The 57671-nt window shown below is 27.0% G+C and carries 53 protein-coding genes and 1 pseudogene (1 of these 54 running past the window's edge); 19 read left to right on the top strand and 35 right to left on the bottom strand.

All coding sequences use genetic code 11. The features are described 5' to 3' along the window. Positions 1 to 77: 77 nt before the first annotated feature. Positions 78 to 461: a PepSY-like domain-containing protein gene (locus Q0J90_RS06520; RefSeq protein ID WP_297277129.1), complete on the bottom strand. Its 384-nt coding sequence runs from the start codon at positions 459 to 461 to the stop codon at positions 78 to 80. 367 nt (positions 462 to 828) lie between these two features. On the opposite strand from Q0J90_RS06520, the gene Q0J90_RS06525 reads away from it, so the two are divergent. Then, entirely contained in the window at positions 829 to 2142 is a 1314-nt protein-coding gene (locus tag Q0J90_RS06525) for a Mur ligase family protein (RefSeq protein ID WP_297277195.1), read from the top strand. Between the two features lie 52 nt (positions 2143 to 2194). Here the strand turns inward: Q0J90_RS06525 and Q0J90_RS06530 are convergent, their stop codons facing one another. The 7 genes from Q0J90_RS06530 to Q0J90_RS06560 all read right to left on the bottom strand — a co-directional run bounded on the left by Q0J90_RS06530 (position 2195) and on the right by Q0J90_RS06560 (position 9268). Further along, the gene (locus Q0J90_RS06530) at positions 2195 to 2890 is read right to left on the bottom strand and encodes a hypothetical protein (RefSeq protein WP_297277130.1); all 696 of its coding nucleotides are present in this window, start codon (positions 2888 to 2890) and stop codon (positions 2195 to 2197) included. A 269-nt stretch (positions 2891 to 3159) separates the two neighbouring features. After that, positions 3160 to 3840: a hypothetical protein gene (locus Q0J90_RS06535; protein WP_297277131.1), complete on the bottom strand. Its 681-nt coding sequence runs from the start codon at positions 3838 to 3840 to the stop codon at positions 3160 to 3162. A 209-nt stretch (positions 3841 to 4049) separates the two neighbouring features. Then, a complete protein-coding gene (locus tag Q0J90_RS06540; protein WP_297277132.1) occupies positions 4050 to 5312 on the bottom strand; it encodes a glycosyltransferase N-terminal domain-containing protein in 1263 nt (420 codons plus the stop codon). An 18-nt stretch (positions 5313 to 5330) separates the two neighbouring features. Beyond that, positions 5331 to 5618: a hypothetical protein gene (locus tag Q0J90_RS06545; protein WP_297277133.1), complete on the bottom strand. Its 288-nt coding sequence runs from the start codon at positions 5616 to 5618 to the stop codon at positions 5331 to 5333. A gap of 137 nt (positions 5619 to 5755) precedes the next feature. Further along, entirely contained in the window at positions 5756 to 6601 is an 846-nt protein-coding gene (locus tag Q0J90_RS06550) for a PhnD/SsuA/transferrin family substrate-binding protein (protein WP_297277134.1), read from the bottom strand. A 32-nt stretch (positions 6602 to 6633) separates the two neighbouring features. Further along, a complete protein-coding gene (locus Q0J90_RS06555) occupies positions 6634 to 7749 on the bottom strand; it encodes an acyl-CoA dehydrogenase family protein (RefSeq protein ID WP_297277135.1) in 1116 nt (371 codons plus the stop codon). Between the two features lie 328 nt (positions 7750 to 8077). Then, positions 8078 to 9268, bottom strand: a complete 1191-nt coding sequence (locus Q0J90_RS06560) for a ferritin-like domain-containing protein (protein WP_297277136.1) — start codon at positions 9266 to 9268, stop codon at positions 8078 to 8080. Positions 9269 to 9674: 406 nt separating this feature from the next. On the opposite strand from Q0J90_RS06560, the gene Q0J90_RS06565 reads away from it, so the two are divergent. Continuing rightward, complete coding sequence (locus Q0J90_RS06565; RefSeq protein WP_297277137.1) at positions 9675 to 11492, top strand: methyl-accepting chemotaxis protein; 1818 nt, start codon at positions 9675 to 9677, stop codon at positions 11490 to 11492. A 10-nt stretch (positions 11493 to 11502) separates the two neighbouring features. Here the strand turns inward: Q0J90_RS06565 and Q0J90_RS06570 are convergent, their stop codons facing one another. Next, positions 11503 to 12540: a glycosyltransferase family 9 protein gene (locus Q0J90_RS06570; RefSeq protein WP_297277138.1), complete on the bottom strand. Its 1038-nt coding sequence runs from the start codon at positions 12538 to 12540 to the stop codon at positions 11503 to 11505. A 176-nt stretch (positions 12541 to 12716) separates the two neighbouring features. Here Q0J90_RS06570 and Q0J90_RS06575 point away from each other — a divergent pair, with 176 nt between their 5' ends. Further along, on the top strand, positions 12717 to 13679 hold the full coding sequence (locus Q0J90_RS06575; RefSeq protein WP_297277139.1) for an ABC transporter substrate-binding protein: 963 nt from the start codon (positions 12717 to 12719) through the stop codon (positions 13677 to 13679). A gap of 99 nt (positions 13680 to 13778) precedes the next feature. On the opposite strand, the gene Q0J90_RS06580 is transcribed toward Q0J90_RS06575, so the two are convergent. From Q0J90_RS06580 to Q0J90_RS06600, 5 genes are all read right to left on the bottom strand, one after another. Next, positions 13779 to 14405, bottom strand: a complete 627-nt coding sequence (locus tag Q0J90_RS06580; protein ID WP_297277140.1) for an SIS domain-containing protein — start codon at positions 14403 to 14405, stop codon at positions 13779 to 13781. A 42-nt stretch (positions 14406 to 14447) separates the two neighbouring features. After that, positions 14448 to 14888, bottom strand: coding sequence for a hypothetical protein (locus Q0J90_RS06585; protein ID WP_297277141.1), 441 nt, complete (start codon positions 14886 to 14888; stop codon positions 14448 to 14450). Further along, a complete protein-coding gene (locus Q0J90_RS06590; protein ID WP_297277142.1) occupies positions 14888 to 15550 on the bottom strand; it encodes an ankyrin repeat domain-containing protein in 663 nt (220 codons plus the stop codon). Before Q0J90_RS06590 ends, Q0J90_RS06585 begins: the two co-directional genes overlap by 1 nt. A 202-nt stretch (positions 15551 to 15752) precedes the next feature. Continuing rightward, complete coding sequence (locus Q0J90_RS06595) at positions 15753 to 16409, bottom strand: DUF6198 family protein (RefSeq protein ID WP_297277143.1); 657 nt, start codon at positions 16407 to 16409, stop codon at positions 15753 to 15755. Next, on the bottom strand, positions 16402 to 16815 hold the full coding sequence (locus Q0J90_RS06600; protein WP_297277144.1) for a MarR family transcriptional regulator: 414 nt from the start codon (positions 16813 to 16815) through the stop codon (positions 16402 to 16404). The genes Q0J90_RS06595 and Q0J90_RS06600 overlap by 8 nt, the downstream gene beginning before the upstream one ends. A gap of 202 nt (positions 16816 to 17017) precedes the next feature. Here Q0J90_RS06600 and trxA point away from each other — a divergent pair, with 202 nt between their 5' ends. The 4 genes from trxA to Q0J90_RS06620 all read left to right on the top strand — a co-directional run bounded on the left by trxA (position 17018) and on the right by Q0J90_RS06620 (position 21352). Next, positions 17018 to 17335, top strand: coding sequence for a thioredoxin (gene trxA / locus Q0J90_RS06605; protein ID WP_297277145.1), 318 nt, complete (start codon positions 17018 to 17020; stop codon positions 17333 to 17335). A gap of 113 nt (positions 17336 to 17448) precedes the next feature. Further along, positions 17449 to 19245, top strand: coding sequence for a hypothetical protein (locus tag Q0J90_RS06610; protein WP_297277146.1), 1797 nt, complete (start codon positions 17449 to 17451; stop codon positions 19243 to 19245). A 2-nt stretch (positions 19246 to 19247) separates the two neighbouring features. After that, positions 19248 to 20789, top strand: coding sequence for an NAD(P)H-hydrate dehydratase (locus Q0J90_RS06615; protein ID WP_297277147.1), 1542 nt, complete (start codon positions 19248 to 19250; stop codon positions 20787 to 20789). A gap of 5 nt (positions 20790 to 20794) precedes the next feature. Next, complete coding sequence (locus Q0J90_RS06620; protein WP_297277148.1) at positions 20795 to 21352, top strand: hypothetical protein; 558 nt, start codon at positions 20795 to 20797, stop codon at positions 21350 to 21352. Positions 21353 to 21387: 35 nt separating this feature from the next. On the opposite strand, the gene secG is transcribed toward Q0J90_RS06620, so the two are convergent. The 7 genes and pseudogenes from secG to Q0J90_RS06655 form a co-directional block, all read right to left on the bottom strand. Next, positions 21388 to 21756 (bottom strand): preprotein translocase subunit SecG, encoded by a 369-nt coding sequence (gene secG, locus Q0J90_RS06625; protein WP_297277149.1) that lies wholly within the window; start codon positions 21754 to 21756, stop codon positions 21388 to 21390. A 78-nt stretch (positions 21757 to 21834) separates the two neighbouring features. Next, complete coding sequence (hydE, locus tag Q0J90_RS06630; protein ID WP_297277150.1) at positions 21835 to 22965, bottom strand: [FeFe] hydrogenase H-cluster radical SAM maturase HydE; 1131 nt, start codon at positions 22963 to 22965, stop codon at positions 21835 to 21837. A gap of 27 nt (positions 22966 to 22992) precedes the next feature. Further along, entirely contained in the window at positions 22993 to 24177 is a 1185-nt protein-coding gene (hydF, locus tag Q0J90_RS06635) for a [FeFe] hydrogenase H-cluster maturation GTPase HydF (protein WP_297277151.1), read from the bottom strand. A gap of 101 nt (positions 24178 to 24278) precedes the next feature. Beyond that, positions 24279 to 25703: a [FeFe] hydrogenase H-cluster radical SAM maturase HydG gene (gene hydG / locus Q0J90_RS06640; protein ID WP_297277152.1), complete on the bottom strand. Its 1425-nt coding sequence runs from the start codon at positions 25701 to 25703 to the stop codon at positions 24279 to 24281. Between the two features lie 36 nt (positions 25704 to 25739). Continuing rightward, a complete protein-coding gene (locus Q0J90_RS06645; RefSeq protein ID WP_028330068.1) occupies positions 25740 to 25991 on the bottom strand; it encodes a TM1266 family iron-only hydrogenase system putative regulator in 252 nt (83 codons plus the stop codon). Positions 25992 to 26113: 122 nt separating this feature from the next. Next, positions 26114 to 27954, bottom strand: a pseudogene (locus Q0J90_RS06650) (methyl-accepting chemotaxis protein). A gap of 169 nt (positions 27955 to 28123) precedes the next feature. Then, positions 28124 to 29962, bottom strand: a complete 1839-nt coding sequence (locus Q0J90_RS06655) for a methyl-accepting chemotaxis protein (protein WP_297277154.1) — start codon at positions 29960 to 29962, stop codon at positions 28124 to 28126. A 258-nt stretch (positions 29963 to 30220) separates the two neighbouring features. On the opposite strand from Q0J90_RS06655, the gene pbpC reads away from it, so the two are divergent. From pbpC to Q0J90_RS06675, 4 genes are all read left to right on the top strand, one after another. After that, complete coding sequence (gene pbpC / locus Q0J90_RS06660; protein WP_297277155.1) at positions 30221 to 32812, top strand: penicillin-binding protein 1C; 2592 nt, start codon at positions 30221 to 30223, stop codon at positions 32810 to 32812. A 75-nt stretch (positions 32813 to 32887) separates the two neighbouring features. Then, entirely contained in the window at positions 32888 to 33643 is a 756-nt protein-coding gene (locus tag Q0J90_RS06665) for a FecR domain-containing protein (protein ID WP_297277156.1), read from the top strand. 99 nt (positions 33644 to 33742) lie between these two features. Then, positions 33743 to 34312, top strand: a complete 570-nt coding sequence (locus Q0J90_RS06670) for a TetR/AcrR family transcriptional regulator (RefSeq protein ID WP_297277157.1) — start codon at positions 33743 to 33745, stop codon at positions 34310 to 34312. Between the two features lie 10 nt (positions 34313 to 34322). Next, positions 34323 to 35909 (top strand): ComEC/Rec2 family competence protein, encoded by a 1587-nt coding sequence (locus tag Q0J90_RS06675; RefSeq protein ID WP_297277158.1) that lies wholly within the window; start codon positions 34323 to 34325, stop codon positions 35907 to 35909. 49 nt (positions 35910 to 35958) lie between these two features. Here the strand turns inward: Q0J90_RS06675 and Q0J90_RS06680 are convergent, their stop codons facing one another. Further along, positions 35959 to 36315: an FMN-binding protein gene (locus Q0J90_RS06680; protein WP_297277159.1), complete on the bottom strand. Its 357-nt coding sequence runs from the start codon at positions 36313 to 36315 to the stop codon at positions 35959 to 35961. Between the two features lie 72 nt (positions 36316 to 36387). After that, on the bottom strand, positions 36388 to 36807 hold the full coding sequence (locus tag Q0J90_RS06685) for a hypothetical protein (RefSeq protein WP_297277160.1): 420 nt from the start codon (positions 36805 to 36807) through the stop codon (positions 36388 to 36390). Between the two features lie 142 nt (positions 36808 to 36949). Here Q0J90_RS06685 and Q0J90_RS06690 point away from each other — a divergent pair, with 142 nt between their 5' ends. Next, positions 36950 to 38575, top strand: coding sequence for a hypothetical protein (locus Q0J90_RS06690; protein WP_297277161.1), 1626 nt, complete (start codon positions 36950 to 36952; stop codon positions 38573 to 38575). Between the two features lie 105 nt (positions 38576 to 38680). On the opposite strand, the gene Q0J90_RS06695 is transcribed toward Q0J90_RS06690, so the two are convergent. The 6 genes from Q0J90_RS06695 to Q0J90_RS06720 all read right to left on the bottom strand — a co-directional run bounded on the left by Q0J90_RS06695 (position 38681) and on the right by Q0J90_RS06720 (position 44248). Beyond that, positions 38681 to 39112, bottom strand: a complete 432-nt coding sequence (locus Q0J90_RS06695) for a PepSY-like domain-containing protein (RefSeq protein ID WP_297277162.1) — start codon at positions 39110 to 39112, stop codon at positions 38681 to 38683. A gap of 93 nt (positions 39113 to 39205) precedes the next feature. Then, positions 39206 to 40237, bottom strand: coding sequence for an RluA family pseudouridine synthase (locus Q0J90_RS06700; protein WP_297277163.1), 1032 nt, complete (start codon positions 40235 to 40237; stop codon positions 39206 to 39208). Positions 40238 to 40335: 98 nt separating this feature from the next. Next, on the bottom strand, positions 40336 to 41622 hold the full coding sequence (locus Q0J90_RS06705) for a glucose-1-phosphate adenylyltransferase (RefSeq protein ID WP_297277164.1): 1287 nt from the start codon (positions 41620 to 41622) through the stop codon (positions 40336 to 40338). A 108-nt stretch (positions 41623 to 41730) separates the two neighbouring features. After that, positions 41731 to 42516 (bottom strand): Cof-type HAD-IIB family hydrolase, encoded by a 786-nt coding sequence (locus Q0J90_RS06710; protein ID WP_297277165.1) that lies wholly within the window; start codon positions 42514 to 42516, stop codon positions 41731 to 41733. A 22-nt stretch (positions 42517 to 42538) separates the two neighbouring features. Next, positions 42539 to 43342: a Cof-type HAD-IIB family hydrolase gene (locus Q0J90_RS06715; protein WP_297277166.1), complete on the bottom strand. Its 804-nt coding sequence runs from the start codon at positions 43340 to 43342 to the stop codon at positions 42539 to 42541. Positions 43343 to 43492: 150 nt separating this feature from the next. Next, complete coding sequence (locus Q0J90_RS06720) at positions 43493 to 44248, bottom strand: hypothetical protein (protein ID WP_297277167.1); 756 nt, start codon at positions 44246 to 44248, stop codon at positions 43493 to 43495. A gap of 677 nt (positions 44249 to 44925) precedes the next feature. On the opposite strand from Q0J90_RS06720, the gene Q0J90_RS06725 reads away from it, so the two are divergent. Beyond that, positions 44926 to 45759 carry a class I SAM-dependent methyltransferase gene (locus Q0J90_RS06725; RefSeq protein WP_297277168.1) on the top strand — a complete coding sequence of 278 codons (834 nt, stop codon included), beginning with the start codon at positions 44926 to 44928 and terminating at the stop codon, positions 45757 to 45759. Between the two features lie 28 nt (positions 45760 to 45787). Here Q0J90_RS06725 and Q0J90_RS06730 read toward each other — a convergent pair whose 3' ends face one another. The 3 genes from Q0J90_RS06730 to Q0J90_RS06740 are packed head-to-tail and all read right to left on the bottom strand — an operon-like array spanning position 45788 to position 48240. Continuing rightward, positions 45788 to 46597, bottom strand: a complete 810-nt coding sequence (locus tag Q0J90_RS06730) for a metal ABC transporter permease (protein WP_297277169.1) — start codon at positions 46595 to 46597, stop codon at positions 45788 to 45790. A gap of 9 nt (positions 46598 to 46606) precedes the next feature. After that, positions 46607 to 47368, bottom strand: coding sequence for a metal ABC transporter ATP-binding protein (locus tag Q0J90_RS06735; RefSeq protein WP_297277170.1), 762 nt, complete (start codon positions 47366 to 47368; stop codon positions 46607 to 46609). Between the two features lie 5 nt (positions 47369 to 47373). Then, positions 47374 to 48240, bottom strand: coding sequence for a zinc ABC transporter substrate-binding protein (locus Q0J90_RS06740; protein ID WP_297277171.1), 867 nt, complete (start codon positions 48238 to 48240; stop codon positions 47374 to 47376). 171 nt (positions 48241 to 48411) lie between these two features. On the opposite strand from Q0J90_RS06740, the gene Q0J90_RS06745 reads away from it, so the two are divergent. Genes Q0J90_RS06745 through Q0J90_RS06760 form a run of 4 tightly spaced genes read left to right on the top strand, consistent with a single transcriptional unit; the run spans position 48412 to position 50641 of the window. Continuing rightward, positions 48412 to 48807, top strand: a complete 396-nt coding sequence (locus Q0J90_RS06745) for an META domain-containing protein (protein WP_297277172.1) — start codon at positions 48412 to 48414, stop codon at positions 48805 to 48807. Positions 48808 to 48817: 10 nt separating this feature from the next. Continuing rightward, positions 48818 to 49228 carry an META domain-containing protein gene (locus tag Q0J90_RS06750; protein ID WP_297277173.1) on the top strand — a complete coding sequence of 137 codons (411 nt, stop codon included), beginning with the start codon at positions 48818 to 48820 and terminating at the stop codon, positions 49226 to 49228. 8 nt (positions 49229 to 49236) lie between these two features. After that, positions 49237 to 49965 carry an ABC transporter permease gene (locus tag Q0J90_RS06755; protein WP_297277174.1) on the top strand — a complete coding sequence of 243 codons (729 nt, stop codon included), beginning with the start codon at positions 49237 to 49239 and terminating at the stop codon, positions 49963 to 49965. Next, complete coding sequence (locus Q0J90_RS06760) at positions 49955 to 50641, top strand: ATP-binding cassette domain-containing protein (protein WP_297277175.1); 687 nt, start codon at positions 49955 to 49957, stop codon at positions 50639 to 50641. The genes Q0J90_RS06755 and Q0J90_RS06760 overlap by 11 nt, the downstream gene beginning before the upstream one ends. A gap of 22 nt (positions 50642 to 50663) precedes the next feature. Here Q0J90_RS06760 and Q0J90_RS06765 read toward each other — a convergent pair whose 3' ends face one another. Both Q0J90_RS06765 and Q0J90_RS06770 read right to left on the bottom strand, forming a co-directional pair. Next, complete coding sequence (locus Q0J90_RS06765; RefSeq protein ID WP_297277176.1) at positions 50664 to 52058, bottom strand: sodium-dependent transporter; 1395 nt, start codon at positions 52056 to 52058, stop codon at positions 50664 to 50666. A 73-nt stretch (positions 52059 to 52131) separates the two neighbouring features. Further along, positions 52132 to 52746 carry a hypothetical protein gene (locus tag Q0J90_RS06770; protein ID WP_297277177.1) on the bottom strand — a complete coding sequence of 205 codons (615 nt, stop codon included), beginning with the start codon at positions 52744 to 52746 and terminating at the stop codon, positions 52132 to 52134. 211 nt (positions 52747 to 52957) lie between these two features. On the opposite strand from Q0J90_RS06770, the gene ppdK reads away from it, so the two are divergent. Next, the gene (ppdK, locus tag Q0J90_RS06775) at positions 52958 to 55942 is read left to right on the top strand and encodes a pyruvate, phosphate dikinase (protein ID WP_297277178.1); all 2985 of its coding nucleotides are present in this window, start codon (positions 52958 to 52960) and stop codon (positions 55940 to 55942) included. Positions 55943 to 56051: 109 nt separating this feature from the next. Next, on the top strand, positions 56052 to 56882 hold the full coding sequence (locus Q0J90_RS06780; protein WP_297277179.1) for a histidinol-phosphatase: 831 nt from the start codon (positions 56052 to 56054) through the stop codon (positions 56880 to 56882). 61 nt (positions 56883 to 56943) lie between these two features. Here Q0J90_RS06780 and Q0J90_RS06785 read toward each other — a convergent pair whose 3' ends face one another. Further along, positions 56944 to 57671 carry the 3' portion of a hypothetical protein gene (locus Q0J90_RS06785; protein ID WP_297277180.1) on the bottom strand. It continues 28 nt past the right edge of the window, so the window shows 728 of its 756 coding nt (coding positions 29–756); its start codon lies beyond the right edge, outside the window; it ends in the stop codon at positions 56944 to 56946.

Raw genomic sequence — 57671 nt, forward strand, 5'->3', positions numbered from 1 at the left:
AATAAAATCGGTTTAAACCTATTTGCAGATCTAAACCGAAATACTATATTAATTAAAGAGATACAAATGAAAAAAACTTATGCCAATAATTCTCCGTTATAGCCTATACATAAATCTAATGAATTGCTTAATTTTACTCTGTAGAAATTGATTCTTTTATTAACTTCAAATACAAATACTTTTTTATCTTTATATTTTTTCATTACAGATTTAACTCTGTTGGCTATGTTTTTTGGCAAAGCATTTTCTGATATACAGTCATCGCTGCTTATATAATTCCAATCTCCTCTTTTATCAAAGTTAATATAAGTTCCATTGTTTAGTTTAACTTCGTATTCATCTTTAATTTTATCAATATAAACTATTTTTGTTTTGCTGTAATTAGCAGCTATAAATCTTCTAGCATTCTCTGGTAATTGGCTAGGTGTTACTTTTATAAAAAGGTTTAAAGTGTTTGTCATAGTGTATCTCCTTATAGGGTATATTGTAAAATCTCTTTACAATTATTATTATAACAGATTACCCATTTTATGCAATATTTTTTTACAATTATTTTACATTATTTTTATATTTATTATAAAAATAGGATATATAAAATACATTTACTACATATATAGGTATTATTGTAAAATTTATGTAAAGAAAATAGTAAAATTCATTGATTATAATATGTAAGTTTCAAAAATAAAGCATAATTTCATATAAAAAATAGAAAATAATACTCTATTGCAGACTTTTATAAAATATGTTATCTTATTCTAAATTTTTTTTATACAAATAGAAAACTTTTGATAATAAATAATTAAATATGGATTTTACTCTATGAAAATAGTGAATATAAATGAGGCTCTCGATTATATATATTCTTTTATGGGAAAGAAAAACTTACATAAGGAAGGTTTTGACCATATAAATAATGTACGAAATATATTAAATACTTTAGGATATAAACAAACATTTGATGTAATACATATAACAGGAACTAAAGGAAAAGGCTCTACTACATTAGTATTATCACACATGTTAAAACATTCCGGATTTAAAACAGGTGCTTTTATATCTCCTCATATAATAGATGAAAGAGAAAGAATATCGATAAATGATGAATGGATCAGCGAAAAAGATTTTGTTTATATAACAAATAAAATAAAAAATATAGTAGATAATGATAATTATATATATGAGAATATAACTGTATTTGAAATATTCACAATAATAGGATTATATTATTTTTATATGCAGGAAGTAGATTATGCATGTGTAGAAGTTGGTATAGGAGGAAAATTAGACTGTACAAATGTAGTGGATTCTGCTATAAGCATATTAACATCAATATCTTATGATCATACTCAAATACTTGGAGACACAATAGAAAAAATAACAGAACAAAAAGCAGGAATAATTAAACCAAACTCAACGGTAATATCAGCGTATCAGGAAGAAGATTCAAGAAATATGATAAAAAATATATCAGAAAAACAAAACTCAAAATTATATATTTTTAAAAAAGATTTTGATGCAGAAATTATAAAAAACAGCAATGAAAATTTAGAGTTTATTTTTAAAGAGAATAACAAAGAATATACTTTTAATACAACATTATTAGGAGAGCATCAGGCAGAAAATATTTCATTATCATTTAAAGCATTTAGAATACTATTAGAAAAAAGAAAAAATATAAAAAATACAGAAAAAATATATGCAAGTGCAATTAATTCATTAAAGACATTTGATATAAAAGCACGTCTTACATTCATGCAAAGAAATCCTGACATAATAGTAGATGGTGCTCATAATGCAAAGTCACTAGATAGAGTATTAAAAACAATTTATAAATGGTATAAAGATATTATAATATTATTTGCTCCTTTAAACGAAAAAGATGTTAATGGCATGTGCAAAGTATTAAAACAATATAATTCTATAATAATATTGAGTTCTTCAAATAATATAACCTACAAAGAAACAGACAGTTATAAAGTATATGAGTATTTAAAAGACTATGATAATATTAAGCATATACCAAATTTTAATGAAGCTATTGAGTATATGAAAAAACTTTCTAAAGAAAAAAGTATGCCGGCATTAGTTATAGGCTCATTATATGCTGCAAGCGATTTTATTAATGCTTATAAGAAATAGAGGGATATATTAATATATCCCCCTATAATAAAACTTTTTTCGATATAAGATATTAAATTTCTATAAATTCTTTTCTTTTAGAACCGCCAAAATTAAATAAATCTAAATGTATTCCTATTTGAGCTCCTATATCCACAGAACCTAGTTTTCCAGGATAATTATATCCGTATCCTAAAGAACCCAAATTATCTTTTACTCCAATATAAGGTATATCAAAATTAACGTATAATGATAAACTGATAAATACTATATTGATTCCAGTATAAAGTCTAACATAAGGTATCAAAACATCATTGAATCTTCCAGAAAGAGCTGATATTTTTCTGTTACTATCTCCTTCAGTATATTTACCTGAGAAAGGAATTTTCACACCTCCTCCAATACCTAATTGGAATAATAAAGGACGCCATTCTAAATTAAGCCCTGTCATAACACTGTCAAATTCATGAGTATAATTTCTAGAATCAGCTGTTATAAATTTAAATGTATCTCTATACCAACCTACATCTAAACCTAAAGATATTGTATGTGTTCCGTCTCCTATATTAAAATTAACTCTAGGATGAAATATAACTCCAACTTCAAATGAAGTTTTAGGGCTAAAATTCACATTAGGATCAACACCACTTTCTGGATAAAAACTAGGAATACTTCCGCCTAATGGTATATACATCCCAATACCAAGTGAATGAGAATATGCTAATGATGATATCATTAGAAATAAACTAATTAATACAAACTTTTTCATATATTTCCCCTTTTTCAATTTGTATAAAAAGATTTATAAGGAAAAATAATATTAATAGAAAATATTGTCTAATTAATACTATTGCTACATAAACCTACTTTGAGAATAAAGTTTTTCTATATAAAAGTCAACATGAAAATATGTTTTAAAAATACAATAACTTAGTATAGAATAATAACATTAAAAACTGTTCTATTCATAACTAAATTTTATATAATATTATAAAACTCTTTCTTATAATTATTTATTTAATTATAAGATAATATTTCTTATTTACTTTTTCCAAATTCTAATAAAGGTAAATAAATACCTATCTGAACACCTACATCAAAAGCTGCAAGCTGACCAGGATATTTATATCCGTAACCTAATGAACTAATATTATCTTTTATTTGAACATAAGGTATATCAACATTCATGTATAATGATAAATTAACAAAATAGAAATTTACACCTGCATAAAGTTTCAAATAAGGTATAATGACAGGAGTATTAAATCTTTCTGCTAACTTATCTCCGCTTAATTTAGTACCGATATCCCCTTCCAAATATTTGCCGGAGCAAGGAAATTTAACACCGCCTCCAATACCTAATTGAAATAATGAAGGTCTCCATTCAATATTAAGTCCTGTCATAATACTGTCAAATTCATGTATGAATTTTTGTGAATTATTATGAAATTTAAATGTATCTCTATACCAGCCGAAATCCAAAGATACAGCTATATAATGAAATTTACCTAATTCAAAATAAAGTCCGGGCTGAAATATAACACCCATTTCAAATGACCATTTTTCTTCTCCTATTGTAGCTGGTTCGTAAAGTTTATTGGGCAAGAAACCAGGTATACTTCCTCCTAACGGAACATACAAACCCATTGCAAAATAATGAGAATAAGCTAAAGCTGATGTCATTAGAAATAGACTAATTAGTATGATAATTTTTTTCATATTTTTTCCTTAATAGTAAATAAAAAATATTTAGGTATACAATAGAAATAATCTATAGATAAATAATAAATGAAATTTGAAAAATGTATAAAAGACTTTTAAAAAAGAAATTTAAATATCTCATAAATTAATTCTACAAAACTTTCATAACCTTAATTTAAGTATAGATAATTTTTATACAAAAGTCAATATAAGAATATATATTTTGATTATACAATACCTTGGTATTTATTAATAATACTTATAGTTCTTTGAGAAGCTCCGTTATTTTGTCTTAACAGATTATATGCTTTTTCAGATAGTTCGTCTCTAAGTTCTTTATTTTTATATGCAAGTTCTATAGTTTCATGCAATTTATTTTTATCTTCGCAAGTAAATACAGCATCTTTCATATACTCATAAATATCTATAAAATTATACATATATTTGCCAACTATAACAGGCTTCTTGAAATATATAGCCTCTAGTATATTATGTCCGCCTACATTTCCTATAAAAGTACCGCCCATAATAACCAAATCAGATAATTTATACCAATTTAATAATTCGCCTATAGTATCAATTATTATTCCGTCTTCGGAACTATTTTCATAATCTGTATAAAGAGGCAAATTATATCCTAGTTTGGAAGCAGTATTTTGTATATCTTCTCCCCTATTAATATCTCTTGGAACTATTACAATATAAACATTATCTTTTATTCCAAGCATATCAATTGCTTTGAGTATTATCTCCTCTTCATTAGAATGAGTACTTCCTGCTGTTATAACAAATTTATTAACTGGTATTCTATTCTCTAAATCATCTATTTTTTTCTCATTGGCATAATAATTTATATCATATTTTAAATTTCCGGTAACGGTTATAAGTCCCTCAGGCATTCCTATACTGATCATATTTTCTTTATCTATATGGCTTTGGGCAAGAATCTTTGTATACATATTAAAATAGGGTTTAAAGAAAAATTTAAAATTTTTATAGCCTTTTATTTCTTTCTTTCCAATTCTTCCATTTATCATATAAAGAGGTATTAATTTTTTATGAAGCATATAAATAAATGTAGGCCATATCTCAATTTCAGCTATCATTACATATTCAGGAGATATTAAATTAATAAGTTTATTTATCATATGAGGATAATCCAATGTTAAATAAAATAATTCAACCTTTTCCCCATAGTTTTTTTTAGCTATATCATATCCGCCGACAGTAGTAGTTGATAAATAAACACTGTATCCTCTCTCTATTAAAGTAAAAACTATTTCTTTTACAGCAACTATCTCGCCTACACTTACAGCATGTATCCAAACAGCATTTTTATTATTTTCTTTGGGATATATAAAACCTAATCTTGATAAAGCGCCTTTTCTAATAGGTTTATTAAAAATCATCATTATAGAAAAACATATAAATATTATAGGATAAATAATATAACCAAATACAGTATATATAAACATTAAAATTTTTTGCATTTATAAAAACCAAACCATTTATATTATTATAGATACAGCAGTTAATATAATTATAACAGCATATATCAGAAATGAAATAATAGCTTTCACAATAGCATGCTGTTTTCTAGTACCCCATTCGCATTTTGAAGCAATAATTATAAAAGAAATAAATAATGATATCTCTATTATGTTTAAAATGATAAAAATAATACCATATACGCCGTTTCTAAGATTATTATGTTCTATGATATAATACGCCACTATTGGAAAAAGCATGATTATTGAAGTATTAATCAATTTATGTATTAAAAGGTATTTATTCATAGTTTTTATTATACTAAATAAATATATTATGTCAATTAATTAATATAAAATAATAGACTTTCTATTAATTATAAAACTAATAGAAAGCCCAAATTTGTGTAATGTACAATTAATTTATATAAAAAATAAAAAGCTAATTATAGAAGTTTCTGATCTTTCATAGCTGTATATAAAGAATCGTATCCTCTAAGTTCTTTTTCACCAACTATAATCCATTGATTTAATCCTTCCATAGCCATCATTTTTTTAATTATAGGATCATCTTTACTTTGAGAAGTAAGCATTTTTACAAATGAATCTCCCAATTCTTTATCAAAATCAGGCATAACTGTAAAATTACAGTGACAAAATTCAGGACCAGTATAAAATGATACAAGCTCTCCGTCAGGATATAATCCTTCCTCAAGTATGCGTATCCAAGTAGTAGAACCTATACTTCCAGCATCCAATGCCCCGCTTTTTATATCATCTAATACATGCCATTCGCTTTTTCCTGTATCTCCATGTTTGCCTAAATCTGTATTGTAACGAATTATGTTAACACAGTTAGCGTCAGCATCTGAATTAATATCTATTTCTTTTATTGGCAATCCTGATTCTTTAATGTAATGTATAGGCAATATAGCAGCTTGTGAAGAATCGAAACTTCCAACTCCAAATTTTTTACCTTTTAAATCATCTAAATTTTTTATTTTGCTGTCTTTCCTAACAATAAATTTACTAGTAAAGTTAGTATCAGTATCCCTCATAGCTAAAGCTCTAGCCTTATCATTAGTAGCATGCAAAACTTTAATCCAAGCTACATTCGTATTCCAAGCTATATCTATATGACCTTTCAATAAAGAATCAACCTGTCTTTCATAATTAGAAAATAAAACATAATCAAGTTTTAATCCATGTTCATTACTGTAATCTCTTATTATATCCCATATACCTACAACCTTGGGATCATAAGCAACAGCTCCAAGTAATAATGTTTTCATTTTTATCTCCTTAAAATAACATTTCTTATATATTATGAAACTATAGCATCCCCAAGCCAAATTTTTAATACATCAATACCAGGAGCCATTACAGGAGCAGCCAAAGCATCCCTCATATATCTTTCTAAAGGCAATCTTTTTGCATAAGCGTTGCCGCCTCCTAATTTCATAGCTTTTTCACAGCAGTATATTCCTGTTTCTATAGAATTAATTCTGCATCCGAAAACTTTTAAAGTTGCATCAGCTTCTTTATTATCAACAGCATTAGCAGCAGCAAAAGTAAAATCAACAGCAGCCTGCATCCTTGTATATATTTCAGCTAAATTAACTCTAACCATTTCTATATCAGCCAATGCTCTTCCGTCTGTGTATTTCCTGTTTTTTGTATAATCTAAAATACAATTATATGCTTCTCTGGCAAGTCCGCTGTAAACCGCACCTAATCCTAAAACAAAATATGCCACAATAGCAGCAGACTGGTTTCCGCCGTCTCCTTCTTTACCAACTCTATAGAATGTATCCATTTCAATATCATTATAGCAAACAGGCATAGAAGCATTACCTCTCATTCCTAAACCGTTCCATTTATTTTCTTCATGAACTATACCTTTAGAAGAATTATGAACTAACCAATTATTTAAAGTACCTTTATTTTCACATGAGTTTGTAAGAGTTAAATAATAATCAGCAAATAAAGCACTTGTTACAAAACTTTTTCTTCCTTTAAGAATTATTTTATCACCTGATTTTGTTTCTATCATATCAGGGCTTCCAAAGTGAGTACCGCTGCCGCTTTCACTATAAGCTAAAGCAATAGCTATTTCTCCTTTTGCAATTTTTGGAAGAAATTCTTTTTTCTGTTCATCTGTACCAAATAATACAATACATAAAGTTCCGACATTATGCATCATATAGCATAAAGCTGTAGTAGCACAGTAATTAGCTAAAGCATGAACAACCTCAGCATGTTCTTTAGCTCCTCCTCCCATACCGCCGTATTCTTTAGGAATCATTAATCCCATATAGCCTTGCTTCCTCAATTCATTATAGGCTTCTTTAGGAAATCTTCCGTCTCTGTCTACCTCTTCCGTATAAGGTGCAACATGTTTTTTAGCAAATTCAATCGCATCATCAAATACTTTACTCATTTGAATTCTCCTTTTTAATATTTGTAATTTATTTAAGAAAGCCAAACATCATCAAATCATATTATGATATGATAAGAAACGTTTAAACATATCTTCACATAATAAATAATTCTTTCGATTTTATATAAAATTGTAAGCGTAATATACTAAGCCCCGCAATATATTAAAATCATAGCTTTGAAATAAAGCATCAGCAATATTTGTAACGTTTTATTCTTTTGTTCTATTGAGTAAGATATAAACTAAGAAAATTTAATGGCATTATAAAAGACATTATTCATTTTTCATTCTCCAAAATATTTGTAATTTAATAAGTACAATTAATATATCACATAAAATTAGGCGTATGCCTTTTGGATATATCTACAGCCAAATCCTCATCTATACCAATATCAACAAGTCTTTGAACTCTATTAGTATGCATTTTCTCTTTAAGCTCTCCAATAAGCTCCATACCTCTTCTATATTGATTATATGAAGTACCGCCTCCTGCAAGAAAAGCCATAGATTCTATTAAAAGAGTAGACTCTCCATTTAATTCGTCTAAATATTCTTTCCTTTTAAAAACAGCTTCTTTTAAAATACTAACTTTTTTAGGATTATATTTTAATACCTGTTTAACATGATTCATTCCATAAGCAACATGTCTTGATTCATCTATTCTAACCAATCTTAAAAGTTTTTTAGTTGCTTCATCTTGAGTATATTTTTCTAAGAAATTCAATAAATCTACAAAAGTTCCTTCACCCATTATATGAAGCAAAAAGCTGGATTTGAGATAATTATCTTCTTTATATAAAGTATAAAGAGAATTCTGTGTTATTATAGATGAATATTGAACTCCCATACCATTTATGTTTGCCCTTCTAATAAAAGCGTCTATATGTCTTGCTTCATCATTCATTAATGATGATAAAAACAAAGGAATCTCATAAAAATACGGACTTACTTTAGATATAAATTTGCTAGGCACATACAAAGCAGAAAATTCATTTTCTGTTAAATATGTCATAATTTGTACTATAGCAAATTCCATATCCTTATCATAATCAGGTATTTCATTCCAATCTATATCAACAGAACTGTTCCATTGACTTTTCTTAGTATCTTCATAAAGTTTTGTAATATTATTATTCCATATATCTTCTTTATAATTTAAATCAAATCCATAATCCGGAGAACCATTTTCAGGAACACAATTTCTTGGAGCAAGCCCTATATTTGATGTAGGATAACTAGATAATTCCGTTTTATTAGCATCAAATTTAGGAAAACTATTGCTGGATTTTTTCTTAATATAATAACTATATAATTCTTTATTCTTCTTTTTATCAAAAAAAGTTTCTCCTTTAAATATGCAGTATGATTTCAAATCATCTTCTAAATTATCAAAAAATGAAACTATTTCTATGATATCATCTTTGTTTGAAATCAAAAGAGAATTTTCTATTCTAAAGAAAAAAGATTTACCTATAGGAATATCTCCTAAAAATATACTTCTGTTTACATTGAAGTCCATAAAACATCCTTAAAATTAAGTGTAATATAATATTTTATTAAATAAGATTTTTTAGAATAAACTCACGGTTTACTTATAATGACAATGTCTCGGGAAAATAAAAATGCTGACTAAGATATGATAATATTGAAATACTTCCTGATAAATACATGTTAATATATCCTAATAATAATTAATCACATCGATTTTAATATAATAACATATAAATTTATTAATGTCAATATTTGCCGATAAACTTATAATATAATATAAAAAATTTTTAAATGATATTATTATAATTTACTTAGAATATACATTATTCATATAAAATTAAAAAATTATGATACTATTTACTATTTTTTAATAATAATATATTATTTAATCATTTGCATTGTTAATTTTTTGTTCAAATAAAAGGGGCATCTTTATGTTAAAAAGTAAAAAAAATAGCTTAGTGTTAAAATTTTTGATACCATATATGGCAGCACTATTTATAATATGCAGTAGTATTTACATAATGTATATTCCGCAATATAAAACAAGATTTATAAATTCAAATAAATACAATATAACTGATATATCATCTAAATTAGAAAATAATATAGAGTCTATATATGGAAGAATAAATATATTTTGTTCTTATGTTGAAAAAGAAACAGATCACAATAAACTATTAGAAGTGTTTGCCAATGTTTTGAAAAATGAAGAAGATTTAATGAATATCTTTTATGCAGGTACTATACCATATAAAGATGGCGGAATTGTATTAAATACTTTAGGACAACTGCCAAGTGATTATGATCAAACTACTAAAGAATGGTACAAAACGGCATTAGCTTCACAAGAAATTGTTATATCTGAACCTTACATAGATGCAGGTACAGGAAATATAGTAATAACATTTTCAAAGGCTATATATATTAATGGGCAATTGTATGGAGTAATTGGAATAGATGTAGATTTTATAAAAACTATTGACGGGATATTGGAACAAAGCAAAAATTATAATTATGATGTTAGTATAATAAATGATTCCGGACTATATTTGTTTAATAAAAATGAAAACTACATGTTAAAAGAAAATATATTTAGTGATAATAAAATATCAATACATAAAAATAATATATTAAACAATAGAAACTACTATTGGATAGAAAAAGCTAATTCTTATATTACATCAAAAATAGGAAATACTAAATGGAATTTAGTAGTAACCGTAAATAATGAAGAATTAAAATCATCATTATTAAAATTACTTATATTAATTATATCTGTATTTATAGTGTTATCTGCTATAGAAACTATATTAGTTCTTTTAATAGCAATTCCTATATCAAGCACATTAGACAATACCATATCAATAATAAATAATATGTCCATGGGAAATTTCAATACATCATTTGATAAAAAAGAATTAAATAAGAAAGATCAGACAGGAGATGTTGTAAGAGCCTTAAATAATATGCAGGAGAAACTTGGGGATATAATATTCAATATGAAAGATGAAATAAATGGTATTAATAATGCAGTTAATATAATTACAAATGGAAATATAAATCTATCAGACAGAGCCAATTCTCAGGCTAGTTCATTAGAAGAGTTAACAAGGTCTATAGAATTTGTATTTTCATCTTTGAAGGATACAGCAGATAATGCAGGAAATGCCAAAAAAATGAGCGAAAGTGTTTCTACTTCTACACAAAATGGAGTAAATGCTATAAACTCAACATCCGAAAGTATGTCAGAAATATCCGAAGCAAGTAAAAAAATATCTGATATTACAAAGATAATAGAATCTATTGCTTTGCAAACTAATATATTGGCATTAAATGCTTCTGTAGAGGCAGCACGTGCCGGAGATCAAGGAAAAGGATTTGCTGTTGTAGCATCTGAGGTTAGAAACTTAGCAATTAATGTAGGAAATGCTGCTAAAGACATAACAAGCATAGCAAATGAAACAGTAGAAAAAATACAAAACGGAAGTGCTGCTGTTCAAGCATCATCATATATATTAAATCAAATAGAATCATCTGTTAATGATGTGCTTACTTTATTGACTGAAATATCAGATGCCATTATAGAAGAAGAAAACAGCATATCTCAAATAAATACAGCTGTTATAGAAATAAACAGAATAACTCAGGATACATCAAAAATAGCTAATGAAGGAGCCAATGCAAGTAAAGATGTATTAGATAAATCTAATAATATAGTTTCACAGGTTTCATATTTTAATTTTAATTAAAGCATTGATTTTATATTTTTGCTATTAATTTTGATGCTATAAGAGAAGCATCCAAGTTTTCAATACATACATGATTATTAGGACAGTTTTTTCTTTTATAGCATCTAGCACATTCCAAATTTTCAACTCTTACAGTCTCTGAATTTTTTGCTATAGGTCCTACTCTAACCTCGCTTGTAGGCCCGAATAATGCTATAAGAGGCTTTTGAAATGCACATCCTGTATGCATTGGAAAAGAATCTACAGTAACCATGCCTTTAGAATTTTTTATTAAATATGCAAGCTCAGGCAAATTAAAAAGTCCGGAACTATTTAAAACATTATCAAACCCTTTAACTATATCCAAACACTTTTCATTATAATCAGACGTAGCAGAAACTATTATTTGTATATCTCTTAATTTTTGTATCTCTTTGATTATTTCTCTTGATTTATTCACAGATAAATCTTTTGTATCCCATCTTGAAAATGGAGATAAAACTATATATTCTTTGCTTATATTAAAATTGCTTTCAATATTATATTTTATATGTTCTATTTTTTTATTGAAATCTTCTTCTATAGTCTTAGGTAAAAAATAATCCAAATCCGTGCCGTCATCCGGACAATTAATAAATTTTAAAAAAGATATAAGACCTACTATGGCATTTATATCCTTATAATAATTACTTTTAAGTCCAAACCATTTTCCTTTAGCATATTTTTCTTTAGCATGACATAAATACAAAAAAATTACGCTTCTTTCAAGTCCCTGCAAATCCATAGCTATATCATAATACTCTTTTCTTACTTCTTTTATATGAGATAAAAATTCTCTTATAGTAGAAAAAAACATTGACGGAGATTTAAAAATTTCATTTTCATATTTATATATATCCAATACATAAAGTTTATTTATATAAGGATTATTCTCAAGTATTCCTAAAGCACGTTTATCCGTTACTATATCTATAGTGCAGTCAGGCTTCCATTTTTTTAATGCTCTTATAACAGGAGTCATGTGAAGAACATCCCCAAGTGAAGTTTGCTTTATTAAAAGTACTTTCATTATAAATACAACCTATATCATTATTAATATAAATAATAATATACACTTTTTTATAATATATCAATAATAATAAAAAATAAAAAATTACTATAAAAAGTATTGACAAAAATTACTTTATAGAGTAATATTACTATATAAAGTAATTAAACTAACAATTCTAAATAAAGGATAAAATTATGAAAAGGAATATTATTATAATATTAGTTATCGTATTGATTACGAGTTTCAGTATAAGCAAGGCAAATATAGGAAAATCAAAAAATGAAGATATAATCAAAATAGGAATAAGCCAAATGATAGAACATGAGGCATTAGATTTAATTTATAAAGGTATAGAAGATGAACTAAATCTATACTATAAAAACAGCAATAAAAAAATAGTTATAGATTATCAAAATGCTCAGGGAGAACAGGCGAACTGCACTACAATAGCACAGAAATTTGTAAATGATAAAAAAGATATAATAATAGCAATAGGCACTCCTTCAGCTCAATCAGCTGTAAATTTAACTAAAGATATACCAATAATAGTTTCAGGTATAGGAGATCCTATAGGAGCAAAATTGGTTACAAATTTAAATAAACCTAATGTTAATGTAACTGGAACAATAAATCTTCCTCCTATAGAAAAACAAATAGAGCTTATGCATACATTAATGCCTAATGCTAAAAAAATAGGACTTTTATACTGCTCAAGTGAAATTAATTCTTCATATCAAATAAAGCTGGCAAAAGAAAAATTAGAATCATTAGGACTTGAATATGTTGACTTAACAGTAGCAAATGCAAATGAAATACAGCAAATAATGCTCAGTGCTGTTAATAAAGTGGATGCTATATTTTCACCTACTGATAATATAATAGCAAGCAGTATGGCTAATGTTGCTATGATAGAAGAAAGTGAAAAACTCCCTGTTGTATGTGCTGATGCTTCAATGACAAAAATAGGCGGTACTGTAACTTATTCTGTAGATTATTATGAAATGGGTAAAGTTACTGCTGAAAAAACAATAGAAGTTTTAGAAGGAATAAAAGATATAAAAAATATACCATTAGAAACTGTTGATAGTTATAATTTTATAGTTAATACTAATATGATAACTAAATTAGGATTAATCATACCAAATAATATTTACTAATTAAGCTAAAAAATAATTCCATATTTAGAATTCTACTACATAATATAGGGCTTACAATAATAATTATTGCAAGCCCTACTTAGTATAAATAAAGTATTATTATCTATTTTCTTTAAAAAAGTGTTCCTCTACACTTATACAAATTTCATGGTATATAACTTCATGATATTCCTGAGATATATGGGTTTCTTTTGCAGGTGCCTTAATTGCAATATCAGCCATTTCTGCAAGTTTACCGCCATTTTCATTTGTAAAGGATACAACTTTTATTCCCATAGCCTTAGCGAGTTTAACAGCATAAATAATATTCTTAGCATTTCCAGATGTGCTTATAGCAATAAAAACATCTCCTTTATCTCCAAAACCTAATAACTGCTGTGCAAACACCAAATAAGGTTCTTTATCATTGAGATATGCACTTGAAAGTCCAAGATGAGAAGTTAAAGCAACAGCTCTCAATGGAGATTCCAAATTATCAGCTATATATTCTCCCTCATCCATTTTTAAAAGTTCTTTTCTTATATCCTCTTTTATAGGGCGTTTTTTTAGAAAACTTTTTAATAACTCTCCTGCTATATGCTCGCTGTCGCAGGCACTTCCTCCATTTCCAGCTATTAAAACTTTTCCTCCGTTCTCATAACATTTTATTATCTCATCTATAGCATTTTCTATAGCTTTTTTCATAGGCTCTAATTTAGGCACTCTTTCAATTAATTGTTCTATCATTCTAACTTCCTTAAATTAATATCAATAAATTATATACAAGTTTTATATTTTAACAAGTAAATTATACTTTATATCATTATATATATCTTCTCTGCTTACAGTATCAATATTCTCATAAAATCTAGCCTGTTTTTCAAAAGGATTATAAGTATAGCCATATTTGATGCTATACATAATATATAAAAATAAAAATTTACAAAACCCCAAATATTCTATTTGATATATATGTATAAGCTCATGTCTGAATAAATTACTGCTGCAGTCAATATTGTCAAAAATATATCTAGTTTTTACATGTATTCTTTTTGTAAACGGATTTGTTATAGCTATAAAATCTATATTAGAAATCTTACTTGAAATAATTAAACTTAAACTTAGCAATGAATTAAAAACATAAACAACATCGCCTACTTTTTTAGTTTTCTTTATTAGCGTATAATATAGAATAATTACTAATAGAAATAATATAACAATATATAACACTATTCTACAGCACCATAACCGCTTAAAAACTCTATCAAACTGTCAGGCTTTTTATAATTTTCTTTGACATATGAAAGAGCAGTTCTTCCATTTTTATCTTTGGAATTTACATTAATACCATTGTCGCATAATATCTTAGCTACAGGAAGCATATTCTCGCTTTTATCAGCGGACATAAAAACCATAATTAAAGCATTATCCCCATCATTATTTAGAGCATTAATATTAACCTTATAATCAATTAAAGTTTTAACCACATCAGGATAAAGCTTATATGAAGCAACATGTAAGGAGGTTTCACCATACATGTTGGATGAATTTACATCAGCTCCATTTTTTAGCAGCATTTTTACAATATCATTGTGCCCCCCTGAAGCAGCCATTATCAAAGCATTATAACCTACTTTATCAGAGATATTAACACTTGCTTTAGAATTTACAAGCAGTCTTGCAACAGCAGAATGTCCATGATGGGAGGCAAGCATTAACCCGGTTACTCCATCTTCAGTTACAGCATCAATATTAACTTTCTTATTAATAAGGGAAACAACTGTTTCATATTGCCCTTCTTCGCATGCTTTTAAAAATTTTGTTTCATTATCTGTTAATGGATAAAGAATAGAACAAAATAAAAATACAAAAATAAAAATTATATTCTTCATAAACAACCTATATATTATAGTTAACTAATGCATAATATAAAATATAATTAAAATGAGATTTGTAAAAAAAATTTAATTATATTCTTTAAATAAAACCCTAAATTATAAATATATATCCTAAATAAAAATACATTTTATAATCAATAATAATTAATGCATCATTTATAATATATAAAAAAATTTTTTTTTATCAAATATTTTATTATGATAAATATTTTTGTTCAAAAACTTTTAAGGGCTTATTAAATTGCCTTGCTATAAATCCAACACATACAGCAGCAACCAAAGTTCCTTCCCTTACACCTTCCAAATGCCCTAAATAAATCAAAACAGTAACTATAGAAATTAATACTAAAGTAACATCAAAAGCTATTTTTGTATTACCAAATTTTACCGGAAATACCTGACATATTGCTAAAACTACACCTTCTCCAGGAGTTGTAACCAATTTAGCCATTACCTCTATACTAATACCCAAACCAACTAAAAATATGCCCAAAAAACATATAATCCATTGCTGAAAATAATTTGAGCATGTTATATCTTTTATCAAAAATTGAGAAAAATCTATCATTATACCAAATATAAAAAGTGCCGGTATTTGAAGAAGCTGAAACCAATTATATTTTTTTCTCAAAATAAGAATCTGTAAAATGATAAATATTATATTAATAATAATGGTTGTTGCTCCGACAGATAATCCTGAAATACTGCTTGTAACATAAGGTACACTTGATATAGGAGAAGTTCCTAATGATGCCTTTATAGAAAAAGCTATTCCCAAAGACATCAATGCAAAACCTATCAGCAAAATAATAATTCTCTTTAAGAAATGATCTTTTAATATTTGTTTATTCATTTTCCGCTCCGTTTTTATTATTTGATAAATTTCCGTATATTTTTAATAATAATGTTTTTAATAATGTAATTTCATCGTCAGATAATTTTTCTATAGCTCTGCTTTCAACTTCATTAAAAATTACCTGCATTTTATCAGCAGCTTCAATCCCCTTATCAGTTAAAGAAACATAAAGAGAACGTCTGTTTCCTTCATGCTGTTTTCTAACTATTAAGCCTGCATTCTCCATACCAAGCAAAATACTTCCAACTGTAGCCTGTTCAATTTCACAATAATTGGCTATTGTTTTTTGATCCATTTCCTTAAATTTTGATAAACAATATAAAATTTTAGGCTGTCCGGATGTGAGTCCTATCTTATTCGCATTAAACATTATATTTTTAGCGAATACAGAATTTGACTTCATTAATAAATAATGTAAGCTCTCCAATAGTAAGCTCACTTATAATAAGAATTAAAATAATAAGATAGCTTATTATACTAAAAAACAAAAATAAGTCAATATAAAATACCCTATCCTTGTATACTAAAAAAATAAAAAAGTTATTGACTTTTAAAAAAGTTCGATTATACTAAAAAGTATAAATAATAAATGAGGATGAACAAATATGTCAGTATTAGAATTAAAAACAGATAATTTTGAACAAGCTATATCTGGAGATAAAGCTATATTAGTAGACTTTTTTGCAGAATGGTGCGGACCTTGTAAAATGCAGACACCTGTATTGCATAAAGTAGCAGAAGAATATGCTGATAAAATGGGATTTGGTGCTGTTAATGTTGATGATTGTGAAGATATAGCAGCAAAATATGGAGTTCAGTCTATACCTACTTTATTAGTATTCAAAAGCGGAGAAGTTGTTAAAAGAGCTGAAGGAATGAAAAATGAAGCTCAATTAAAAGAATGGTTAAAAGAATATCTATAATTTTTTAATTGCAAAGTAATTTTTAAGCCTAATTTTATTATAAATTAGGCTTTTTTTTATTCTAAATTGATATATAATAAGAACATGTTTTGAAAATAAATTATGGGTGAAACATGTTTATAAACAATAATAAATTAATAGAAAATATTTCAAATGAATTTGATATAGAAAAAGAAGAAGTCAATAATATAATAAATAACCTGTTTGGAAATATATCTCTGTCTATACTTAATGGCAAAAAATTTTATATGGATAAGTTGGGTGTAATAAGTATAGATGATAATTTAAATGTCGTTCTATCAAATAATGAAGAAAATTTCGATGAATCATTAGAATCTATCGATGTAAAAAACAATGATATTAAAAACATATTTTTAGAAAAATCTATATATAAAAGCATATTTAAAAACATAAAAGATATTTCCAGAGAAGAAGAAGTACATATAGAAAATTTTGGTTATTTTCATAGCTCTTCAATATCATTTAAAATAGATCCTATTTTTCAAAATATAATATCTATTAAATTTAATAAAGATGATAAAGATAATTCAAATATAAATAATGATGATTTAATAAAAAAACTAGATACAACATTAGAAGATATATGTAATAAGGAAAAAGGAACTAGTAATAATGAAAATAAAGAAGTAGTCGAAGATATATTAGATGAATTAGATAATAGAGCAAATATAGAAAATACTCATGAAAATTATGAAGAAGATATGGTAGAAATTGTTGATGATAATAATTATAACGATGACAGTTATAACGAAGAAAATGATGATTCAATAGATAATAATGTGATAGGAAATATATGGAAAAACCAATCTTGTGAATCTAATATTGAAAATAATAATGAAGAAGAATATAACAATAACTATACAATAGATGATATAATAAATAGTAATGAAAATTACATAGAAGATAATATAATAGAAGAGGATACTATAGAAGATAAAGAAGAAAGAGAAAATGACTATCCTGAAATGAAAGAACATACAAAAGAAGAGTTATTAGATATAAATAATTTTGATAGTTCAGATTTAAAAAATATTGATGAAGGAAGGATTGAAGAAAATATGGAAAAAGAAATAAATGACAAAACGTCTTCACAAGAAGAATTATTAAATGCTAGCAGAAGCAACGAAGATTTACTAGAAACTTCTAAAAGAGAAAGTTTAGAAGTATTAAATAAATATGAAAATGAAATAAAAAATGTTCAGCAATCAAGTACAGATAGTAAGAAAAATAATATTCAAAAAAAATCGTCAAGTCTATTTGGCGGAATTCTAAAAGTTGTTTGTATAATAATATTTATATTAATAGTAGGTGTAATTATATCTAATTACTATAATAAAAGCAGCAGTATTTCAGCCAGTAATAATGTAGAAAATCAAAAATTATATGATATAGTTAATACATATTTTAATGAAATTAATTCTACTAGCTTATCATACATAACTTCTAAGGATATGTATTATTGGGATATAGCAAAATCTTTATATGGCGACGCTACTTATTGGCCTTTAATATATTCATATAATAGCGGAGAATATAAAATAAGCAATATAATAAAAAAAGGCAGCAGTATTTCATATAAAAGTTTGCAGAAGCCTACTTCTACAAAAGATATAAAATTATTAAATAATACAATATCAAAATCTTATATATCAATTTATCCTATATTGGTTAATGATAAAAAACTTAGCCATTCATTATGGGCTTTAAAATTATCTGCCTATTATGATATTAATGTATTTAAAAATAATGCTTCAATTATGCCGGAACAAACATATAATGATATTTTGAGAGAAAACAACGGCATAAAAAACATATACAGTGATATGGTAAATAATGAAAATGTATTTGTCTCATTTATTGAAAACATCAAACAAAAATTAGGAATTTAAAAATGAAAGTTGTAACAACAGATGATTTAATAAATATAGATAAAAAAACTATTGAAAAAATACCATCTATACTTCTTATGGAGCATGTTGCAAGTGAAATATTTTATCTATTATTAAGAAGACATAGAAAATTATTATATAATAAAACTGTATATATATTTTCTTCTGTAGGAGGAAACGGAGGAGATGGGCTTGCTATAGCTAGATATTTAATAAAAAATGGGTATGATGTAAATATTTATATTACAGGAAATCTTGACAGAGTAAATAAAGATACTTATGCTAATTTTAATATACTAAAATCAATTAATGCTGATATAACATATTTAAATAGCGAGGAAACTGTAAGAGAAGCAGTTGAATCCATAGAAAAAAAATCTATAGTTATCGATTCATTATTTGGAACAGGAGGAAACAGACCTCTTGAAGGAATACAAAAATTATTAATAGACAAACTCAATGATCTTGATGTAATTAGAATAGCTATAGATATGCCTTCAGGTTTAGCTTCTAAAATTAATGATAATGAAAATATTTATTCATGTTTTAAAGCTCATGAAACTTATACAGTATGTTTTGCTAAAGATATATTTTTCTTATACAGAACTAGAGAATATATAGGAAAATTATTTATAATAAAATCAGTATTTCCAGATCATATATTGGATAGCTGGGAATATAAAGCTAAATTGATAGATTATAATGAAAAAATAAATATAAATAGAAATGCATTTTTCAGCAAAAGAGAACAGGGAATGCTTGCTATTATAGCAGGCAGCGGTAATTATATAGGTGCTGCAATATTATCAGCACATGCTGCTTACAGACTAGGTGTAGGATATATAAGATTGTATGTACCTAATGGAATAGTAAAAAATATAAGAGATGCTGTAATGTCAACAATGCCTGAAATAGTTATTATAGGTGTAGGACAAGAAAATCAAATGTATTTCACAGAAAATGATGTGGATATAGTAAATGATATAAATAAAAACGATGCATGCATAATAGGTTCCGGTATAGGAAGAGAAATGCCTACAGAAGTTTTTGTAAACACTATTATAAAGCAAATAAATATACCTACTGTAATAGATGCGGATGCTTTATATTTAATGTTTGAAAGCACTCTTCATGAACTTAATCATAATTTTATACTTACGCCTCATATATATGAATTTGAAAAATTAACAAGAATAAATCATATAGAAGCATTAGAAAATCCTTATGATGCATTATTAAAATACAGACAAAAAACAAATGCTGCTTTAATTTTAAAAGATGCTGTAAGTTTTTTAATGCATTATGATGATATATATATAAATTATAATCCAAATGTTTCTATGGGTAAAGCAGGCATGGGAGATGTTCTTGCTGGATTTATAGGAGCATTGCTTGCCAGAAGATTAAATGAATTAGATGCTTCTAAACTAGCATTAATCATACAAGCAAAATCTTTTAGAATATTATCAAAAAAACTAGGCAATGATTATATTCAGCCTAGCGACTTAGCAGATATTTCATATAGAATACTCAAAAGGATATAATAAAGTTGCCTAGAGAAGTTTATGACCCTCAAAAACCAGAATTAGAATTTCATGCTAATAGAAAAGCAAAGCCTCCAGCTCCAAAAAGAGAGGTTAGTATATTCGCAAGAAGATGGTTTATGTTTTTATACGGTACATTCTTAACTGTTGCTGTAATTGGTATTTTATTATATAAAAGAGGCTTTTTTAATGATTTGCCTATATTTGCTGCATTAAGAGTAAATAATGCTATAGAGGTGAAAATAAATAAAGTTGAATTTTATGATGACGGTGCTATCATAACTACAATAGAAGTAGAAAATATTAATTATACAAACAGCAGCAGCATAAAAAATCTTAAAGCTAATTTATCGCTTTATAAAAATAGAAAATTGATATTTTCAGGAAATGATTCATTTTATAATGTAAATTTTCCATTGGGACAAAGAATAGGATTTCAAATGCCTTTTGATAAAAGCTACTGGATGGAAGCAAATAATTTACAAGTTGTGCTTTATGTAGATACTAATTTAACAACCACAAACTATATCAATATAAGCAAGATGAAAAAGCCTACATCATAATAATAAATACTCTAAAAAATTATATTGTATAATAATTAATTAGAAGTACCTATATTAGTATTATTAGTAGATATAATATTACTAGATTCTAACGGCTGAGTTTGATTACTTGCAGTCTGAGGTGCTGTTTGTGTCTGCTGAGCAGTATTGTCTGTTGTAACATTTTCAAAAGCTGTTTTTTGACTGCTTATAGCAACAGATATTAATAAAGCACCTACTACAAATATAGTAGATAAGAAAGTAGTAGCCTTTGTTAAAGCATTTCCCCTTTGGCTTCCTAATACATTAGCCTGAGCACTTGAGAATAAACCTTCAGCTTTACCGCCTTGTATAATGATAATTAATATTAATAATACGCAAACGATAGAATAAACTATTATTCCAAGAGTTAGTAAAGCATTCATAAAGATATATTCCTTAAATATAATTATTTTTTTATTTTAATTGTGTAATTATATCATTTATAAAATTTTTTTCAAGTATTAATTAATATTAATTCTTCTGTTTATATCAAAATCTCCACGCATACCTGTAAGAATATAGCCTATATCCTGCATATTTTTTTTAAGACTTTCTACCCCTTCTGCAGATTCAGTTCCTGTTGCTATTTTATCATTATAAAGCAAATATTTTTTTCTTACATCCATAGGTGATAAATTAGGCATAACAACATTAGAACCATGAAGTATGCCAAGTTCTCTGCCGCCTTCTTTAATTGTACCTAAAGCCGTAGTAGCTGGTATTAATGCCAAAGGAAAAATTAAACGAAGCATGCTTATAAGTATTAAAGTAAGTTCTAATTCTCCCTTTTTTTCATTGGCAAATGGCGTGTCTTTATGAGGAAGAAAAGGGCCTATTCCTATCATTTCAGGTTTTATTTCCTGCATAAAAACAAAATCATCAGCAATATTTTCTAAAGTTTGATAAGGGCTTCCAACCATTATACCTGTGCCTGTTTGATAACCTAATTTTTTCAAAGTCCTTAAACATTCTTTTCTATTTTCTAAACTCATATCATTAGGATGAAGTTTTGAATAATGCCAATTATCTGAAGTTTCATGTCTAAGTAAAAATCTATTGGCACCTTTTTCCTTCAATGCCTTATAATATTCTTCTTCTTTTTCTCCTATTGATAATGTTAAAGCACAATCCGGATATTTTGTTTTAATTGCTTCAACTATATCAGACATTATATTTATATTATAATAAGGGTCTTCACCGCCCTGAAGTACAAAAGTTCTAAACCCTATTTCATAACCAAGTTCGCAGCATGATAAAATATCATCTTTATTCAATCTATAATGCTCTGCATTTTTATTGCTTTTTCTTATTCCGCAATATATACAGTCATTTTTACAATAGTTAGTAAACTCTATAAGCCCACGCATAAAAACATATTTGCCGAATACTTTATCAGCTTTTTCTCTTGCCTTTACTCTTAAATATTCTTTTAAATTTTTTACTTCTTCTTTTTCTTCATCATTGAAATTTTTTATATTGATATTATTATCATATTCAAAAGATGATAAAAGAGTGAAAGCATCTTCTCTTGATATTTTTTCTTCTATTTCTATTTTATTAATAATTTCTTTTGCTTTATTTATATTAATCAAATTTATATTTCCTTTATTTAAAATAAATTATATATATTGAACACCATTAATCTTTGCTATAGTCATGCCGTAATTAGTTATAGGTACATTCTGTTCTTCGCATATTCTTATTCTATTTAAAATATGTTTTCTAGTACCCATACATCCTCCGCAATGTATAACTAAATCATATTTTGATAAATCTCTTGGAAAATCATTACCTGCAACATAATCTATACTAAAATCAAATCCGAATTTCTTTTTTAATAAATTAGGAATTTTTACTCTTCCTATATCACCTTCAAGCGGTATATGAGTGCAGCTTTCTGCTATTAATATTTTACTCTCATTTGTTAGACTATCTATAAAATCAGCACCTCTTTTGTATACTTCTTCATTTCCTTTATAACGAGCAAAAAGAACTGAAAAAGAAGTTAATAAACTTTCTTTAGGTTTTAATCTTTCTACCTCTTTAAAAACTTGAGAATCTGTTATTATCACTTTAGGTGCCTTACTTAATGCTTTTAATGCATTTTCAAATTTATCAAATGTCGAAGCAATTATTACAGCTTTATTGTCTAAAATATCTCTTATAGTTTGAACTTGAGGAAGAATCAATCTGCCTTTAGGAGCTTGAATATCCTGAGGCATAACAAGCATTACAATATCATCTTCTTTTATTATATGTCCTGTTATACTTATTTCTTCTGTTTTAGGTATAGTTAATTTTATAGTTTCTATTAATTTATCTATATTAATTTTATTATCAGCACTTATTGAAACTGTTTCTAAATCAAATATATCTTTTATATTTTGTTCTATATTTTTATAATCATTATTTAAATCTATTTTATTTAAAATGGCTATAATTGGTATCTCTAAACTTGTAAGTTCATTTTTCCATTTCAACTCTAACAAATAATCATTATCTTTAAAAGAAGCATCAAAAACAAGCAAAGCAATATCAGCTGACTCCATTATTTTTTTAGTTCTTTCTATTCTTAAAGCTCCAAGCTCACCCTCATCATCAAAACCTGCAGTATCAACAATAGTACATGCTCCCATACCATTTATTTCTATAGCCTTTTTTACAGGGTCTGTAGTTGTTCCTGCAGTATTAGAAACTATTGCTATATCCTGATTTGCAATTGCATTTATAATACTTGATTTACCTGCATTTCTTCTTCCAAATATTGCAATATGAGTTCTGTTTGAATTTGGTGTATCATTCATACTTGTTCCTATAAATAAAATTAATTCAGCTTTCTTAATGAATGTATATTTTATTACAAACAATTAAGAAAACTGAATTAATTATAAATGAGTAATATTAATTAAAATTTAAAATCTCTTCTGCCCTCATCTATACCTTTTAAAGCATCTACTAATTTTGCTTTTACCTTTTCATTAGGTACTTTTTCTATTTCATTTTCCATAACTTTATCTATTGATTTTTTAGTATCATCTTTGGCATAATCATTCTCATATTCTTTTAAAGTTATTATAGCATTAGCTTGGCAGAAATTTTTTATTTGTCCGCTCTTAGCGAAAGCCATAAATCTATCTCCTGTTCTGCCCTCTCTGTAACAAGCTGTACAGAAGCTAGGTAAATAATCTATATCAGCAAGCCATTTTATAATATCATCAAGAGAACGGTTATCTGAAATTTCAAATTGTTTAGAATTTTCTTCTTCCTCTTCAACATATCCTCCAACGCTTGTTCTTGATCCTCCGCTTATTTGAGAAACTCCAACTTCTAAAGCTTCCTCTCTCGATTTTTGGCTTTCTCTTGTAGAAACTATTATTCCAGTATAAGGAACAGCTATTCTTAAAACTGCAACTATTTTTTTGAATAAACTATCAACTATAGCATTAGGGAAACTTTTAACATCAACATCATCAGTAGGTCTTATTCTTGGAACACTTATAGTATGAGGGCCACATCCGAAAGTATCTTCTAAATGTTTAGCATGATAAAGCATAGCAGTAAAATCATATTTATAATCATAAAGTCCGAATAATACACCTATACCAACATCATCAATTCCGCCTTCCATAGCTCTGTCCATTGCCTCAGTATGATATTCATAATTACTTTTTGGTCCGCTTGGATGAACTTTCTCATAAGTTGGTTTATGATATGTCTCTTGGAATAATACATAAGTACCGATACCAGCATCTTTTAACTTTTTATAGTTTTCTACTGTAGTTGCAGCTATATTAACATTAACCCTTCTAATAGCACCGTTTTTATGCTTTATACTATATATTGTTTTTATAGACTCAAGTAAATATTCCATACTAGCATAATCAGGATCTTCTCCTGTTTCTAATGCAAGTCTTTTATGTCCCATATCCTGCAATGCAATAACCTCTGCTCTAATCTCATCTTGAGTTAATTGTTTTCTAGCTATATGTTTGTTTTTAGCATGATAAGGGCAGTAAACGCATCCGTTAATACAATAATTTGATAGATAAAGAGGAGCAAACAAAACTATTCTTTTTCCGTATATTTCTAATTTTATTTTCTTTGCTATTTCAAACATTTCATTTTCTACATTTTTATCATCGCAAAGAAGCAAAGCCAATGCCTCATTAGGCTCAAGACCTTTCATCTCTTTAGCTTTATCCAATATATCTCTTATATTGTAATTTCCGCTTTCCACCTGAGATATAGTTTTTAAAATTTCTTCATCATTAATAAATTCATTTGCATTTCTTGATTTTGAATCATATTTAAATAAAGTGGCTGAAGACATAGTATAACTCCTAATAATTAAACTGTTGAATATAAATTATTTTTTACCGGCATAAAGTGCTTTTGCTGAAACACCTTCAATCATGCCTAATTTACCAGTCAAACTATTAATTTTATCATTAGGAGCATTTAAAACTATACTGATTATATTTATATTTTCTTCTCTATATGGAATACCCATTCTTCCTATAATAAAATCGCTGTAATCATGTAAAATTTCATTCACCTTTGAAACTCCATCAGTGTCTTCAATTATAATACCCACAACAGCAATCCTACTATTTTCCATAAATAAAACAAATATAAAATAAAATTACCTTTATGATAAACATTAATAGTTATTCACTTAGGCTAATAATATTATAGTAATTATTATTAATTTTGTAAATAGCTTTTAATTAATAAAATATATTATTTTTCTATTTTAAAGAAACTTACAATTGATTGTAATTCTTTAATTTCATTAAATAATGATATAGATGAAGCTGTAGATTCTTCAACTAATGCCGCATTCTCCTGAGTAATAGAATCCATTTCCATAACAGCTTTATTAACTTGGGAAACGCCTGACTGCTGTTCTAATGCTGCAGAACTTATATCCTTGATTATATTTGCTGTTTCTTCTATATCATTTTTTATACCTATAAATAATTGTTCCTGACTTTCAACTATTTTATTTGCTGCATTAATTTTTTCATACACTTGATTAACTAATTCTGTAATATCTTTAGCTGAATTCTGACTGCTCTGTGCTAAACTTCTTACTTCACTAGCTACAACAGCAAATCCTTTTCCCTGCTCGCCTGCTCTTGCTGCTTCTACTGCTGCATTAAGTGCTAATATATTAGTTTGAAAAGCAATACCCTCTATAACTTTAATAATATCTTTTATCTTCTCACTATAATTACTAACCTCATGCATACTATTTACTGTTTCTGATACAACTAAAGAGGCATTCTCCACTGATTCTTTACAACTATTCATCATTTGATTGCCTTTAACTGAATTATTAGTTGACATAGATATGGCAGAAGATATTTCTTCCATAGAAGAAGCTGTTTCTTCAAGATTAGCAGCAGTATTTTCCGCTTTATGGGCTAAATCCTTATTTCCTGAAGCAAGGCTATTAGCTACCTGAGCCATTTTATCAGTATTATACAAAGTAGTTTCGATTACTTCTATAAGTTTATGTTTCATAACATGGAAAGAATTTGATAATTCGCCAAGTTCATCTTTCCTATTTAGTTTTCTATTGTACATAATAAGTCTGCCTGATGCTATCTCTTTAGCCTATTCTACAATAATATTAAGCGGTTTTATTATGCTTTTCGTAAATATAAATACTACTAATGTCATAAGAAGCATAGATATTATACCAATAATTACACTTGTTATTACTATGGATTTATTAATTTCATAAATCTCTTTTTCATCCATTGCATAGGCAACTATCCATGGCTGAACTCTCATTTTTTTATAATATCCGGCTCTTACATGATTATTAAAAGAATACTTCAATCCGCCTTCTTCTAATCCGCTTTCAATAATTCTTGTATATTCATCAGGTGCCTGCTTATTTATTTCTGCAGGATCTGTATCCATAGTAACTATAGAATTTTCATTTACAGTTATTATTCTTCCTGTTCTTCCTAATTTTACATGGGCAAAATATTGCTGATGTATAACAGCACCTTGTATAACAATTATTAAATATCCTATAATATTATTTTCAAAATCGAGAACTTCTATACCCATTGCTAAAGTAAGTTCTCCAGTTGTCGGAGATACTGTAAGATTTCTGCCGAAAGCATATTCCTCACCGCTCTTTAATCTTTCCCATAAATAAGGTCTGTACTGAGATATATTTTGACCATATAAAGTACCGTTTCTATCTAAAAGATATTACCGTTAGTATCTGATACATAAATATTTTCTACATACGGATTTCTTTTAACAAATAAATCTAAATCAATTAATCCTAATTTTTTATAAACATCATCATTCGATATTAAAAAATTTCTAATATTTGCGCTGCTGGCATAAGATACCGAAACCATAACCTGTGCATCTAATATAGAGTCAAATAAATTAGCATATCCTTCTGCTGTATTCTGAAAACCTGTACCTATACTTTTAGTTATACCTTTATTAGAAAAATATATCGATGCCGCAAGTAAAAAACCTAACATTAATATAGCCATAAAACTAATTGTTACCGGAAGCTTAAAAGATAAACTATGAATTTTTCTCATAATAAACTCCAATTATTTATTAATGAGGGATAATAAACACTAAAAATCGACAAAACCCTAATTATGTATATTAGTATACTCAAAAAAAATCAATTGTCAATAAAAATTTATTATTTATAATACATTTTATAAACAATAAATTTTTATTGATATATGGATTGAGATAATATCATTTTTCTATTTTAAAGAAACTAATAAGCTCTTGTAAATGCATAGCATCATTATATAATGATATAGAAGATGCTGTAGATTCTTCAACAAGTGCTGCATTTTCCTGTGTTAATGTATCCATTTGCATAACTGCATTATTAACCTGTGATACTCCTTCTTTTTGTTCAACAGCAGCTTCTGTTATAATTCTTATAGTTTCAGCTGTTTCTTCTATTTGCTCTTTTATACCAACAAATAATTGTTCCTGACTTTCAACTATATTGTTAGCCTTATTAATTTTTTCATATACTTGATTAATTAACTCTGTTATATCTTTTGCTGAATCCTGACTGCTCTGTGCTAAACTTCTAACTTCACTTGCTACAACAGCAAAACCTTTACCCTGCTCGCCTGCCCTTGCTGCCTCTACTGCGGCATTAAGTGCTAATATGTTAGTTTGGAAAGCAATACCTTCTATAACTTTAATAATATTTTTAATTTTCTCACTATCAGAATTAACATCATTAATACTTCTCACTGTCTCTTCTACAACTGATGCCGCATTCTCTATTGCTGCCTTACAGTCTTTCATCATCTCATTGCCTTTAACTGAATTATCTATAGATACGGTAATTGCAGCTGCTATTTCTTCCATAAAAGAACCTGTCTCTTCAAGACTTCCAGCTGTACTTTCTGCTTTTTCAGCTAAATCTTTATTGCCATTAGCAAGACTATTGGCAGCCTGTGCCATTTTATTGGATTCTTCCAAAGAATTCTCTATAATTTCTATAAGTTTATACTTCATATTATGAAAAGAAAGAGATAATTCTCCTATCTCATCTTTTCTTTTTAATTTTCTCTTATGCATAACAAGTCTTCCATTTTCTATTTCTTTAGCTTCTTCTACTACAATAGAAAGAGGTTTTGTAATGCTCTTTGCAAATAAGAACATGATTACAATTAAAACTATTATAGATATAATAGCTACAATAACAGTAATACCAATAGTTGATCTTATCTGCTCGTAAATTTCATCCTCATTCATGGCATAAGTTACTATCCAAGGCTGAACTTTCATTTTCTTATAGTATCCGATTCTTATAATATTTCCATTTCTATAACTGTAAGGACCCTCAACTGCAGAACCATTAAATATATTTTTGTACTCAGTAGGTGCTGCTTTATTTATATTATTAGGATCCATATCCATAGTAACTATAAAATTTTCATTTACAGCAACTATTCTTCCGCTTCTTCCTAATTTAACCTCTGAAAAATAATGATCATGTATAACAGAACCTTTAACAGTAGTTACTAAATAACCTATTGTATTATTACTAAAATCTGTAATTATAGATCCAACACCTAATGTTATTTCACCTGAAACCGGTGATTCTCTAGGGCTTCCAAAAGCAGCTTTTTCTCCTGATGAAAGTTTTTTCCATAAATGAGGTCTTATATCAGACATTACTCTATTTCTTAAAGCCTCTGATGTGGTAAGAAGCACATTTCCTTCTTTATCCGTCAAATAAATACTTTCCACATAACTATTCTTTTCTATAAAATCTGCCATATCTCTTTCACTATAAGCTCTGGAAATATCATCTCTAGAAATCATATAATTTCTAATATTAGCATCACTAGCATAAGAAGTGGCAAGCAGCATCTGTGATTCTGTTAAAGCATCCAATAAATAAGCATAACCTTCTACTGTATTTCTAAATCCAACATTTATTGACTCTGTGATACCTTTGCTTGAAAAAAATAATGAAATGGCTAAAAGCACAACTATTATAACAACACTAATAAAACTAATAGATAATGGTAATTTAAATGCTAAACTATTTAATTTCTTCATAAATACCCCCTATTATTATAATAGAATATATTATATTTTAATTTATAATATAGTAAAATTTATACTGATTGTCAAATTATATTACAATAATTAGATTTTTAATATAAAAAAGTAAAAATAAAATACATCTGAAAATTAATTAATATTTCTTTAAAAATAAAATATTTTAAATTTACAAAATTCAATATGATTGTTTATATTATATCAATAAATAATTCATTGATTGACTATTTATAACTTTACTATAGAATTATATTTATGGAAAAAATAATTAGAAGAACATCATTAACAATAATATATACAATATTATTATCTGCTGTAATATTATCAGTTATATTCTTACCTAAAGGATATAATTTTTATAAACAATGCAGAGAATATATTAATAAGCCATTTTCAAAAAATGAATTAAGAATTGATGAAGAAAGAGCTTTAAAAATATATGATAGAAATTCAATACTTGTATCAACAATATTTCCAAAGCATGGCGGATTTTTTGAGGAAGTTAAATATGAAGATTTATCAACAAATCTGATAAACGCTGTTGTAAGCGCAGAGGATAAAAATTTCTTTAATCATAACGGAATAGATTATAAAGCCATAATAAGAGCATTTTTATCAAATTTAATAAGCGGAAGAGTAGTATCAGGAGGAAGCACAATAACGCAGCAGCTTGCTAAAAGCATAATACCCCGTGAAAGAACATATATAAATAAATTCTATGAAGCTCTTGATGCCATAAGGCTAGAAAGAAATCTTACAAAAGAACAAATACTTACAGAATATTTAAATAGAGTATTTTTGGGAAATAACTGCTACGGTGTAGGTGCAGCAAGTGATTTATACTTCAATAAAAAAGCAAAAGATTTAAATATTAATGAATCTGCAATGATTGCTTCTATAATAAAATCAGGAACAAAATTTAACCCATATAAATATGAAGATAAATTAACAGAAAGAAGAATATACGTATTAAATGAAATGAAAAATAATAATCTTATTACAGAAGAAGATTGCACTAAATATATAAATGAAAAACCAAAAGTTTATGATGATAAAGATAAATATACTTTTAAAGCTCCTCATTTTACAATGTACGCAAAAGAATCTTTAGAACAATTAAAGTATACAGGCGTAACTGAATTAAGAACTACATTAGATTATAAGATGCAAAAAGAAGCAGCTTTAGTAATAAGCAATGCTAGTCAGTCTCTTCATATTTTTAATGTACGCAATATATCATGTGTAATATTAAATGCTAAAACAGGCGAAGTTCTTACAATGATAGGTTCTATGGATTACTTTGATTCTGAAACTCATGGAGCAGTTAATGGAGCTACAGCATTAAGACAAGCAGGAAGTACTTTAAAACCTTTTATGTATGCATATTTATTTGATAAGGGAGAAACTCCGGCATCAGTTATAGCAGATATTAAAACATATATTAATTCTCCTGGAGGAGATTATATACCTGAAAACTTTGATCATAAATACAGAGGCCCTGTTACTATAAGAGATGCATTGGCTAATTCTCTTAATATACCTGCTGTTAAATGGCTTGCTAGATACAGTATAAAAGATTTTCAAAATATACTTTTAAAATCAGGATTAAGCTCCATAGATAAAAATCCGGATCATTACGGATATTCTTTGGTTTTAGGAAGTGCCGAAGTACGTTTAGTTGATTTAGCCTCTGCATATACTATATTTCCAAATTCCGGAACATTTATAAATAATTATTCCATAACTTCATTAAAAAAAGCTAATGGAGAAGTTATAACTCTTCCTAAAAAAACTACAAGAAAAGTTATATCCGAAGAAAGTGCATATTTAATAACAAGCATACTTTCTGACAGAAATGCAAGAATGGGATCTTTTAGAAGCTACAAAGGAATAGTTTATCCATTTTCAGTAGCTATAAAAACTGGAACTTCAAAGGGTTCAAGAGATGCTTGGGCTATAGGATACACAAAAGATTATATAGTAGGATTATGGCTTGGAGATTTTGCAGGAAGTGAGATGATAAATATAACAGGAGGAAATGGTGCTGTTCCTATACTTTATGATTTATTTATCATGCTTAACAAAAGCCAAAAAGAAACAAAATGGGATAAACCTAATACTATTATAAAGAGAGAAATATGTCTTATAAGCGGAAAACTTAGAGGGGAATTCTGTAAAGAAACAAGAATAGAAGAATTTTCACATATAAGTGTTCCTAAAGAAGAATGTGATGTACATAACTTATATATAAAAACAAATTCTGACGGATCTATCAGTGAAAAAGTTTTTGTTAATCTTCCTAGTGAATATAATGGCTGGATTAAAGAACAGCAATTAGAACGCCCTACTTTAGAATGGACAAAAGTTAATAACATATATGCATATAATAGAATGAAAAATACCATAAATAATCAAAATATTAATTTAGGAACTCATACTGAAAATATTACAGAAAATAATTTAGCATACGATTACAGCGAAAGACCTCAAATGAATTTAAATGCTGTAAATACACCTTTGGCATCATCTGAAAGAAATATTAATAATAATGTAAACAATATAAAAGAAAGACTTTCAATAAAAGAACCTACTGACAATTCTGTATATAAAATTGATTCTACCCTTCCTATGGAGTATCAAAATATATTCATATCTTCATATATACCAAAAAATGTTGTAAGTGCTTCTTTATACTGCAACAATGAAATAATAGCCAATATTGATGATTTAAAAAAAGAATATATAAAATGGAACTTAAAACAAGGTGATTATACTTTTTATATAGAAGCAAAAACAGAAGAAGGGGAAATAATAAAAAGTTCTACTGTAAAAATATATGTACAGTAATAAAAATAGTATTGACAATAATTTTTATACCGATAATATTAATAGTGTGATATGTATTTTTGACGGAGTTTATTTATGAACAAGAAAATTATTTCCATATTATTAATAGTTTCTATGGCTTTGACTTTGCAATCAGCTTATAAAACAAATCAATACATGAAAGTTGTTGAAGTTAAAGGAAAAGTAAAAATATCTTCTCAAAAAGCTATAGTAAAACCTGCACAAAATGGCGACTTATTATTTACCAAAGATAATATATCCACTGAAAAAAATTCTTCTCTAACTTCATATTTAGAAAGCAATAATATTTTTAAAGTAAAAGAAAACTCTTCATTAAATATAGATGAATCCTACGATAAAACAGGAAATACAAAGTTATCATTAAATACCGGAGATTTTATAATCGTAGTTTCATCAAATGCCAAACCTGGCAGTGTAACTGTATTAACTCCTAATGCAGATGTTGCTGTTAATGGAACTGCTTTAATTTCATATACAAATGGAAATACTAAAGCTCAGTTTTTATATGGAAACGGCAAAGTTAATGGAACTGATGTTAATCAATTCAGTGAAGTAAATATAGATAATTCAAATAAATTATCTATAAAAAATATAGAAATAAATGCTTCATTAACTAATACTATTAATGAAATAGCTGCTATGCCTTATATAGAAACTATAGTACCTGATGCTGCAAAAATAAAAAATTACTATAATTATAATAATGCACCTGTATCAGAAACTAATACCATAGTAGAAATTGAAAAAGATTATTCTGCAAACACTAATGAAAACAGAACTACTTTGATTATAACCAATCAGACAAAATAATAAAATGCCTGCATTTATATGTCATTTATAAAAACTTTGACAAATAAAAAATAGAGTATATAATATAATCAAATATTTCTTTGTAAAGGTAAATAATAAATGACTGCTCGAGAACAAATAGTAAATGCTGGTAAGAAATTGTTTAAGAAATATGGTTTTAAAAAAGCATCGATGAGCGATATTGCTTTAATGGTTCATAAATCCAAAAGCAGTATATATCATTATTTCAAAAGCAAAGAGGAAATATTTTTTGCAATAGCTGAAAATGAAGCAAATGACCTAAAAAGAGAATTATATGAGGCCATAAAAAAAGAAGATACAGCAGAAGCAAAATTAAGAGCCTATATATTAACAAGACAAAAAGGATATATAAAACTTGCCAATCTATATGAAGCATTGCATAGTGAAATATTTGAAGACTTTACTCTTATAGAACACATGAGAGCACAGTATCATAAAGAAGAATATAATACCATTAAAATGATACTTAGAAACGGAATGAAAAAGGGCTTATTTAATATAGATTTAAGATTGGCTACAGAATCTATTTTAGCTATAATAAAAGGTTTTGAAGTGGAATGGGCTAAAAATAAAAATCCGGAAAATTATGAAAAAGATTTATATACTATGATAAACATTATATTCTATGGTATAGTTAAAAGAGATTAATAATTTTATAATGAAAAAACTTTTTATATACCCTCTTACATATATAGTTTATATAACAATATTATTTTCTGTTGGAATATCATTAGCATTTCTAATAAAAAACTTTGAATTTATTTATATTTCTTCAATAACAGCATTCATACTCATAATAGTTTCTATAATATTAGTGTTAAATAATAAAAACAACATATCAATAATAATATTAATATTATCATGCATATTTATAGGCTATAGCTATACTATGATACGATATTATGATATATTAAAAAATCCTCTTAATGAATTTGATAAAGAAATAAAAGCATACAATGCAAAAATATTACAATATGAAGGTGTTATAGGATTTAGAGATAGATATATTGCTTATGTAGATAAAGTTTATGATGGTACTAATTGGTACAATTATTCTGGTAATATAAGACTTTATAACAGCTCGTTAAAGCCATTATATATAAATGATGAAATAACAGTATCTTCAAAATTAAATCTATACAAAAATATATTAACTAATGATGATATTTACCCTTCAAAACTCATAACAGAAATACTTGCTGACAGAATGCTTTACGGAGCAGCAAGCATATACCAATATAATAATTTTGTAATTCAAAAAGAAGGTTTTTCAGCAATTAACTATATAAATAATTATGCTCTAAAAGTTAGAAATATAGCAAAAAAATCATTAGGTGCTAATATGAAAGCTATACCTTATACAATAGCACAAGGAATAGTTATAGGTGATAAAAATATAATACCATATCATATAAGAAAGTATTTTATAGATTCCGGTATATCTCATATATTGTCAATATCAGGACTTCATATTTCTATGGTGCTTTCTATATTGTTTTTGTTATTATCATTTTTCCCTATAAATTTTTATAATAGAATATTAATATCAACAATAATAACTGTTATAATATATCCCCCTATTACACTATTTTCTATTTCTATAGTAAGATCAAGTATAATGGCTATATGCTTACTCATATCATATTATTTTGATAGAAACAGAAATTCTATTAATGCATTATTCTTATCAGGTCTTATAATTTTAATAATGAATCCAAATTCAATAAAAGATATTAGTTTTCAATTTTCATTTTTAGCTACACTTGGAATCATATTATATTATCCGATATTCAATTTATATATCATAAAAAATATAAGAAATATAAAAATAAATAACAAAATTATTAATATAATAAAAAATTCAACAATTAAATTATTGGAATTTTTATCTATAAATATATTTGCTCTTATAACAGTAATTCCTCTTAGCATACATCACTTTTCAATATTAAATATAACTTCTATAATAGCAAATATATTCGCTGTACCTTTATCATTTATAATATTATCATCATCATTAATAACAATAATAACATATCAAATATATACACCATTATCTATTTACCCATCAGCATCAACAGAATTTTTTACAAATATATTAATAGAATTATCTAAAAAATTTAGTAATATAAGTTTTCTTAAATATGAATTATCATTAAATTTGTACAGTGCAATATTAATAACTTTTATTTTAGTATTAATAGGTATAATTATAAGAATAAAAATGAATAAAATTAAAGAATAAAAAAGCGTACCTAAAAAACTAGATACGCTCATAACTTACCTAAATCTAATTACTTAGCAGGAGTTAATTTAGTTAATGCATCTTCAACTAATGCAACCCAAGTAGCACCGCTTACGCCATCAACATAAATATTGTTAGCTTTGATCATTTTGTCATAAGCAGCTTTTCCTCTAGCAGGACCGCTACTATGTGCACATTTTGTTAATACAACTTTTGTTAATTTACCGCCAGCAACAGTAACTTTAGCTTGGTAGTCGCCTTTAGAAGTTTTGTAAGTAGCTTTATAATTTCCTAAGTATGTGCCGTCAGGTACTTTAGCTAAATTAACTTTACCTTGAGCAAATAGGAACATGCTAGCTGAGAAAACAACAACAGCAACTAAAATCATGATTTTTTTAAGGCTCATACGATTTCCCTTTTTTTAATATAGTTATATAATAAAACTTAATTACTATAAAAAAGTAAAATAACTGTAAAATTAATTTAGAATTTTTTTAATATTACCTTCTCTAAGTAAAGAAAGTAAATTATCATATTCTACAGTGGTTTTAATTTGATAATACCTGTCATCTATAAAGTTTGAATATTCTATTTTTATATACTTTTCTACCACATCCTTTAAATCATTAACATTATTATTTTTATTTGGTAATTCTTTTACAAAAGCATTTTCTATCTTCACTTTAGATAAAGCTAAAGCAGCATTAAAAGCACTTTCTTTTGCATCTTCTTTATTAGCAGTAAAACCATTAGGATATCCTATTGATGTTGTTACAAATTTATCTTCATTAATCCAGCCATCATTAAAATTAATATTTGATGATGTTTGTGTATTTTTTTCTACAGATTTGCATGATATAATAAAGAAAATCATCATAACAACATAAAAATATTTCATATTCACTCCTATATGACTGTACTGTTAAAATATTCGTCAAATTTTAATTTTTTTTAACTATATAATTTTACATAATTATTAATTTTAGAGTATAATTGTTCCGATTATATAGAAAAATATATAAATTTTACCAGGAATTATTATGAAAAGATTATACATTATATCTATTATCTTTCTTTCATTATATGTAAGAGCATTCAGCCAAATATACACATTGCAAAATGGAGAGAAGCTAACCAACTCATATATACTTTCAGAAACTAACTATGCTATAGTTTTAGAAAAAAACACAGCTAATGAAGGCAGAACGTATGACATTTTATATAAAAACACAAGATTAACTGGATATAAAGATGCAGGTATAATAAGAATTTTGCCTAATGGTACATTAGTAGCAACAATGCTTAAGACTTCTCTTGCTAAAGATATGTGGGTTATAATATATGGAAATATAGAACAGGAATTCGATTCAATAGAAAGAGAGATATTTTCAAGCAATAATTCAATAATATTTGCAAGATTAATGGATTATGGTGTTGCTGTTATAAACGGAGAGGCAAAGGTACAATATTCAGAATTATTTGACAGTGTTATAAATGATAATAATTATGCCTTTTCATATTCAAGAGACGGTCAGTATTTTGTAAATATTAACGGAGAAGAAAAGCAGGTAATTGCAAAAGTAAATAAATTAAAATTTTCCAGCGATGGAAAAAATATAGTATATGTTATAGATGCAGAAGAAAATGCTGTTATATTTAACGGTGTTAATGACAGCGAAAGTTTTAAATTAGTTGATGATTTAGCATCATATAATGACAACAGTATGGCTTATGCTGTAAAAATTATACCAAATATGATGGATACTAATAATATGACTAATACCAATATGATTAGTACAAATAATATTACTAATAATACTGATAATACTAATGAAATTCAAACTGATGTTGTAACAAATGTTTCTACAATAACAAATTACAATTTATCAAATATAAGTATTTATACAAATGAAGAAGGTATTACTGTCAAAGGACAATCAAATACAATAGCATTAATGATGGTGACAAATGTTATAACAAACATAAGATATAATGAACTTCCATCCTTACCTCCTGCTGCTGATGCAACAAACATTATAGCGAGTAATGAATTTATAATGACAAGTGTTATTGCAAACGGCAGAAATTATGGAGAGTTTAATATGGTAACTAATATGTCATTCTCTCCAAACGGAAAAACTTTGGTATTTATAAATGTAAATACAAATAATACTATGCAGTTGTATGTAGGCGGAAATATGACTACCAATTATGATGTAATACATAATTATAAATATTCTGATGATAGCAAATTATTAGTATATGGAGCTCAAACTAATGGAGTATCTTTTGTTGTTATTAATGGAAGAAGACTGCCTAGAAATTATGAAAAAATAAATGATTTCTATTTTTCAACAAATAACAGTTTAATTTATAATGCTACTAAAAACAACAGAGAATTTATAATAGGAGATGACTTTGAAAGTCCTTCATACAATAGAATTACATCTTTCAAATTTTTAGGTGAATCATTTGCATTTACTGCTGAGAGACTTGGAAAATATTATTATTTCATCTTAAATAAGAATGCTTCATTAAGAAAAGAATTAGGCGGATATGATTATATTTCATCTATGGATAATAATCAGGAATCAGCAATATCTATAGTATCTGATAGTAAGAATATATATATTATTAAAGACGGTGTAATAATGACTAACCAATAAAACTCCATTCTATATGATGCGTAAATCTTTTTAGGTTTACGCATTTTTTATATATAAAAAAACGACAGGTTATAATTACCTGCCGTTTTTTAATAATTCTAAAAATTAATCGTCAAATTTTTGTCCCATTAATTGTCCGTTTCTAGATACAACAAGTTCCATCATATTATTTAATTTTAGTTTATAGTTTCCCCATTCTTTTTCGGCATCTATTATAGCAGCCTGAGGATGTGCACTTTTTACAGCTCTAATTACAGCAGCAGGAAAAGCACTTTCAGGGATAGGTGTATATTCACTATCTATATTAACCCACTCTCCATTAGATAAGAAATCTACTGACACACCATTAGACAATTGAACATCAAATTTTCCTCCATCTCTTTCAACTTTCCATATCTGAGCACCTGGAAATGTTTTTTGTATGAAAGCTTTAGCATTTGCTGGTAATGATGATACTGGGACTACAAAATCATCAGCAAATAAATTTGAAATGGATAATACCATTAATGATATAAATAAAACAAATAATTTTCTCATGATTACTCTCCTTAATTTTTATTATTTGAAATTATTTAAAAATAGTAAGTATTATACTTACATATTATACAAATAAGTATATAAAAAATAACATTAATTATCAAGATTTAATTGTGCTATTTTTACAATAAGTTTTTTTATATCTTTAGAAAGAGGAGCTTTTACTTTAATATTTTCGTTTGTAATAGGATGAGGAAATTCTAGCTTATATGCATGTAAAGCCTGCCTATCAAAAAAACCTTCCGGAATAATATTTTTCTCTATAAAATCATCAAAAACTTTAGGGCCATATTTTCCATATATTTTATCCCCAACCATAAAAAGCCCTTTAGAATACAGATGAACTCTAATCTGATGCATTCTTCCAGTATAAAGCCGAGCCATAACAATAGCATAATCCCCTATTCTTTTTACTGTTTTAAATGATGTTTTTGAATATTTAGAACCTTCTACTTTTTCTTTATGTAATGTTTGAAATCGTCTATAATATTTATGCCCGCTTTCAAGCATATATCCTTCTACAGTAAATTTATCTTCAATATTTTCTGCATTTTCTACTACAGCAATATAAGTTTTTTTAATACGTCTTTTTTTATTATCATTAGATATCTTTCTTCCTGCAATCATAGCACAAAATTTAGAAGCTACATTAGAACTTCTTGAAAGCACAACACATCCGCTAGTCTCTCTGTCAATTCTGTTAAGCATATTTATATTGCATCCAAGCATCTGCTTAACAATAGTATGCAATGTATTATGATAATATTTTCCTGAAGGTATAACAGGTAAATTTGCGGGTTTATTAGCTATTATTAAATCTCCGTCATCATATATTATAGTTACATCCCTATCAACTTCAGGTTCTTTCATTCCTATAATATGATAGGCTATTTCATCACCCTTTTTAACTGTTCTAGTATACTTTATTCTTTGTCCATTAAGCAAAACTAAACCTTGTCCTATTAAATCCTGCCACTTGTTTCTAGAATAATAAGAAAATCTATCCCCCATATATTTATCAAGTCTAATATTATCAATATCTTCTTCTATACGGCATTTTCTTATAACAGATTTTTGATACATCTCTTCAATATTTGAATGCAGTTTATTCTTAGCTTTTTTCATAGATTATTATTATACTAATATAATGAAAATTGTCAAAATAATCATGGGCAGAAGAATTAATCCCCTGCCCACAACAAACAAACTTACCAACAAACTAATTAGATTATAGTCCCGCTTTTAATTATTGTATTTTTAGGAAGTATTACTATACCATCCCTAATACAATAAAATTCACTATCCTGATGCTGTATTTTTTTCTTATTTGTAATAACAACATCATTACCTATTCTTACATTCTTATCTATTATAACATTTTTTAATGTACATTTCTTACCAATACCTATTTTAGGCAAATGCTTGACATTAAGCCTTTCAATATCATCACTGTCTTCATAATAGTCGCTGCCCATCATAATAACCCTTTCTAAAGTAGAGCCGGTTTGAACAACAGAACGTACGCCTATAACGCATTCTTTTATAGTAGCATTTTCAATCCTGCATCCGTCAGCTATAATACTTGAAGTTACTGTAGCTTTTTCAACTTTAGAAGGAGACAAATAACGTACATGTGTATATATAGGAGCATTTTCATCATAAAAATCAAAAGGAGGATTTTTACTTCCAAAAGATATATTAGCTTCAAAATATGCCTTAATAGTTCCTACATCCTCCCAATATCCCTGGAAAGCATAGCTGAATACTTTATATTTCTTTATTGCTTCCGGTATAATATCTTTACCAAAATCTATCATAGAACCGTCAGACAAAATTTCTTTAAGTACATTACGTCTAAATACATATATACCCATAGAAGCAAGATATTCTTTTTTTGGATTTTCTATATTAAACATTTTCTTTTGATCTTCTGTTAATTTTAAAGAATTAAGTACATCATCTTCTTTAGGCTTTTCATGGAAATTTGTAATCTGCCCTCTTTTATTTACAAGCATTACACCAAATCCTTTAGCGTCTTCTCTAACAACTGGAACAGTTCCAACAATTATATCTGCACCTGTTTCAAGCATATGCTGAAGCATTACATTATAATTCATACGGTAAACTTGGTCTCCAGAAAGTATAACTACATTGTTAACAAATTCACTGTCAAAATGTTCCCAATTTTTTCTAACAGCATCGGCAGTACCCTGATACCAATCTATATTAGTATCTGTCTGTTCTGCTGCAAGTATACTTACATGCCCGCCTGAAAAATTATCAAATCTATAAGCATTATATATATGATTATTTAAAGAAGCACTATTAAATTGTGTAATAACATATATGTTTCTGAATCCGCTATTAATACAATTAGATACTGGTATATCTATCATTCTATATTGACCGCCTAGAGATACAGCTGGTTTGGAACGTGCTTTTACTAATGGATAAAGCCTTGTTCCTCTTCCTCCTCCGAGTATCAAAGCAACAGTATTAAATGATCTCATAAAAAAACTCCAATAAATTTTCTAAAAACTAAATGGTTATATTATTAAGTATAGTAAAAAAATAAGGGTTTTTCAAGAATCAAATAATTTATCAATAATTATAATATTTTATATTATATTGAAATGTTTTAAAGCCTTGTATACACCGTCATTATCAACATCATCTGTGATATAATCAGCTATATTTTTTACGCTTTCATTAGCATTACCCATAGCAACACCTATAGCAGCATGTTTAATCATACTTATATCATTGCCGCCGTCTCCAAAAGCTATTGTTTCTGATATATCTATATTATAATACTCTATAATCTTATCTATACCTATATGTTTGCCGCCGCCTTTCGTATTAACATCTGTAAACAATGGATGCCATCTATTTGATTCGCAATTTTTAAATATTTTTGACATTAATTCTTTTTCTTTTTCTTCACCAACAAATAAATTTATTTGGAGAATATTGTCAATATTCTCTTCCAAAAAATCATAATAATTATCTACAACTGGTATTGGAAGATTTATAGATTTAGAAACTTTTTCAACTTCATCAGTTTTATAGTTTATAAATATACCCTTGTTCATCATGATAGAACATGGGAACTGCTCTTCATTTTTAAGATAATTAATTAATGAATATACTTCCTCTCTTTGTATGCCGTTTTTATATATTTCTTTATCTCCTATAAAACAGTTGCATCCATTAGCTGTTATATATCCGTCAAACTCTAAATTATCCAAATTATTTATATGTGTCTTTATTCTTCCTGTAGCTATAAAAAGTTTAATTCCCTTTTCTCTTAATAATTTCATAGCTTCTTTTGAAGAATCTGAAACTTTATGAGTATTAAAACTAACTAAAGTACCGTCTATATCAAAAAATACTGCCTTTATCATAATAAAATATCCTAAATAAACATTAATCTATTAAATTAAAATGCTTCAATGCATTATAAATACCATCTTCATCAACACTATCTGTTACATAGTCTGCAACTTCTTTTACATCATCATTAGCATTACCCATAGCAACACCTATAGCAGCATGCTTAATCATACTTATATCATTGCCTCCATCACCAAAAGCTATTGTTTCTGATAAATCTATTGAATAATATTCTATGATCTTATCTATACCTACATTTTTACCGCTGCATTTAGGATTTACATCCGCAAATGAAAAATGCCATCTGCTTGCTGCAGAATTTTTTAAAACATTACTCATTATATCCTTTTCTCTTTTCTCATCTACAAAAATATTTAACTGTAATATATCTTTATAATTATTAGTTATATAAGAATCAAAATCTACAGCTTTAGGAGGTTTTACATTCGCCATACCATAAAGCATGTTAATTATATCATCTGTATAATTAATATGAACAGAATTGCTTGTTACTACAGAGCATGGAAATTTATTTTTCTCATCTTTAACATAATTCATTAGAGAAAATAAGTCTTCTTTGTTGAAAGATACCCTAAAAATCTCTTTTAAATCTTTGCCCTCTTTAACAAAACAGCATCCTCCATTAACTGTTATATATCCGTCTAATTCAATATCTTCTAAATTATCTATTTGAAATAATGCTCTTCCGCTTGCAACAAATATTTTTATACCTTTTTCTCTAAGTTTCTTTATAGAATCTTTGGAAGATTCAGAAATTTTATGAGTATTAAAGCTTACTAAAGTACCGTCTATATCAAAAAATGCCGCCTTTATCATTATTTAACTCTCAATATTTTTTAATTTTTATAATGTATAGATTATATATCTAAAAATATTATTTTCAATTATTATAGTTATGAATAAAAAAAGATACCCTAAATTAATTAAGGTATCTTTTTTATATTACATCATTTTATACTTTTATATTTACTTTGTACTAGGTCCGAATTTAAATCCTAACTGTAAACCTACATCAAAACTTGAATAAGATATATCATCAACAATTAATCTATTAGCATTCACTACATTATTAATAGTATATAAATTAGGTTCTACACCAAAATCATATCCTAAATATAAGCCTATATTAAATGCCAACTTTTCGGTAAAGAAAATAGAATAATCAAAAGTAAATTTTAAATATGGTATTATTGTAGATCTGAAATTTCTTTTCATATAATCTGAATTTATCTTTGTATCAGTTGTGATAGAACCTACTTTATTACGAAGATTTCCAGATACTGGAATTTTAACACCTCCGCCAAGACCTATAGCAAAATTATAAAAATTAAACTTAGGAAGTATACCTAGCTGTACACTGTCAAAAGAATATGTTTCAGATATATTTTTACTAAGTTTGTTAATATAAGAATAAGTATCATGGCTGTAACCTATTTCACCAAGAACACTTAATCCAAGATTACCAGTAAACTTAAACATATAACCAAGCTGTGCTGTTACTCCTATATCAAAACCTACTCCTCCATTTCTTCCAATTCCATTACGTATAGCACCATTCAAAATTATATCCTGATTTTCACCGTAATCAGTTAAATCATAATCATAAATACCAACACTCATTCCAATAGGAACATTTAATATAAATTCAAATCCTCCGTCAATAGCAAAAGATGTTGCACTTATAGCTACAAAGGCAAAAATAGAAAGTATTATTTTTCTCATAATATTTTCAACTCCAATATGATATTTTTTTAATATAATAATACTTTAACACTAAAAATATAATTAACAATAGTAAAATTATAATTATTGTAAAATAATACTTAAAAAAGCCAAAAAAATTTACAAAAAATGCAATAAAAATGAACTTTGTTCAATTTTAGCGTTAAAAAACAAATATTGCAGTTTGAAATTTAATAGAGTTTTTAAAAATAAATAATTTTAATTCGTTAAAAAATTATAAACTAATAATACACTTGATAATATTATTTTTTATATAAATACTCAATTATGCACTATTTAAAATTAAAGTGTGCTGCAAATATAAAAAACTAATATCCGCAACACAAAAAAGAAACACTGATTTTATCAAAAGACATAGTAAGATTCTATATTTAATTCATATAGATATAGAAAAATTATAAACTGATAAATAATTAACAGCATAACTCCTATACTATTATAACTATAATTATGATTACTATATAATAAATTTTAAAAATGTCAATAAAATATATTATAAAAAATAAATTTATATAATTATATTTGTAATTATTTATATATATTAATTAAATTATGTAAGAAATATCTTATAAATATGATACTTGACAATTTATTATTTTATAGTATAAAGATTTCCATAATACAAAACCAATACAATATGTCTTAAAGGAAGCTGAATGAAAAAAGGTAAAAAATCAGAAATAAAAAAACTGAGAGTAAAAACACATAAAAACCTTTTATTAGTCAAAGGAAACAGTGAAGAAGATAAAAAAAAATTAGAAATAATAAGAGATATATTAATAAATGATGAAAATAAGGATAAGGCAGATTTACATAATTATTTTTTAGAAAATAAGGGAGAAGCCATTTTTAAACATCTTCCATTCTTTGATATATACGAAAGACATTTTGCTAAATACAGAGGAAAAGATATTAATATGATGGAAATTGGTGTAGGAAGCGGCGGTGCTGTGAAGATGTGGCGAGAATATTTTAGAAACAATAACCCCGAAGCTAATGTTAATATATATGCTATAGATAAGAATCCTAAATGCAAGCAATTTGAACAAGATAATATAAAAATATTTATAGGCTCTCAGGATGACAGAGATTTTTTAAAAGAAGTAAAAAACCAAATTCCAAAATTAGATATATTAATAGATGACGGCGGACATAGAATGAATCAGCAGATAACAACATTTGAAGAGATGTATGAACATATAAAAGATGATGGTATTTATTTATGCGAAGATGTTTATACTTCATATTGGCCTAATTTCGGAGGAGGGTATAAAAATCCTAATTCATATATAGAATACACAAAAAATTTAATAGATTATCTTAATGCATATTGGTCTACAGTAGAAGATGATTTGTATCCTAATAGTTTTACTGACAGCACCTACTCTATTCACTATTATGACGGAATTGTAGTTATAGAAAAAAGAAAAAGAGATACAAGATACAATGATATATGTCAGCAGGCTATTATAGGTAAAACTAAAGAATAAAAACAATTCTTTTAAAAAGAAAATATATTTACTTTTTAAAATGTAAGAATAAAGACTTAAATAATATTATTATTACAAAAGCTATTATACTTATTAAAACTATAGTAGCCCCTGGTTTTAAGCCCTCATAATAAGAAATGAATATTCCAAGTATAGTAAAAAATAAATTAAACAGAACAGCATATATAATAGTTTTTTTATAACTTCCTGCTATCTGCATAGAGCAAGCAACAGGAACAACCATCATTGAAGATACAATTAAAGCACCCACAGCCCTTGCTGATATTGATACTGTAACAGCTGTAAGTATAGTAAAAATAAAGTTTATTCTATTAACAGGGACTCCTGAAAGTTTCGCAAGTCTTTCATTAAATATTATATAAAAAATCTCTTTATATAAAAATATAAAAATAAGTATAGATATTAAACTTATAAATATAACTAATCTAAGTTCAAAATCGCTTACAGCAACTATGCTTCCAAATAAAAAACTATTAAAATTAGAATTATTTGACACAAAACCGGAAAGCATACCGGCTAAACCAATAGATAATGACATTATAATAGATATAGACATCTCTCCGTATTTAGCAATTTTTTTTCTTATAAACTCAATAGAAAGAGCAGCCAATATACAAAATATAATAGAAGCTAATATTGGATTTATGTTAAATACAAGTCCGAATGTAACTCCTGCAAGAGAAGTATGCGATATAGCATCCCCTATCATAGAAAGCCTTTTTAATACAACAACAACCCCAATGCAAGGTATAATTACAGCAAGCATAATACCTACTATAAAAGCCTTACGCATAAAATCATATTGAAATATTTCCATTTATAAATATTACTCCATATTATTAAAAAAACAGCAAGAACAAACATCATTGTTATGAGGATGTTTATGCTTATGAGAAAGTTCTATATCTATTTGTTTTTTAGCAAGTTCAACTAAACTTCCGTCTTCAAAACAAAATATTCTATTTGATATTTTTGACACTCTTTCCACATCATGTGTAACCATTACTATAGATACCTTTTCATTTTTATTTAAATCCTGCAGTATATTATATATTAAATCTATAGTTTCCGCATCCACTCCGTTTATAGGCTCATCAAGAACAAGCAAATTAGGATTGGATATTAAAGTTCTGGCTAAAAAAACTCTCTGTATTTGTCCTCCGGAAAGTTTAGATATCATTCTGTCTTTATATTTATCCATACCCAAAAGCTGCAGTACATTCATAACTTTATCTTTATGCTTCTTATTTGGAAATTTAAATAAACCAATATCAGCAAAATTATTTGACATTACTATTTCATAAACTGTAGCCGGAAAATTTGCAATTTTAGAATATGCATTCTGTTCTAAATATCCTACCTTTCTCCAATCTTTAAATTTACTTATATCCTCTTCATATAGTTTTATACTTCCTCTGTATTGATGAAGTTCTCCTAAAATAAGTTTTAATATAGTACTTTTTCCAGCTCCGTTTGAACCTATTATAGATACAAAATCTCCGCTGTTAATATCAAAACTTACACATCTTAATATATCAACAGATGTGTATCCAAAATGCACATTTTTAAATTCTATAACTTTACTCATATATTTTAATTAAGTCCGTTAGTTAAAGATAAAAAGTTTTTTTCCATTACAGAAAAATAATCCTCTCCTGCATTAATATATTCTTCACTTAAAGACTCTATAGGATTTAATGTATATATTTTAGCTCCTGACTCTTTAGCTATAGAATCTACTAGTCTGGAACTTGAAAAATCTTCGTAGAATATAGCTTTTATATTATTATTTTTTATGAAAGATATTGTTTCAGACATGGATTTAGGATCTGCTTCATCCCTTGCAATAGCAACCTGATTTAAAGAATACTCTTTGCAAAAATGTCCGAATGCAGGATGAGTTACAACCAAATTAGTATTTTTAACATTGGATAAATAATTTCTAAAAGTATTATCCAATTCATCTAAACGTATTGCATATATATTGTAATTAGAATTATAATAATCAGCATTGGTAGGATCTGCTTCCATAAAAGCATTTTTAATATTTTCCATTTGTTTTTTTGCTTTAATTGGAGAAAGCCAAAAATGAGGATCAGCTTCTTCATTAATAATTCCAGAAGAAGCCTCAACATATTTAATATCTTTTATACTATCTTTAACTGTATCAACCCAATGCTCCATACCTCCGCCATTATATATAAAAAGATTAGCTTTAGTTAAATTTGCCATATCTTTAGAAGTTATTTCAAAATCATGCGGCTCAGCACCGGCAGAAGTCATATTATAAACATCTGCCTTTTCTCCGCCTATCTTTTTAGCAAAATCATAAATAGGATATATACTTGCATATACTTGAATTTTATTATCTGCTGTATTAGCTATATTGTTATTTGAAGTATTGCTATTACAACTAATAATTAAAAATGTACTAATTATAATTGTTAAAATTTTTTTCATATTGTATAAAATCCTTTATTAAAGTATTATAATTTCAATATTATAATACTTTAATAATCAAATTTCAATCTGTTTTATTATACTAACATTTTAATAATATATGAAAATACATTATTAAATATAAGAACTTTTTACCGAAAATATTAATAGTATTATATTATTAGGATAATTATGAAGTATATTGTAGGATTTTTAGCTGCTGCTGTATTCATAGTTTCATGTACTACAGCACCAATAGCTCAATCAGATGGAAATAATCTTCATGGCAAGAAATACAAACTTGTAAGTATGTACCCGGAGATGAATATTACTATAGAGTTCACATCAGATACAATTTCCGGATTTTCTGCTGTAAATAATTATTCATCTTCATATATGATTGACGGAGATATTTTTAATGTGCTGTCTATAGTAACAACAAGAAAGTTAGGCTCGGACGAAGAAAATAGTGCTGAAAAAAAATATCTTGAAATGCTTAAATCCGCAACATCATATAAGATCAGCGGCAAAAATTTAATAATATATACATTATTATCAAGTGAAAATTTAATTTTTGAAGAGATTTAGAGTATTGTTAATGATAAGAAAATTTATAGCACCTGTATTATTTATTATTATATTCCTTATAATTTCATGTGTTTCAACTAGCAAATCAATAGCTATATCTACAAGCACACTTAATGGAAAAACATTCCAGCTTACTAATATGTTTGAGGGAAGAGGCATAACAATATCATTTTATAATGAAGAGTTTTACGGATACAGCGGATTCAATACATATCTAGGCGAATATGAAATGAGAAGAGGAAACATAATTATATTAAAAAATATGGCTGTAACAAAAATGGGCGGAACATCTGAAGCAGTTGAAATAGAAAAGCAATATATAGAATTATTAAGCAAAGCCTCATCAATAGAGCTTACAAGCAATACGCTAACAATAATAACATTAGATGATGAAAGACTAGAGTTTAAAAGAATAAAATAATATAAAAAATGAAAAATAAAAAAATCATATATTTTATAATAGGTATAATTATATTTATTGCATTATGGTCTTTTATTTCTATAAAAATTAATTCAGAAATAATATTCCCAAATATACAAAGCATATTAAAAAGATTATTAGAAATAGTATCAGAAAAATCATTTTATAAAGATTTAATTTCCAGTATGATAAGAGTATTAATAACATTTGCATTATCATTTTTATTGGCATTAGTTTTTGGAATAATATCAGGTATATTTAAAAATATTAGATATATATTAATGCCTATAATAAATTTTATACGTACAATACCAACTATACCATTAATATTAGTTGCTGTAATATGGTTTGACAATAATACAGTTCCCATATTTGTATCTATGCTTGTAATATTTCCAATAATGTATGATTCTGTATGCAATGGAATAATCAATGTTGATAAAAATTTAATAGATATGTCTTTATCCTACAATGTATCTTTAAAAACTCAAATAATCAATCTATATATACCATTTATAAAACCATACATATTAACTGGAATATCTCAATCTATGGGTATAACTTGGAAAAGTATATTAGCTGCAGAAATACTTGCAATTCCAAGTCTAGGTATAGGAACAAAATTATATGAATCTCATTTATATTTAGATACTATTTCATTGTTTGCATATTGTCTTATAGCTGTTATATTTAATGGAATATTTGAAATTGTTATAAGGATTAATAATGACAGATAATAATATATTTAAATTAGAAAATATAAATCTATCATATAATGATTTAACAATATTTCAAAATTTCAGTATAGAATTTCATTTAAATAAAATAAATATAATATTAGGTTCATCAGGATGCGGTAAAACTTCTCTTTTAAATATAATATCATCAAAAATAGATAAAAAGGATCAGGCATTCGTATATCAGGAACCTAGATTATTAAATTTTTTCAATTCCTATAAAAATATAGAATATATTTTAAAAGATAAGATAAAAGATAAAAAAGAAAGAGACAAAAAAATAATATCATCATTAGAGATAGTCGGACTTGAAAAAAACATATACTCGAAACCAGAAGAACTCAGCGGAGGAATGAAGCAAAGATTATCATTGGCGAGAGCTTTAGCTTATGATTCAAATTTTATACTAATGGATGAGCCTCTTCAAGGACAAGACATAAAAAGAAAAAAAGAACTTCTTGACATAATTAAACAAATACAATTAAAAAGAAATAAAACATTTTTTTATGTTACGCATGATGTATCAGAAGCTGTTATACTAGGAGATTATATATACATATTATCTAATCATAATAACAGCACTAAATTAATATTTAATACTCATATAAAAGAGAATGAGTTAAATAATAAATTGGAATTACAATCATCACTTACAAATATATTAATTAATAATTAAATATATTAAAGCAATATTATTACTATTTATTAATAAAAAATCTATTAATATAGTCTATAACAAATATAGCCAAAACTATAAAAGGCAAAATATAAGTTACATAGAATCTAGCCCATTTAGGAAACTTGATACCTTTTCCTATATCTGCTTCTTTAATAAAATTATCCCATCCCCAGCCGAATTCTCTTGTACAGAATATAAGTATAATTATACCTCCGATTGGAAGAAAATTATTACTTACTAAAAAATCAAGTCCGTCAGCTATTGTGCTGCCTTCTCCAAGAGGTTTTATAAATGATAATATATTAAATCCTAAAGCTGTAGGCAAACTTAATATAAATATGCTTACAGCAACTATTATAGTAGTTTTTTTACGGGGCATTTTAGTTTCAGACATAGTAAATGCAATAATATTTTCAAATACTGCTATTATAGTTGTTAATGCCGCCATTGATAAGAATAAGAAGAATAATGCACCCCATAATCTTCCTAAAACCATAGAATTAAATATATTAGGTAAAGTCAAAAATACTAATCCTGCTCCTTCACCTGGATTAATTCCAAAAGAAAATGTTGTAGGGAATATAACAAGACCGGATAAAAATGCTATTAATGTATCAAGCCCCATAACCATTACAGATTCGCCTGTAAGAGAATAGTTTTTATCTATATAGCTTCCGAATATAGTCATAGCTCCTATTCCAAGGCTCAAAGTAAAGAATGACTGTCCTATAGCAGCATAAGCAACAGAGAAAAATCCTTTAATACCTCCGCTGAACATTTTATCTAAATCAGGAAGCAAATAAAATTTAAGTCCTTCTTTAGCATTTGGAAGTGTAACAGCTCTTATTATAAGAACAAAAAGAACTAATAAAAGAAGCGTCATCATAACTTTAGTAACCTTTTCAACTCCATTTTCAAGCCCCATCATACATACAAATGTTGCTATTACAACTGTTATAGTCATCCATAATATTAAAGTAGATGGAGAAGCTAAAACAGAATTAAAAAACTCACCTACCTGCTGAGGATTAAGACCTTGAAGTTTTCCCATAGCCATAAAATAACAATATGATAAACACCATCCTGCTATAGTAGTATAAAACATCATAAGAAGTACACATCCGAATAATTGTATGTATCCTACTATATGCCATTTATATCCTGGTTTTTGTAAAGCTCTGTAAGAACCTGCTAAATCTCTTTTACCCGCTCTTCCGACAGAAAATTCCATCACAAGTATAGGAAGACCTAATATTACAAGAGATATCAAATAAAGAAGTACAAAAAGAGCACCGCCGTACTTTCCTGTAATATAAGGAAATCTCCATACATTGCCCAACCCTATAGCACATCCTGCTGAAACTAATAAAAATCCTAATCTGCTTGAAAGTTTTTCTCTATCATTATTATGCATATCAATACCTATAATTTATTTTAAGTAATAATTAATAATAATTAAAAAATATAAAAAATAATATTTAGAATATTTAATTATTAGAAATTTTCAAATTATTTATATAATTAGTATATATATTTATATCGTTAGTATTTTCTATTAAAATAAAATTAACTCTTCTGTTTTCTTCATTATTTGTATAAATATTTAATAAATCTTGAAGAGCATAATTTGTAAATTTAGATAAATTAGATGATTTCATATTAAAATATACTGTTTCACATCTTTTATATGATAAATCCTCTATATCTTTTCTATTATAAAGAAATAATATATCATCCTTTTTATTTTCTAAAAACATATTTTCATTATCAGATATATGTCCCTCTATAATTATACTCATAATGTTAGTATTTTGGGATAAACTGCTCACATAATTTATAGTATTATTGTATCTATTTAAATCCAAATAACTGCTGTTTGATGTAAACAAAATGGCATCCGGAACCACTAATAATTTACCCCTCTCTGTCATTATATACTCATATTTTGTTTTATTAGTTTCAGGGACAGTAATTTCTTTAGGAACTTCAACTTTTGGGGGTTTTGTTTTTTTGGCAGTTGATATAACTATTGCCCCATAAGAATTCAAAACTATTAACAATAATATAGCTGACATAGTTATAAATGATTTTCTTTTTAACATATAAAAACCTTTCAAATCATATTATACAATATATTTAAAAAATTTAAATATCGTATTTATGTCATCAATTAATTAGAGTCAAAAGTAAAAAAAAATTATGTATTTTTACGTTAGAAAATTGACAATAAGAAAAATAACATTATACTATATAAAGTAGTATATTTTTAACTTTATGTAAATATTTTATTATAATCAATGAGGAGAATTTATTATGGCATCAAAAAAGATGGTTTACTTCTTTGGTAATGGTAAATCTGAAGGTGCAAAAGAAACTAAAGCACTTTTAGGGGGTAAAGGCTTAGGACTTGCTCAAATGACTGAAAGTAAAGTTCCTGTACCTGCTGGTTTTACAATTACTACAGAAGTGTGTGATTATTACTCAAAAAACAAATCATATCCTAAAGGATTAGAGAAACTAGTTGATGAAAATATTAAAAAACTAGAAAAAGCAATGAATATGCAGTTTGGAAATGCTGAAAAACCATTGCTTGTATCTGTACGTTCAGGAGCTGCTATATCTATGCCTGGTATGATGGATACAATACTTAATTTAGGTATTAATGAAAATGTTGTAGAAGGCATAATAAAGAAGACTAACAATCCAAGATTTGCTTGGGACGCTTATAGAAGATTTATACAAATGTTCGGCGATGTAGCTATGGGCGTTGATCATGATAAATTTGAAGAAATTTTAGAAGAAAAAAAACACTCTATAGCTTCAAGAGTAGGAAAAACAGAAAAAGAAGTAAAAGATACTGATTTAGATGTAGAAGATTTAAAAGAAGTTGTAGCTAAATATAAAGACATGTACAAAAGAGAAATGGGAGAAGATTTCCCAGATGATCCTAAAGTACAGTTATGGCATGCTATTAATGCAGTATTTAGAAGCTGGAATAACCCTAGAGCTGAAGCATACAGAAAATTAAATGATATAAGAAATTTATTAGGTACAGCTGTTAACGTTCAGGCTATGGTATTCGGTAATATGGGAGATACTTCTGCTACAGGAGTATGTTTCTCACGTAACCCAGCTACTGGTGAAAACAAATTCTACGGAGAGTTCCTAATCAATGCTCAAGGAGAAGATGTAGTTGCCGGTATTAGAACTCCTCAGGAAATTACACTTGAAGGAAGTATAGAATGGGCTAAAAATAACGGCATAAGTGAAGAAGAGAGAAAATCTAAATACCCTTCTCTTGAAGAAGTTATGCCTAATGTATACAAACAATTAGTAAGTTATAAAAACCAATTAGAAAAACATTACAGCGATATGCAGGATATGGAATTTACTATACAGGAAGGCAAACTTTATATGCTTCAAACACGTAATGGTAAAAGAACTGCTGCTGCTGCTGTAAGAATAGCTGTTGAACTTGCTGAAGCTAAAATAATTTCTAAAGAAGAAGCTATAATGAGAGTTAATCCTTCTGATTTAGATCAGCTGCTTCACCCAATGTTTGATCCTAATGCTAAAAAAGGTGCTAAAGTTCTTGCTAAAGGATTAAACGCTTCTCCTGGTGCTGCTGTTGGTAAAGTAGTATTTGCTGCTGACAGAGCTGAGGCTATGAAAGAAGCTGGAGAGCAGGTTGTACTTGTTCGTATAGAAACTAGTCCTGAAGATATTAAAGGTATGAATGCTGCTGAAGGTATATTAACTGCTAGAGGCGGTTCTACTTCACATGCTGCAGTTGTTGCACGCGGTATGGGTAAATGCTGTGTTGCAGGATGCAGTGCTTTAGAAATTGATTATTCTAACAAATGTATGAAAGTTGGTGAAGAAACAGTTAATGAAGGCGACTATATTTCTATAGATGGTTCTACTGGAGAAGTTATGCTTGGTAAAGTAGCTACTAAAGAAGCTGAAATGTCTGAAGACTTCAAAAAACTTATGGAATGGGCTGATTCTATCAGAAAATTAGAAGTACATACTAATGCTGATACACCTCATGATGCAAGCATTGCTAGAAGCTTTGGTGCTGAAGGTATAGGTTTATGCCGTACTGAGCATATGTTCTTCAATGCTGACAGAATTAAGAGTGTAAGACAGCTTATACTTGTTGCTGAAGAAGTTAAGCAATTAAAAGAAAAAATAGAAGCTGCTGAAAAAATCGGAGATAAAAAAACTATAGAAGAGCTTGAACCTCTATATAGAGAGCCTAGAAAACTTTACGATGATGCTTTGGATAATATACTTCCTATGCAAAGAGAAGACTTTATTGGAATATTCACTGCCATGAATGGATATCCGGTAACAGTTAGACTTTTAGATCCGCCTTTGCATGAGTTTATACCTCATGAAGATTCTCAATTACAAGAGCTTTCCAATGAAATGAATGTTTCTTTTGATAAATTAAAAGCTATTAGAGATTCTTTACATGAATTTAACCCAATGCTTGGTCACAGAGGATGCCGTCTTGGGATTACTTATCCTGAAATATATGATATGCAGGCTAAAGCTATTATTGAAGCTGCTGTTAAAGTTAAGAAAAGCGGAGTTGATGTTCATCCTGAAATAATGATTCCTCTTGTTGGTACTTTAAAAGAGCTAAAAATGATAAAAGAAAGAATTATCAAAATAGCTGAGGAAGTATTTGAAAAAGAAGGCACTAAAGTTGCTTATAAAGTAGGTACTATGATAGAAGTTCCTAGAGCTGCTTTAACTGCTGATAAGATCGCTACAGAAGCTGAATTCTTCTCATTCGGTACTAATGACTTAACTCAAATGGGAGGCGGTTTCTCAAGAGATGATGCAGGTAAATTCTTAAAAGACTATGTTGATAAAGAAATATATGAAAAAGATCCTTTCCAATCATTAGATCAGGAAGGTATAGGAGAGCTTTTAAGAATAGCTGTTACTAAAGGAAGAGCTGCTAACAAAAAACTTACTATCGGTATTTGCGGTGAGCATGGAGGAGATCCTTCTACAGTTATGTTCTGCCATGATATAGGATTAGATTATGTAAGCTGTTCTCCTTACAGAGTACCTATAGCAAGACTTGCTGCTGCTCAAGGAGCTATAAAATCTAAACCAGCTAAAAAAGCATCTGCTGCAAAAAAACCAGCTGCTAAAGCTAAATCAGCAAGTGCTAAAAAAACTGCTGCTAAAGTAGAACCTAAATCTTCTGCTAAAAAAGCAACTGTTAAAAAAGCTCCTGCTAAAAAGACTGCTGCTAAAACTACAGGCAAGAAAAAGTAATAAAATATTTATATAAAAAGGATATAGGGTTTACATATTTATGTAAGCCCTATTTTTTTATTTTAAATAATAATATAATATTGAATAAAAAAAATAATAAGAGGATTAAATGAAATATATATCTAATTTACATACTCATACTACTTATTGTGATGGAAAAAGCACTATAGAAGAAAATATAATACAAGCTATAGATAAAAAGTTTATAAGCTTAGGTTTTTCAGGACATTCTCATTTCGATAAAGATACATGTTCTATGTCTGAAGAAAATACTGTAAAATATTTAGAAGATTTAAAAAAATACAAAAACATATATAAAGATAAAATACAAATTTATATTGGTATAGAAGGAGATTACTATTCTAATTTAAATAAAGAAACTGATGAAGAAATGGAGCTTGATTATAGAATAGGCTCTGTACATTATATTAATGATAATGATAACAATTATTTTCCTATAGATATGTCTAAAAAAACTTTTAATGAAGCAATAAAACATTTTGGTAATTTAAAAGAAGTTATTTATAGATATTATGATAATGTAATAAAAATGATAGAAACTCAAAAACCTGATATTATAGGACATTTGGATTTAGTAAGAAAATATAATTTAAATAAAGAATATTTCACAGAAGAAGAAGATTGGTATACAAAAAAAGTTGATGAAGTAATAGAAGTTATTGCCAAAAATAGAAATATTGTTGAAGTAAATACTAAAATTATGAACAAGAACAATTTAGATGCACATTATCCTAATAAAAATACAATAAGAAAGCTATTAAATAAAAATATACCATTAACTATAAATTCAGATGCTCATAATGCATGTAATATAGATCATTGTTATATTGAAGCTGCTGAAGAATTAAAAAAATTAGGAGTACAATCTATAAAAATCTTAATGGACAATAAATTCCAAGATGTAAGTATAAACAGTTAAAAAATAAAAAGCATAGGAATATTTTTTAATATCCTATGCTTATATTCTTATTTAATAAAAATTAATTAGTCTCTGTTAAAGTACCAGTAATTTTTATTATATTATTTTCATAAGTAGCTTGTAAATCGCCTTGCCAATAAGGAACACCGTCTTTAGCTTTATCAACTATTAAAGAAGCAGCATCTTTATTGAAATCAAAATCATTTGTAGCAACAGCTTCACTTCTTTTAAAGTTTTCTGTACCGCCTCCGATTTTGAAAATTCCATTGCTGTCTGATTTCATTTCAAAAATATATGGCTCAACTGTTTTTCCGCCAGCATGAACAAATCTAATAGTGATTACACCATCATCGCCTTTTGTTATTCCAGTTCCTGTTACTTTAGGACCAGTAGTACCATCAACTGTTCTTTGAGCAATACCTGAACCAGACAAACCATCATCTATATATCTAGCAGCATTAGCAGTACCGAATAATAAAAATTGTCCCATACTAACTTCCATTCTATTATTCAATACATTGTTATCTGTTGATCTGTATTTGTTTAATAGATCTGGAGTTCTTGTAGGCATAGAAGCACCTGTAGCAGCATCTATTTTACCGTCTATATCACCATAAGAACCTGTAATTTTCAAATAAGAGTTACTGCTTATTGAAGCATTGTTAGTGTCTCCAACTATAGCTTGAAAATCTATAGTGATAGTTCCTGCTGCATTAGTATTAGCTGATGCAGTATTTTCTGTTGTTGTTTCTGTTTTTTGTCCGCCGCATGCAGCTGCCAAAACAGAAA

Origin of the sequence: uncultured Brachyspira sp. (assembly GCF_944390595.1) — a bacterium.
GTDB lineage: Bacteria > Spirochaetota > Brachyspiria > Brachyspirales > Brachyspiraceae > Brachyspira.

Coding starts and splice junctions, on each gene's coding strand:
- Q0J90_RS06570 (WP_297277138.1), bottom strand. CDS start 12,540: ATGAAAGTACTTTTAATAAAGCAAACTTCACTTGGGGATGTTCTTCAC.
- Q0J90_RS06535 (WP_297277131.1), bottom strand. CDS start 3,840: ATGAAAAAAATTATCATACTAATTAGTCTATTTCTAATGACATCAGCT.
- Q0J90_RS06770 (WP_297277177.1), bottom strand. CDS start 52,746: ATGTTAAAAAGAAAATCATTTATAACTATGTCAGCTATATTATTGTTA.
- Q0J90_RS06750 (WP_297277173.1), top strand. CDS start 48,818: ATGATAAGAAAATTTATAGCACCTGTATTATTTATTATTATATTCCTT.
- Q0J90_RS06710 (WP_297277165.1), bottom strand. CDS start 42,516: ATGATAAAGGCAGTATTTTTTGATATAGACGGTACTTTAGTTAGTTTT.
- Q0J90_RS06665 (WP_297277156.1), top strand. CDS start 32,888: ATGAACAAGAAAATTATTTCCATATTATTAATAGTTTCTATGGCTTTG.
- Q0J90_RS06765 (WP_297277176.1), bottom strand. CDS start 52,058: ATGCATAATAATGATAGAGAAAAACTTTCAAGCAGATTAGGATTTTTA.
- Q0J90_RS06695 (WP_297277162.1), bottom strand. CDS start 39,112: ATGAGAAAATTATTTGTTTTATTTATATCATTAATGGTATTATCCATT.
- Q0J90_RS06680 (WP_297277159.1), bottom strand. CDS start 36,315: ATGAGCCTTAAAAAAATCATGATTTTAGTTGCTGTTGTTGTTTTCTCA.
- ppdK (WP_297277178.1), top strand. CDS start 52,958: ATGGCATCAAAAAAGATGGTTTACTTCTTTGGTAATGGTAAATCTGAA.
- Q0J90_RS06730 (WP_297277169.1), bottom strand. CDS start 46,597: ATGGAAATATTTCAATATGATTTTATGCGTAAGGCTTTTATAGTAGGT.
- Q0J90_RS06530 (WP_297277130.1), bottom strand. CDS start 2,890: ATGAAAAAGTTTGTATTAATTAGTTTATTTCTAATGATATCATCATTA.
- Q0J90_RS06745 (WP_297277172.1), top strand. CDS start 48,412: ATGAAGTATATTGTAGGATTTTTAGCTGCTGCTGTATTCATAGTTTCA.
- Q0J90_RS06610 (WP_297277146.1), top strand. CDS start 17,449: ATGTTTATAAACAATAATAAATTAATAGAAAATATTTCAAATGAATTT.
- Q0J90_RS06720 (WP_297277167.1), bottom strand. CDS start 44,248: ATGAGAAAAATAATACTTTCTATTTTTGCCTTTGTAGCTATAAGTGCA.
- Q0J90_RS06560 (WP_297277136.1), bottom strand. CDS start 9,268: ATGGACTTCAATGTAAACAGAAGTATATTTTTAGGAGATATTCCTATA.
- hydF (WP_297277151.1), bottom strand. CDS start 24,177: ATGAATGATACACCAAATTCAAACAGAACTCATATTGCAATATTTGGA.
- Q0J90_RS06545 (WP_297277133.1), bottom strand. CDS start 5,618: ATGAATAAATACCTTTTAATACATAAATTGATTAATACTTCAATAATC.
- Q0J90_RS06580 (WP_297277140.1), bottom strand. CDS start 14,405: ATGATAGAACAATTAATTGAAAGAGTGCCTAAATTAGAGCCTATGAAA.
- Q0J90_RS06690 (WP_297277161.1), top strand. CDS start 36,950: ATGAAAAGATTATACATTATATCTATTATCTTTCTTTCATTATATGTA.
- Q0J90_RS06555 (WP_297277135.1), bottom strand. CDS start 7,749: ATGAGTAAAGTATTTGATGATGCGATTGAATTTGCTAAAAAACATGTT.
- pbpC (WP_297277155.1), top strand. CDS start 30,221: ATGGAAAAAATAATTAGAAGAACATCATTAACAATAATATATACAATA.
- Q0J90_RS06760 (WP_297277175.1), top strand. CDS start 49,955: ATGACAGATAATAATATATTTAAATTAGAAAATATAAATCTATCATAT.
- Q0J90_RS06590 (WP_297277142.1), bottom strand. CDS start 15,550: ATGAAGAATATAATTTTTATTTTTGTATTTTTATTTTGTTCTATTCTT.
- Q0J90_RS06755 (WP_297277174.1), top strand. CDS start 49,237: ATGAAAAATAAAAAAATCATATATTTTATAATAGGTATAATTATATTT.
- Q0J90_RS06550 (WP_297277134.1), bottom strand. CDS start 6,601: ATGAAAACATTATTACTTGGAGCTGTTGCTTATGATCCCAAGGTTGTA.
- Q0J90_RS06540 (WP_297277132.1), bottom strand. CDS start 5,312: ATGCAAAAAATTTTAATGTTTATATATACTGTATTTGGTTATATTATT.
- Q0J90_RS06670 (WP_297277157.1), top strand. CDS start 33,743: ATGACTGCTCGAGAACAAATAGTAAATGCTGGTAAGAAATTGTTTAAG.
- Q0J90_RS06735 (WP_297277170.1), bottom strand. CDS start 47,368: ATGAGTAAAGTTATAGAATTTAAAAATGTGCATTTTGGATACACATCT.
- hydG (WP_297277152.1), bottom strand. CDS start 25,703: ATGTCTTCAGCCACTTTATTTAAATATGATTCAAAATCAAGAAATGCA.
- Q0J90_RS06725 (WP_297277168.1), top strand. CDS start 44,926: ATGAAAAAAGGTAAAAAATCAGAAATAAAAAAACTGAGAGTAAAAACA.
- Q0J90_RS06600 (WP_297277144.1), bottom strand. CDS start 16,815: ATGAAGTCAAATTCTGTATTCGCTAAAAATATAATGTTTAATGCGAAT.
- Q0J90_RS06700 (WP_297277163.1), bottom strand. CDS start 40,237: ATGAAAAAAGCTAAGAATAAACTGCATTCAAATATTGAAGAGATGTAT.
- Q0J90_RS06595 (WP_297277143.1), bottom strand. CDS start 16,409: ATGAATAAACAAATATTAAAAGATCATTTCTTAAAGAGAATTATTATT.
- Q0J90_RS06565 (WP_297277137.1), top strand. CDS start 9,675: ATGTTAAAAAGTAAAAAAAATAGCTTAGTGTTAAAATTTTTGATACCA.
- Q0J90_RS06705 (WP_297277164.1), bottom strand. CDS start 41,622: ATGAGATCATTTAATACTGTTGCTTTGATACTCGGAGGAGGAAGAGGA.
- Q0J90_RS06715 (WP_297277166.1), bottom strand. CDS start 43,342: ATGATAAAGGCGGCATTTTTTGATATAGACGGTACTTTAGTAAGCTTT.
- Q0J90_RS06645 (WP_028330068.1), bottom strand. CDS start 25,991: ATGGAAAATAGTAGGATTGCTGTTGTGGGTATTATAATTGAAGACACT.
- Q0J90_RS06685 (WP_297277160.1), bottom strand. CDS start 36,807: ATGAAATATTTTTATGTTGTTATGATGATTTTCTTTATTATATCATGC.
- Q0J90_RS06780 (WP_297277179.1), top strand. CDS start 56,052: ATGAAATATATATCTAATTTACATACTCATACTACTTATTGTGATGGA.
- Q0J90_RS06520 (WP_297277129.1), bottom strand. CDS start 461: ATGACAAACACTTTAAACCTTTTTATAAAAGTAACACCTAGCCAATTA.
- Q0J90_RS06740 (WP_297277171.1), bottom strand. CDS start 48,240: ATGAAAAAAATTTTAACAATTATAATTAGTACATTTTTAATTATTAGT.
- secG (WP_297277149.1), bottom strand. CDS start 21,756: ATGAATGCTTTACTAACTCTTGGAATAATAGTTTATTCTATCGTTTGC.
- Q0J90_RS06675 (WP_297277158.1), top strand. CDS start 34,323: ATGAAAAAACTTTTTATATACCCTCTTACATATATAGTTTATATAACA.
- trxA (WP_297277145.1), top strand. CDS start 17,018: ATGTCAGTATTAGAATTAAAAACAGATAATTTTGAACAAGCTATATCT.
- Q0J90_RS06615 (WP_297277147.1), top strand. CDS start 19,248: ATGAAAGTTGTAACAACAGATGATTTAATAAATATAGATAAAAAAACT.
- Q0J90_RS06575 (WP_297277139.1), top strand. CDS start 12,717: ATGAAAAGGAATATTATTATAATATTAGTTATCGTATTGATTACGAGT.
- Q0J90_RS06655 (WP_297277154.1), bottom strand. CDS start 29,962: ATGAAGAAATTAAATAGTTTAGCATTTAAATTACCATTATCTATTAGT.